General features: G+C 72.9%; 45 protein-coding genes and 1 riboswitch (2 of these 46 cut by a window edge). Of the genes, 22 read left to right on the top strand and 23 right to left on the bottom strand.

Going from position 1 to position 56473, the window contains the following annotated elements:
* Positions 1-928: the beginning of a GGDEF domain-containing phosphodiesterase gene (locus tag LUTJ29_RS16175; RefSeq protein WP_051322701.1), read on the bottom strand. It extends 1286 nt beyond the left edge of the window; the window shows 928 of its 2214 coding nt (coding positions 1-928); its start codon is at positions 926-928; its stop codon lies off the left edge, out of view.
* Between the two features lie 149 nt (positions 929-1077).
* Between LUTJ29_RS16175 and LUTJ29_RS0104855 the strand changes: the two genes are divergently transcribed.
* Together LUTJ29_RS0104855 and LUTJ29_RS0104850 are read left to right on the top strand one after the other, a co-directional pair.
* Positions 1078-1611 carry a UPF0149 family protein gene (locus LUTJ29_RS0104855; protein ID WP_043740387.1) on the top strand — a complete coding sequence of 178 codons (534 nt, stop codon included), beginning with the start codon at positions 1078-1080 and terminating at the stop codon, positions 1609-1611.
* The gene (locus LUTJ29_RS0104850) at positions 1611-2948 is read left to right on the top strand and encodes an aminopeptidase P N-terminal domain-containing protein (protein WP_043740384.1); all 1338 of its coding nucleotides are present in this window, start codon (positions 1611-1613) and stop codon (positions 2946-2948) included. Before LUTJ29_RS0104855 ends, LUTJ29_RS0104850 begins: the two co-directional genes overlap by 1 nt.
* Before the next feature lie 309 nt (positions 2949-3257).
* Here LUTJ29_RS0104850 and thrC read toward each other — a convergent pair whose 3' ends face one another.
* From thrC to thrA, 3 genes are read right to left on the bottom strand one after another with little or no spacing between them, the layout of a single operon-like run.
* Positions 3258-4544, bottom strand: coding sequence for a threonine synthase (gene thrC, locus LUTJ29_RS0104845; RefSeq protein ID WP_027071557.1), 1287 nt, complete (start codon positions 4542-4544; stop codon positions 3258-3260).
* 33 nt (positions 4545-4577) lie between these two features.
* Positions 4578-5564 carry a homoserine kinase gene (locus tag LUTJ29_RS16170; RefSeq protein ID WP_051322700.1) on the bottom strand — a complete coding sequence of 329 codons (987 nt, stop codon included), beginning with the start codon at positions 5562-5564 and terminating at the stop codon, positions 4578-4580.
* The gene (gene thrA, locus LUTJ29_RS16165; protein ID WP_084524650.1) at positions 5561-8116 is read right to left on the bottom strand and encodes a bifunctional aspartate kinase/homoserine dehydrogenase I; all 2556 of its coding nucleotides are present in this window, start codon (positions 8114-8116) and stop codon (positions 5561-5563) included. The genes LUTJ29_RS16170 and thrA overlap by 4 nt, the downstream gene beginning before the upstream one ends.
* A 133-nt stretch (positions 8117-8249) precedes the next feature.
* Here thrA and LUTJ29_RS0104830 point away from each other — a divergent pair, with 133 nt between their 5' ends.
* The 4 genes from LUTJ29_RS0104830 (at position 8250) to LUTJ29_RS0104815 (ending at position 12401) form a co-directional block, all read left to right on the top strand.
* On the top strand, positions 8250-8534 hold the full coding sequence (locus tag LUTJ29_RS0104830; RefSeq protein ID WP_144774377.1) for a hypothetical protein: 285 nt from the start codon (positions 8250-8252) through the stop codon (positions 8532-8534).
* A gap of 209 nt (positions 8535-8743) precedes the next feature.
* Positions 8744-9547: a hypothetical protein gene (locus LUTJ29_RS0104825; protein WP_051322699.1), complete on the top strand. Its 804-nt coding sequence runs from the start codon at positions 8744-8746 to the stop codon at positions 9545-9547.
* Positions 9548-9597: 50 nt separating this feature from the next.
* Positions 9598-9701: riboswitch (TPP riboswitch) on the top strand.
* A gap of 93 nt (positions 9702-9794) precedes the next feature.
* On the top strand, positions 9795-11672 hold the full coding sequence (gene thiC, locus LUTJ29_RS0104820; RefSeq protein WP_027071554.1) for a phosphomethylpyrimidine synthase ThiC: 1878 nt from the start codon (positions 9795-9797) through the stop codon (positions 11670-11672).
* A 135-nt stretch (positions 11673-11807) separates the two neighbouring features.
* Positions 11808-12401 carry a DUF4136 domain-containing protein gene (locus LUTJ29_RS0104815; RefSeq protein WP_232221148.1) on the top strand — a complete coding sequence of 198 codons (594 nt, stop codon included), beginning with the start codon at positions 11808-11810 and terminating at the stop codon, positions 12399-12401.
* Between the two features lie 45 nt (positions 12402-12446).
* Here the strand turns inward: LUTJ29_RS0104815 and LUTJ29_RS0104810 are convergent, their stop codons facing one another.
* Positions 12447-12818 (bottom strand): hypothetical protein, encoded by a 372-nt coding sequence (locus LUTJ29_RS0104810; RefSeq protein ID WP_027071552.1) that lies wholly within the window; start codon positions 12816-12818, stop codon positions 12447-12449.
* A 323-nt stretch (positions 12819-13141) separates the two neighbouring features.
* Here LUTJ29_RS0104810 and LUTJ29_RS16160 point away from each other — a divergent pair, with 323 nt between their 5' ends.
* The 4 genes from LUTJ29_RS16160 to rpoH all read left to right on the top strand — a co-directional run bounded on the left by LUTJ29_RS16160 (position 13142) and on the right by rpoH (position 20350).
* Complete coding sequence (locus LUTJ29_RS16160; protein ID WP_051322697.1) at positions 13142-15463, top strand: winged helix-turn-helix domain-containing protein; 2322 nt, start codon at positions 13142-13144, stop codon at positions 15461-15463.
* Positions 15464-15518: 55 nt separating this feature from the next.
* Positions 15519-16439: an AraC family transcriptional regulator gene (locus LUTJ29_RS16155; protein ID WP_051322696.1), complete on the top strand. Its 921-nt coding sequence runs from the start codon at positions 15519-15521 to the stop codon at positions 16437-16439.
* A 48-nt stretch (positions 16440-16487) separates the two neighbouring features.
* A complete protein-coding gene (locus tag LUTJ29_RS0104795; RefSeq protein ID WP_043740380.1) occupies positions 16488-19115 on the top strand; it encodes a TonB-dependent receptor in 2628 nt (875 codons plus the stop codon).
* 356 nt (positions 19116-19471) lie between these two features.
* Positions 19472-20350, top strand: a complete 879-nt coding sequence (gene rpoH / locus LUTJ29_RS0104790; protein ID WP_232221147.1) for an RNA polymerase sigma factor RpoH — start codon at positions 19472-19474, stop codon at positions 20348-20350.
* 98 nt (positions 20351-20448) lie between these two features.
* Here the strand turns inward: rpoH and zupT are convergent, their stop codons facing one another.
* The 3 genes from zupT to tal form a co-directional block, all read right to left on the bottom strand.
* Complete coding sequence (gene zupT, locus LUTJ29_RS0104785) at positions 20449-21258, bottom strand: zinc transporter ZupT (RefSeq protein ID WP_027071549.1); 810 nt, start codon at positions 21256-21258, stop codon at positions 20449-20451.
* A gap of 78 nt (positions 21259-21336) precedes the next feature.
* Positions 21337-22617: an NAD(P)/FAD-dependent oxidoreductase gene (locus LUTJ29_RS0104780; RefSeq protein WP_027071548.1), complete on the bottom strand. Its 1281-nt coding sequence runs from the start codon at positions 22615-22617 to the stop codon at positions 21337-21339.
* Between the two features lie 97 nt (positions 22618-22714).
* Positions 22715-23662 carry a transaldolase gene (gene tal, locus LUTJ29_RS0104775; protein ID WP_027071547.1) on the bottom strand — a complete coding sequence of 316 codons (948 nt, stop codon included), beginning with the start codon at positions 23660-23662 and terminating at the stop codon, positions 22715-22717.
* Between the two features lie 168 nt (positions 23663-23830).
* On the opposite strand from tal, the gene LUTJ29_RS0104770 reads away from it, so the two are divergent.
* Positions 23831-24610, top strand: coding sequence for an NYN domain-containing protein (locus tag LUTJ29_RS0104770; RefSeq protein WP_027071546.1), 780 nt, complete (start codon positions 23831-23833; stop codon positions 24608-24610).
* On the opposite strand, the gene LUTJ29_RS0104765 is transcribed toward LUTJ29_RS0104770, so the two are convergent.
* Positions 24604-26820 (bottom strand): primosomal protein N', encoded by a 2217-nt coding sequence (locus LUTJ29_RS0104765; RefSeq protein WP_043740378.1) that lies wholly within the window; start codon positions 26818-26820, stop codon positions 24604-24606. The two genes, LUTJ29_RS0104770 and LUTJ29_RS0104765, sit on opposite strands and share 7 nt — an antisense overlap.
* A gap of 447 nt (positions 26821-27267) precedes the next feature.
* Here LUTJ29_RS0104765 and LUTJ29_RS18000 point away from each other — a divergent pair, with 447 nt between their 5' ends.
* Both LUTJ29_RS18000 and LUTJ29_RS16145 read left to right on the top strand, forming a co-directional pair.
* Positions 27268-28191 carry a sigma-70 region 4 domain-containing protein gene (locus LUTJ29_RS18000; RefSeq protein ID WP_051322695.1) on the top strand — a complete coding sequence of 308 codons (924 nt, stop codon included), beginning with the start codon at positions 27268-27270 and terminating at the stop codon, positions 28189-28191.
* Positions 28181-28759 carry a DUF3106 domain-containing protein gene (locus tag LUTJ29_RS16145; RefSeq protein WP_051322694.1) on the top strand — a complete coding sequence of 193 codons (579 nt, stop codon included), beginning with the start codon at positions 28181-28183 and terminating at the stop codon, positions 28757-28759. Before LUTJ29_RS18000 ends, LUTJ29_RS16145 begins: the two co-directional genes overlap by 11 nt.
* A gap of 92 nt (positions 28760-28851) precedes the next feature.
* Here LUTJ29_RS16145 and LUTJ29_RS16140 read toward each other — a convergent pair whose 3' ends face one another.
* On the bottom strand, positions 28852-30030 hold the full coding sequence (locus LUTJ29_RS16140; RefSeq protein WP_051322693.1) for a DUF3667 domain-containing protein: 1179 nt from the start codon (positions 30028-30030) through the stop codon (positions 28852-28854).
* A gap of 116 nt (positions 30031-30146) precedes the next feature.
* On the opposite strand from LUTJ29_RS16140, the gene LUTJ29_RS0104745 reads away from it, so the two are divergent.
* Together LUTJ29_RS0104745 and sppA are read left to right on the top strand one after the other, a co-directional pair.
* A complete protein-coding gene (locus LUTJ29_RS0104745) occupies positions 30147-31538 on the top strand; it encodes an MATE family efflux transporter (protein WP_027071544.1) in 1392 nt (463 codons plus the stop codon).
* A gap of 54 nt (positions 31539-31592) precedes the next feature.
* Entirely contained in the window at positions 31593-33482 is a 1890-nt protein-coding gene (sppA, locus tag LUTJ29_RS0104740) for a signal peptide peptidase SppA (protein ID WP_027071543.1), read from the top strand.
* A 45-nt stretch (positions 33483-33527) separates the two neighbouring features.
* On the opposite strand, the gene LUTJ29_RS0104735 is transcribed toward sppA, so the two are convergent.
* Entirely contained in the window at positions 33528-34556 is a 1029-nt protein-coding gene (locus LUTJ29_RS0104735) for a sugar kinase (RefSeq protein WP_027071542.1), read from the bottom strand.
* A 223-nt stretch (positions 34557-34779) separates the two neighbouring features.
* Here LUTJ29_RS0104735 and LUTJ29_RS0104730 point away from each other — a divergent pair, with 223 nt between their 5' ends.
* Positions 34780-35826, top strand: a complete 1047-nt coding sequence (locus LUTJ29_RS0104730) for a LacI family DNA-binding transcriptional regulator (protein WP_027071541.1) — start codon at positions 34780-34782, stop codon at positions 35824-35826.
* 85 nt (positions 35827-35911) lie between these two features.
* Positions 35912-36688, top strand: coding sequence for an SDR family oxidoreductase (locus tag LUTJ29_RS0104725; protein WP_027071540.1), 777 nt, complete (start codon positions 35912-35914; stop codon positions 36686-36688).
* On the opposite strand, the gene LUTJ29_RS16135 is transcribed toward LUTJ29_RS0104725, so the two are convergent.
* Positions 36636-37196, bottom strand: coding sequence for a MarR family winged helix-turn-helix transcriptional regulator (locus LUTJ29_RS16135; protein WP_084524646.1), 561 nt, complete (start codon positions 37194-37196; stop codon positions 36636-36638). The two genes, LUTJ29_RS0104725 and LUTJ29_RS16135, sit on opposite strands and share 53 nt — an antisense overlap.
* 59 nt (positions 37197-37255) lie before the next feature.
* On the opposite strand from LUTJ29_RS16135, the gene LUTJ29_RS0104715 reads away from it, so the two are divergent.
* Together LUTJ29_RS0104715 and LUTJ29_RS0104710 are read left to right on the top strand one after the other, a co-directional pair.
* The gene (locus tag LUTJ29_RS0104715; RefSeq protein ID WP_343122687.1) at positions 37256-38146 is read left to right on the top strand and encodes a S41 family peptidase; all 891 of its coding nucleotides are present in this window, start codon (positions 37256-37258) and stop codon (positions 38144-38146) included.
* A gap of 143 nt (positions 38147-38289) precedes the next feature.
* On the top strand, positions 38290-38730 hold the full coding sequence (locus LUTJ29_RS0104710; RefSeq protein ID WP_027071538.1) for a VOC family protein: 441 nt from the start codon (positions 38290-38292) through the stop codon (positions 38728-38730).
* A gap of 32 nt (positions 38731-38762) precedes the next feature.
* Here the strand turns inward: LUTJ29_RS0104710 and LUTJ29_RS16130 are convergent, their stop codons facing one another.
* The 11 genes from LUTJ29_RS16130 to LUTJ29_RS0104655 form a co-directional block, all read right to left on the bottom strand.
* Positions 38763-39416: a DUF4124 domain-containing protein gene (locus LUTJ29_RS16130; protein ID WP_051322692.1), complete on the bottom strand. Its 654-nt coding sequence runs from the start codon at positions 39414-39416 to the stop codon at positions 38763-38765.
* Positions 39416-40159 carry a DUF4124 domain-containing protein gene (locus LUTJ29_RS0104700; protein ID WP_027071537.1) on the bottom strand — a complete coding sequence of 248 codons (744 nt, stop codon included), beginning with the start codon at positions 40157-40159 and terminating at the stop codon, positions 39416-39418. The genes LUTJ29_RS16130 and LUTJ29_RS0104700 overlap by 1 nt, the downstream gene beginning before the upstream one ends.
* A gap of 71 nt (positions 40160-40230) precedes the next feature.
* On the bottom strand, positions 40231-41715 hold the full coding sequence (locus LUTJ29_RS0104695; RefSeq protein WP_027071536.1) for an FAD-dependent oxidoreductase: 1485 nt from the start codon (positions 41713-41715) through the stop codon (positions 40231-40233).
* A 141-nt stretch (positions 41716-41856) separates the two neighbouring features.
* Positions 41857-46314 (bottom strand): glutamate synthase large subunit, encoded by a 4458-nt coding sequence (gene gltB, locus LUTJ29_RS0104690; protein ID WP_027071535.1) that lies wholly within the window; start codon positions 46312-46314, stop codon positions 41857-41859.
* Positions 46315-46493: 179 nt separating this feature from the next.
* Positions 46494-47054, bottom strand: coding sequence for a Sua5/YciO/YrdC/YwlC family protein (locus LUTJ29_RS0104685; RefSeq protein WP_027071534.1), 561 nt, complete (start codon positions 47052-47054; stop codon positions 46494-46496).
* Positions 47055-47116: 62 nt separating this feature from the next.
* Positions 47117-49663 (bottom strand): DNA topoisomerase I, encoded by a 2547-nt coding sequence (locus tag LUTJ29_RS0104680; protein ID WP_027071533.1) that lies wholly within the window; start codon positions 49661-49663, stop codon positions 47117-47119.
* Positions 49664-49841: 178 nt separating this feature from the next.
* Complete coding sequence (locus tag LUTJ29_RS0104675) at positions 49842-50744, bottom strand: RDD family protein (protein ID WP_027071532.1); 903 nt, start codon at positions 50742-50744, stop codon at positions 49842-49844.
* 45 nt (positions 50745-50789) lie between these two features.
* Positions 50790-51167, bottom strand: coding sequence for a pilin (locus LUTJ29_RS16125; RefSeq protein ID WP_186441986.1), 378 nt, complete (start codon positions 51165-51167; stop codon positions 50790-50792).
* Between the two features lie 187 nt (positions 51168-51354).
* A complete protein-coding gene (locus LUTJ29_RS0104665) occupies positions 51355-51828 on the bottom strand; it encodes a DUF494 family protein (protein WP_027071531.1) in 474 nt (157 codons plus the stop codon).
* A 32-nt stretch (positions 51829-51860) separates the two neighbouring features.
* Positions 51861-52988, bottom strand: coding sequence for a DNA-processing protein DprA (gene dprA, locus LUTJ29_RS0104660; protein WP_027071530.1), 1128 nt, complete (start codon positions 52986-52988; stop codon positions 51861-51863).
* A gap of 90 nt (positions 52989-53078) precedes the next feature.
* On the bottom strand, positions 53079-54239 hold the full coding sequence (locus tag LUTJ29_RS0104655) for a LysM peptidoglycan-binding domain-containing protein (protein WP_027071529.1): 1161 nt from the start codon (positions 54237-54239) through the stop codon (positions 53079-53081).
* 144 nt (positions 54240-54383) lie between these two features.
* Here LUTJ29_RS0104655 and def point away from each other — a divergent pair, with 144 nt between their 5' ends.
* The 3 genes in view from def to rsmB are tightly spaced (at most 50 nt apart) and all read left to right on the top strand, a layout consistent with a single transcriptional unit that may run on beyond the window.
* Entirely contained in the window at positions 54384-54905 is a 522-nt protein-coding gene (def, locus tag LUTJ29_RS0104650) for a peptide deformylase (protein WP_027071528.1), read from the top strand.
* 50 nt (positions 54906-54955) lie between these two features.
* Positions 54956-55885, top strand: a complete 930-nt coding sequence (fmt, locus tag LUTJ29_RS0104645) for a methionyl-tRNA formyltransferase (protein ID WP_027071527.1) — start codon at positions 54956-54958, stop codon at positions 55883-55885.
* Positions 55882-56473, top strand: partial view of a 16S rRNA (cytosine(967)-C(5))-methyltransferase RsmB gene (gene rsmB, locus LUTJ29_RS0104640; RefSeq protein ID WP_027071526.1) — the 5' end (the start) only. Its footprint extends 719 nt past the window's final position; only the first 592 of its 1311 coding nucleotides appear in the window; its start codon is at positions 55882-55884; its stop codon lies beyond the right edge, outside the window. The genes fmt and rsmB overlap by 4 nt, the downstream gene beginning before the upstream one ends.

The raw sequence follows: 56473 nt of genomic DNA, 5'->3' as shown, positions 1-56473 counted from the left end.
GCAGCGAGCGGTTGGGCAGGTTGGTCAGGGTGTCGAAGTTGGCCAGGTAGCGCAGCTCCTGTTCGGCGCGCTTCTGCTGGGTGATGTCGTTGAGCACCATCACGTACAGGATCAGCTGGCCGTTCTTGTCGTAGACCGTGCTCGACTCGATCTGGCACAGGAACTCCTCGCCGTCCTTGCGCCGCTGCCAGATCTCGCCGTTCCAGCGGCCCTTGCGCCGGATCTGCTCGCGGATGTGCTGGTAGAAGGCGGTGTCGTGCTGGAGGCTGTCGAGGATGCAGGCGTTGCGCCCGATCACGTCCTCCTCGTCGTAGCCGGTCATGCGCAGGAAGGCGGGGTTGACCGAGACGAAGTCGAAGTTGCAGTCGATCACCGCCACCGCCTCGTTCATGCTGCGCAGCACCTCGCTGGAGATGCGCAGCTCGCGGTCGGCCTCGCGGGTGCCGGTGATGTTGAGCGCGGTGCCGGCGATGCGCAGGATCCGGCCCTGCGCGTCGCGCGCCACGGCGCGGCCCCGGGCCCGCATCCAGACCCACTCGCCCCGCTCGCTGGCCACCCGCAGCTCGGCGAGGAAGGTGTCGGCGTGGCCGGAGATGTAGTCGTCCACGCGCCGGCGGACCATGTCCAGGTCGTCGGGGTGAACCAGCTCGCTGGCGTCCACCACTTCCTCGGCGAGCTCGCCGGAGGGCGTCGCGCGCGACTCCCCGGCCAGGCGGTGGACCCGGCCGCTGGCCACGTCGTAGGCCCAGTAGCGCTCATCGGTCGCCCACAGCGCCAGCTTCAGGCGCTCCTCGCGGTCGCGCAGCTGCTCGATGTAGCTGCGCTCGCGCTTGCGCCGGTGCAACATGATGAACAGCAGCGCGACCAGCAGCACCGATGCGGTCGCCGCCGCGACCAGCAGCTGCAGATCCCCCGGGTTGGTCGACACGCGGACCCCTGCGTTCGCGTCAATAACCGGCCGAGTGTAGGCGCGCGCGGCGCCCCGCGCCAAGCCGCCGCCGGCGCCGGCATGCAGCCGGCGGGAACACGTTCTAGACTGCGCGCTTCCGGGAACAGGAGCCGTACGTGTCCGAATCCATGCCCTCGCTGCAGGAGGTCGAGGCCGCTGGCCGCGAGCACGGGCTGGCCTGCGGCGCGTCCGAACTGCACGGTGGGCTGTGCGGCTGGCTGGCCGGGGGCGGCGAGGCCGGGCCGGACTGGCTGGCGCGGGTCATGGCCAACGACGCGCTGTCCCGGGTCGCGGGCAGCGGCGTGCTGCAGCGCCTGGGCGAGGCCACGGCGCGCCAGATGGAGTCCCAGGATTTCGGGTTCGACCTGCTCCTGCCCGGCCCCGACGCCCCGCTGGAGGCGCGCATCGGAGCCCTGTTCGAGTGGTGCCGCGGCTTCGTGGGCGCCTTCGGGCTGGCCGCCGGCTCGGCGCCGCCGCTCTCGGACGAGGGCGGCGAGGCGCTGGCCGACCTGGTCCGGCTGGCCGCGGCCACGCCCCAGGACGGGGGCGACCAGGAGGACGAGGAGGCGCTGGCCGAGATCGAGGAGTACGTGCGGGTAGCCGCGCTGCTGCTCCACGGCGACTGCGCGCTCGGGCCGCGGCACCGCGGCCGCCTGAACTGATGGCCGCGCCGCTCCGGCCGCCGACGGGGATCCCCGCCCAGGCCTACGCGCGCCGCCGGCGCCAGCTGATGCGCATGGCCGGCGAGGACGCGATCCTGGTGCTGCCGGCCGCGCCCGAGCGGATCCGCAGCCGCGACACCTTCTTCCCCTACCGCCAGGATTCCGATCTCTGGTACCTCACCGGCTTCCCCGAGCCGGAGGCGGTGCTGGTGCTGGTGCCGGGCCGCCGCCATGGCGAGGCGCTGCTGTTCTGCCGCGAGCGCGACCCCGAGCGCGAGGGCTGGGATGGACCGCGCGCCGGCCCGGAAGGCGCGGTCGAGGCCTACGGCATGGACGATGCCTACCCGATCGACGACCTCGACGAGATCCTGCCCGGGCTGCTGGAAGGGCGCACCCGCGTCTACTACCACTTCGGCCGCGACACCGAGTTCGACCTCAAGCTGATCGGCTGGCTCAACCGCGTGCGCGCGCAGGTGCGCCTGGGCGCGCAGCCGCCGCACGAATTCCTCGAGCTGGGCCACCTGCTCGACGAGATGCGGCTGTTCAAGTCGCGCGACGAACTGCGCCTGATGCGGCATGCGGCGCGGATCAGCGTCGAGGCGCACGCGGCGGCGATGCGCGCGGCGCGGCCGGGGATCCGCGAGTACGAACTGCAGGCCGAAGTGGAGCGGGTGTTCCGCGCCGCCGGCGCCGAACCGGCCTACAACAGCATCGTCGGCGCCGGCGCCAACGCCTGCGTGCTGCACTACCGCGCCAACCGCGGCCAGGCCCGCGACGGCGACCTGGTGCTGATCGACGCCGGCGCCGAGTACCAGGGCTACGCGGCCGACATCACCCGCACCTTCCCGGCCAACGGGCGTTTCAGCAAGGCGCAGCGCGAACTGCACGAGCTGGTCGACGCCGCACGCGCGGCGGCGCTTGAGCAGGCGCGGCCGGGCGTGCCCTACGAGGCCGGGCACCACGCCGCGGTGCGCGTGCTGACCGAAGGCCTGCTGCGGCTGGGACTGCTCAAGGGCAGCCTGGAGCGCAACCTCGCCAGCGGCGACTACAAGCGCTACTACCGCCACAAGACCGGGCACTGGCTCGGCCTGGACGTGCACGACGTGGGCGACTACCGGATCGACGGCCAATCGCGCCTGCTCGAGCCGGGCATGGTGTTCACCATCGAACCCGGGCTGTACATTCCCGCCGGCGACACCAGCGTGCCCGCGAAGTGGCGCGGCATCGGGATCCGGATCGAGGACGACGTGGCGATCACGAAGGACGGCCACGAAGTGCTCACCGACGGGCTGGCGCGCAGCGCGGACGAGATCGAGGCGTTCATGGCGGCGCGCTGAGGGCGTGTCTGCCGCACTCGCGAGGCATGCCCCGCTGCCCCCACCCCGGCCCTCCCCCGCAGGCGGGGGAGGGAGCAGGTCGGGCGCGCAGTGGAGGGGGTCCGGCGCGCAGGGGAAAGGTCCGGCGCGCAGGGGAGGAGGTCCGGTGCGCAGGGGTGAGTGGGAGGTCCGGCTCGCAGGGAGGCGGTGCGCAGGGGGCTCAGGCCGGCGCGCAGGGGGAAGGATCGGCTCCGACGCGAAGCGCCGTTCCGCCCCCTCCCCCGCTTGCGGGGGAGGGCCGGGGCGGGGGCAGGCCGGAGGTCCCGGTCCCTAGCCCTCCAGCACCGCCTTCAGCGCGTCGTACTCCGGCGCCATCGCGGCCGCGCGGGCGGGCCGCGCCAGGCATTCGGCCAGCGCCGGCGGCGGTTCCACCGGATGGCCGACCAGCGGCTCGACGATGCTCTCGAACTTGGCCGGGTGCGCGGTCGCGACCACCGCCCACGGGCGCGTGTCGCCCGCTGCGCGCAGGTCCTGCAGCAGCTTCAGGCCGGTCGCGGTATGCGGGCAGGCGACGATGCCGTGGCGCGTCGGCGCCTCCCGCACCACCTCGCGGATGGTAGCGTCGTCGACCGAAGCGGCCACGAAGCCGGCGCGCAGTTCGGCGTCGCTGCGGTGCCAGTGGCGCAGGCGCTCGAAGTTGCTCGGCGCGCCCACGTCCATGGCGTTGGCCAGTGTGGCGCGGGTCGGCTGCGCGGCGTAGTCGGCGCCGGCGAAGTAGCGCGGCAGGGTGTCGTTGGCGTTGCAGGCCAGGCGGATGCCGCCCACCGGCGCGCCCATGCTGCGCGCCACGAACGCGGCGCTGGCGTTGCCGAGGTTGCCGGTGGGCACGATGAAATTGAGCGCCTGGCCGTGCGCGGCGTGGAAGTGCGCGGCCGCGTGCGCGTAGTACGCGGCCTGCGGCAGCAGCCGGCCGAGGCTGATGCTGTTGGCCGAGCCCAGCGGCACGCGCGCGCGCAGCGCCTCGTCGGCCAGCGCCTGCTTGGCCAGGCGCTGGCAGTCGTCGAAGCTGCCTTCGACCCGGTAGGCGGCGACGTTGTCGCCCCAGCAGCCCAGCCCATGCGCCTGGCGCGGCGAGACCTTGCCGTCGGGATACAGGATCACCACGCGGAAGCCCGGGCGGCGATGGAAGGCCGCCGCGACCGCGGCGCCCGTGTCGCCGGAGGTCGCGACCACGATCGTGGTCGGCGGCGCGGACGGATCGCGCAGGCCTTCGAGTGCGCGCGCCAGGAAGCGCGCGGCGTAGTCCTTGAACGCGGCGGTGGGGCCGTGGAACAGCTCGAGCACGTGGTCGCCGGCGCCGGCGAGCGGGCGCAGCGGGGCGTCGAACGAGAACGCGTCGGCGCAGATGGCCTCGAGCCGGTCGCGCAGCGCCGAGCCCTCGAAGTAGGGTGCCAGGGTGCGCAGCGCGGTCGCGGACAAGGTCGATAGCGGGGACCAGTCGTCCAGGCGCGGCATGCGCCCGGGCACGTACAGCCCGCCGTCCGGCGCGAGGCCGGCGACCAGGGCGTCGTCGATGGGGGTCGGGGGCACCTGTCCCCGGGTGCTGATGAAATGCATGCGCGTGCGTGGCCGGATCGTGGGGCGACGGGGTCAGGAGCCGGTCGCGGCGGAACGGGCCGGCGCCGGTGCCGCCGGTGCGTCGGGTCGCGTCACCACGGCGGCCGCCCGGGCGTTGACCGGGGTGACGTAGGCGCGGGCCTCGAATCCGGCGTCGACGAAGGCCTGGCGCATCTGCGGCGCGGCCCGCCCGGCCGCCGCGCGCGATGCGAACCAGGCGAACACGCTCGGTCCGCCGCCGGAGATGCTGGCGCCGAGCGCGTCGTGGTCGAGCGCGGCCGCCTTCACCTGCGCGAAGCCCGGGATCAGCGGCGCGCGCCTCGGCTCGACCAGCACGTCGCGCAGGCCGTCGCGGATCAGCCCGGCGTCGCCGCGCTGCAGGCCGAGCAGGAACTGGGCCAGGTGCGCGCCCTGGCGCACCACGTCGGCGAGCGGATAGGGCGCGGCGAGCACCTCGCGCGAGCGCCGCGTCTCCAGCACCTGGTCGGGATGCACCACCACCGCGTGCAGCCAGTCGGGCGCGTCGATGCGCAGCGCGCGGTCGTGGGTGGCCAGGGCCACGCCGCCGAGCAGCATCGGCGCCACGTTGTCGCCGTGGCGGCTGCCGCTGGCGATGGCTTCGCCGTCGAGCGCGAAACGGTACAGCGCCGCGGGCGGCAGCGGCGCGTCGAGCAGCGCGTTCGCCGCGACCAGCGCGGCCACGCAGGACGCGGCCGAACCGCCGAGGCCGGAGCCGAGCGGGATCCCCTTGCGCAGTTCCAGCGCGAAACCGAAGGGCAGTCCGAGCGCCTCGCGCATCGCCAGCAGGGCGCCGCCGGCGGTATTGCGCAGCGGCTCGCGCGGCAGCGCGTTCGCGCCGTCGATGTCGCCGCCGATCGCATCGATCCGCACCGCCGGCTCGGCGATGCGGCGCACCGTGGCCAGGTCCCGGGGTCCGTCCACGGCGTGGCCGAGCAGGTCGAAACCGACCCCGATGTTGCCGACGCTGGCCGGGGCGAAGGCGGTGGCCGAGCGGTTCATGCGTGGGCGCCGATCCCGTTGCTGAGCGAATGCGCGATCGCAAGGATATCGCCGAACACGCCCGCCGCCGTGACCTGCGGCCCGGCGCCCGGGCCCTGCACGACCAGCGGGTTGCTGGCATAGCGCGCGGTCGTGAACTGGACCAGGTTGTCGGTCAGGCGGGTGTGGCAGCAGGCGTGGTCGGCCGGCAGCGCGACCACGCCCACGCGCGCGCCCTCGGCCTGCGAGAGGTGGGCGATGTGGCGCAGCTTCAGGCCCCTGGCGACCGCGTCCACGAGCCGTGCCTGCATCGGCGCGTCGAGCTCGTCGAGGCGGGCCAGGAACTCGTCGCGCGACACCTCGCGCAGGTGCTCGGGCACCAGGCTCTCGACCACCACGTCGTCCAGCGACAGTTCGCGCCCGGCCTCGCGGGCCAGGATCACCAGCTTGCGCGCCACGTCGAGGCCCGAGAGGTCGTCGCGCGGGTCGGGCTCGGTGTAGCCGAGTTCGCGGGCCTCGCGCACCAGGGCCGAAAACGGGCGGCTGCCGTCGAAGCTGTTGAACAGCCAGGCGAGCGTGCCCGAGAGCATGCCGTCGATGGCCTGGATCTCGTCGCCGGTGTCGCGCAGGTTGCGCAGGGTGTTGATCACCGGCAGTCCGGCGCCGACCGTGGCCTCGTACATGAAGCGGGCGCCGCTGCGCTGGGCCTCGCGGATCGCGACGTAGCGCTCCCAGTCGCCGCTGCCGGCGTGCTTGCTCGGGGTGACCACGTGGATGCCGGCCGCCAGCCACTTGGGGTAGTGGCGGGCGATCGCCTCGCTGCCGCTGCAGTCCACGATCAGCGCGTGCGGCAGGTGCTCGGCGCGCACGTGGGCGGCGAAGGCGTCGGGGTCGAATGCGGGCGTGCTCATCTCCACCAGTCGTTCGACCGCCTCGGCGGGATGGATGGCGAAATGGTCCAGGGCCATGTAGCCGCTGTTGGCGATGCCGCGCAGGCGCAGGTCGATCTGCGAGTTCGCGCGCAGCTTGGGGATCACCGCCGCCAGCTGCGAGAGCAGCGCGCGGCCGACCTGGCCGGGGCCGATCAGCCCGATCGAGACCGTCTGCGGCGACAGCCAGAACGCCGAGTGCGCCGCGCGCAGGGCGCGGGTGGCGTCGGCGTCGGCGATCGCCACCGAGATGTTGCGCTCGCTCGAGCCCTGGGCGATGGCGCGGATGTTCACCTGCGCCTGGGCCAGGGCCGCGAACAGCCGCGCGGCCACGCCGGGGATGCCGACCATGCCGTCGCCGACCGCGGCCAGGATCGCGACGTCGCTGGTCAGGTTCACGCCCTGGGCACTGGCGCTGGCGATCGCGTCGGCAAACGCGGCCTCGACCGCGGCCTTCGCGCGCTGCGCCTGGCTGGCGCGGACCACGCAGCAGATCGAATGCTCGGACGAGCCCTGCGAGATCATCACCACCGACACGCCCGCGCGGTGCAGCGCGGCGAACAGCTTCTCCGCGGTGCCGGGCACGCCGACCATGCCATTGCCGGCCAGCTCAAGCACCGCCATGTCGCGGACGATGGTCAGGCCCTTGACCGGGGAGATCTCGGCGTCGCCCTCCGGGTTCTCGGGGAGGATCCAGGTGCCGGGCGCGGACGGGTTGAGCGTGTTGCGGATGCACAGCGGGATCGCGCGCGACTGCACCGGCGCCATCGTCTGCGGATGCAGCACCTTGGCGCCGAAGTAGGCCAGCTCGCAGGCCTCGGCGTAGGACATCGTCGGCAGCACGGTGGCGTCGGGCACCAGGCGCGGGTCGGCCGAGAGCACGCCGTCGACGTCGGTCCAGATCAGGAGCTCGTCGGCATCGAACAGGTTGGCGAAGATCGCGGCCGAGTAGTCGCTGCCGTTGCGCCCGAGCGTGGTGCTGCGGCCGTCGCGCTCGCGCGCCACGAAGCCGGTCACCACCACCTTCTCCGGCCGCTGCCGCGTGCGCCACTCGGCGAAGCGCTCGCGCGAGGCCTCCCAGTCCACGGCCACGCCCATTTCGCCCGGCTGCACCACCAGCACGTCGCGCGCGTCCAGGCGCTGCCAGCCGGCGGCCTCGCCGCCGAGCGCGGCCTGCACCAGCCGCGAGGAGACCAGTTCGCCGGCGCCGTGCACCTGCGCCACCAGTGCGCCGGTTTCGCCGGAGGCCGACGCCAGCGCGAGCAGGTCGTCGCGCAGTGCGTCGAAATCGCGCGCGACGGCGTCGCGCAGCCCATGCCGGTCCGCGGGATCGATCACGGCGGCGGTGGCGAGGTGGCGCTCGCGCAGCGCCGCCCATTCGCCGCTCCAGTCCTGGCCGGAGGACGCCTGCTCGGCCATCGCCACCAGCGCGTTGGTGGTGCCGGCCATCGCCGAGACCACGACCGCGCGCACCGCGGCCCCGTCCTCGACCAGCGGCGCCAGCGCCAGGATGCGGCCGGCGTCGGCGACGCTGCTGCCGCCGAACTTGTGGACCCGGGTCGTGCCGCCGGGCTGCAGCGCGGCCAGCGCGGACGAGGCGGCGGAGGCGACGGCGTCACCGGGGAGTTGGAGTGCGGACGACATGCTCTGGAAGCTCCGGTTGGGCTCCGCGTCCGGTCGAGGTGGAAGCCGGCCGGCCCGCACCCCGGTTCGGGTGCGGAGCGGCGTTGTCGATCAGTCCTGCACGCGCGCCCGCACCCCGGCCCCAATGGTGCCGGTGGTGGTAATCGTCGCAATCGCAACCGCCGCGTTCGCGGGGAACGCGCCGGAACCGGCTGCAAGGATGGCGTGGGTGTTCGGCATGGGCCGCCATGAATACCGGACGATGATGCAGCGCGTCAAGGCGCATTTTGATTGCATCCGGAACGGTCTCCCGGCAGCTGCCACGGGCATCCGGCGATGCGCGCCGACGGCCCGCGTGCAACGCAACGCGACGGCGGCGCAGGCCGCTGCGTGCGAGGCGCAAACGACGTGGTCGTTGGCCGCCTGCCCGCACCCGTGACGCACACGTGGCGCGAATGCGGGTGCACGGCGATCCGATGCCCGTCCCGTCGCGGACCGGACGCGTGGCTGGGCGTGGAGATGCGGCGGCGAGCGCCGGCGGACGTCGCATCCTGAATGGGTGCGTTGATGTCCAGGCGGGGGTTCACGGCAGCTGCACTGCGCGTCGCCTGAAATCGCGCGCTCCGTTTTCCCCACAGGATGCACGTAGTGAACAAGACGCTCCTTTCCTGCGCCATTGGCGCGACGCTGCTGGCCTGTCCGCTCTTCGCGCAGGCCGACGACGACCGCTTCACCTTGCGCCTGGGCGCGATGCAGGCCGAGGCCGAAAGCCGCTTTTCCGCGGACGCCGAGTTCGGCGGCGAGGCGTACGCGTACGAGAGCGGGCGTTACACGCTCGGCGACAGGACCGTGCCGCGCGCGGAAGGCATGTTCCGGATCGGCGACCGCCACCGCCTGCTGTTCAACTACTTCCGCTACGCGCAGGATCGCGACTACGCCCTGGGCCAGGACCTCGTGCTCGGCGACACCACGATCCCCGCCGGCACCACGGCGCGCTTCGACACGGAGTTCGACCTGGGCGGCCTGGTCTACGACTTCGCCGTGGTCGAGTCGCCCACCGCCAGCATCGGCCTGCAGCTCGGCGCGCAGCGCGCGAAGCTGGCCGCCGAGGTCGCGGTCGACAGCGCCGACGGCAGGTTCACCGCGCTCCAGTCCGAGACCGGCACCGCGCCCGTGGTCGGCGTGCGCCTGGGCTTCAACACCGCGGACCAGCGCTGGCGCTTCGTCGCCCAGGGCCAGTACCTGGATGCCGACTGGGGCGACTTCGGCGACTACGACGGCGACCTCACCCGCGCCAATGCCCTGGTCGAGTACCGCTTCACGCAGAACTTCGGCATCCACGCCGGATACGACTGGTTCAAGCTCAACGTCCGCCGCCACGGCGGCGACGCCACGGTGGGCCTGGACCAGCGCTTCCACGGCCCGATGGCCGGCGTGACCCTCGCGTTCTGAGCGGGGCGGCCGCGCGGGCTGGCGCCTGTGCGGCCGGCGCGGTCTAATAGCCTTCGAAGCGGGGGTATCCGCGGGCATGGCCCGGCGGATTGAGACAGTCCCTTCGAACCTGATCCGGCTGACACCGGCGTAGGGAAGCTTCGCAGGTCCAGGTGCGTCCCGGCCTTCGCGCCACGCATCCGCGTCCGGCGCTCCCGCTTCGTCCAAGGTCCGCGAATCCCTCGCGGCCGCGCACAGGACGATGCCGATGAACGCAGTGCCCGACTCCCTGGTCCAGCAGGCCCAGCAGCTCTCCGATGCCGTGACCCGGCCGATCCCGGGATCGCGCAGGATCTACGTCGAAGGCTCGCGCCCCGACCTGCGCGTGCCGATGCGCGAGATCGTGCAGACCCGCACCCCGACCGTGTTTGGCGGCGAGGAGAACCCGCCGGTCACGGTCTACGACACCTCGGGTCCGTATACCGACCCGGACGCCCGTATCGACCTCGCCGCGGGCCTGCCGGCGCTGCGCGCGGCGTGGATCGACGAGCGCGGGGATACCGCACCGCTTCCGGCGCTCACGTCCGAGTTCGGGCGTGCGCGCGAGCGCGATCCGAAGCTCGACCCGGTGCGCTTCCCCGCCCGCCGCCTGCCGCGCCGCGCGACGGCCGGCGCCAACGTCACCCAGATGCACTACGCGCGGCGCGGCATCGTCACCCCGGAGATGGAGTTCGTCGCCATCCGCGAGAACCAGCGCCTGGAGGCGGTGCGCGACGCCGGCCTGCTGGCGCAGCACCCCGGCGAGAGCTTCGGCGCCAGCATCCCGGCCCGGATCACGCCCGAGTTCGTGCGCGACGAGATCGCCCGCGGCCGCGCCATCCTGCCGTGCAACATCAACCATCCCGAAAGCGAGCCGATGGTCATCGGCCGCAACTTCCTGACCAAGATCAACGCCAACATCGGCAACTCCGCGGTGTCCTCGGGCATCGCCGAGGAAGTCGAGAAGCTGGTGTGGTCGATCCGCTGGGGCGCGGACACGGTGATGGACCTGTCCACCGGCAGGCACATCCACGAGACCCGCGAGTGGATCCTCCGCAACTCGCCGGTGCCGATCGGCACGGTGCCGATCTACCAGGCGCTGGAGAAGGTCGACGGCCGCGCCGAGGAACTGACCTGGGAGATCTTCCGCGACACCCTGGTCGAACAGGCCGAGCAGGGCGTGGACTACTTCACCATCCACGCCGGCGTGCTGCTGCGCTACGTCCCGCTGACCGCGAAGCGGGTCACCGGCATCGTCAGCCGCGGCGGTTCGATCATGGCCAAGTGGTGCCTGGCCCACCACAAGGAGAATTTCCTCTACACCCACTTCGAGGAGATCTGCGAAATCATGAAGGCCTACGACGTGGCCTTCTCGCTGGGCGACGGCCTGCGCCCGGGCTGCATCGCCGATGCCAACGACGCGGCCCAGTTCGGCGAGCTGGAGACGCTCGGCGAGCTGACGAAGATCGCCTGGAAGCACGACGTGCAGACCATGATCGAAGGCCCCGGCCACGTGCCGATGCAGCTGATCAGGGAGAACATGGACAAGCAGCTGCGCGAGTGCGGCGAGGCGCCGTTCTACACCCTGGGGCCGCTGACCACCGACATCGCCCCCGGCTACGACCACATCACCAGCGCGATCGGCGCGGCGATGATCGGCTGGTACGGCACCGCCATGCTGTGCTATGTGACGCCCAAGGAGCACCTGGGCCTGCCCAACCGCGAGGACGTGCGCGACGGCATCATGGCCTACAAGGTCGCCGCGCACGCCGCCGACCTGGCCAAGGGGCATCCCGGCGCGCAGGTGCGCGACAACGCCCTGTCCAAGGCCCGTTTCGAGTTCCGCTGGCAGGACCAGTTCCACCTCGGCCTGGACCCCGAGAAGGCCCAGTCGATGCACGACGAGACCCTGCCGAAGGAGGCGCACAAGCTGGCCCACTTCTGCTCGATGTGCGGCCCCCACTTCTGTTCGATGAAGATCACCCAGGACGTGCGCGACTATGCGGCCGAGCACGGCCTGGACCCGGCCAGCGCGCTGGAGCAGGGCATGGCCGGCAAGGCGGCCGAGTTCCGCGAACAGGGGGCGGAGGTCTACCGTCCGGGGTGAGGGCGGCGCCGGCACGTGCCGCGCCCCGCGGGGGCGCGCCGCGGCGGGCGTCCGCGCCGGCCGGGCGCCCGCCGGGCATTCACCCGGCGTAGCCGGTCGCGTGCTAGCGTCAGGCCAATCGACAGGAGAATGGTCATGGGAACCTTCCGCATCGCAGCAAGGGTGCTGGTGCTGGCGGCCGTCGCCCTGCTGGCGGCGTGCGCCACCGGCCCGCAGATCACCACCGAGGCCGACCCCCAGGCCGACTTCGCCCGCTATCGCACCTTCGCCTTCTACTCGCCGCTGGCGATCGAGCCGCACGGCTATTCGTCGGCGGCCACCGAGACCATGAAGGCCGCCGCGCGCGCCCAGATGGAAGCGCGCGGCTACGTGTACACCGAGGACAAGCCCGACCTCTGGGTCAACATCAATGCCTACACCCGGCAGCGGACCGACGTGTCCTCGATGCCGACCGTCGACTACGCGTACTACTACAGCTACCGCGCCCGGGGCTACTACGTGGTGCCGTACTGGCGCGACCGCACCGACGTGTACCGCTACACCGAGGGCACGCTCAACGTCGACCTGGTCGACGTCGAGCGCAACCGCCTGGTGTGGGAAGGCATCGCGGTGGGCCGGGTGAACCGGGAGAAGGATCCGGCCAGGCGCGACGCGCGGATCCACGAGACCATGGCCGAGATCTTCGCCCGGTTTCCGTACCGGGCCGGCACGGTGCCCGCGCCGCAATGAGGATCGCGCCCGGGCGCGCGCCGCGCGCCCGGGCCGCCGTGGCGATCAGCGCCCGGCCGTGCGGGCCTCGCGGCTCCAGGTGCGATCGTCGATCACCTCCACCGACTCCGCCCGGCAGCGGTACTGCTTCGCGCTGACCGTGGTGCCGGTTGGGCACAGCCGGTTGTGCTCGCCGTCGGTCGCGATGTAGATGCGCGAACTGCGCGCGAGGGTTTCGCAGGTCCCGTTGAACTTCACCCGGTAATGGGCGTCGCCGTCGCGCAGCAGCAACTGTGTGTTCCCGGCGGCGCGGGTACCGCGGTGGCCGTCCGACAGCTGCACGCATTCCTCCAGGGGCGCGGCGTTGCCGGCGGCGATGGCGGGCAGGGCGGCGACGGCCAGCAGGGTGGCGCCGAGGGTGGTCGCGATGGTCTTCATGGTCAGGCCTCGTGTGTGTGGACGCCACGCAGGCTAGGGATCCACGGCGCGCGGCGAATCTGCCTGAAGTGCGCCTGACGTGCGCCAGAGCCTTGCGCCAAACCGTGCAAGGACCGCGGGCGCCGGCGGCGAAGCCGCGGCCCGGCCGGCGCGTTACGCTTTCGGCGGAAACGGTTCGCCCCACCAAAGACACATGCATGCGCGTGGCGCGGGTGCGACGCTGGCGGCCGATGTTGCCCCGGACATCGCACGCACGTGCGCACGCCCCGAACGCCCACGCCCACCGCAGGCTCCCGCATGCCGCCGCGCGCGGCCGTGCCGGCATGATCCGTCCGCGCGCCGGGCGCCTGCGCGTGCTCGACTGCGAGGTCGACGCGCTGCGCCGGGTCGTCACCCGCGACGGCGAAGGCGGCGAGTGGCGGCTTACCCCCAAGGCGCTGCAGGTGCTGCTGGTGCTGGCCGAGGCGCAGGGCGGGGTGGTGACGCGCGATGCCCTGTTCGAACGGGTCTGGCCGGACACGATGCCGACCGACGACGTGCTCACCCAGGCGATCACCCAGTTGCGCAAGGCGTTCGGCGACGACCGCGACGCGCCGCGCTACATCGAGACCATCGCCAGGACCGGCTACCGCCTGCTGGCGCCGGTAGCCTGGCTGGACGGCCGGACGGGCGACGAGGCCGCATCGGCCGCCGTGGAGGGCGGGGTGGAACCCGGACCTGCCCCCGCGGCCCCGCGATCGACGTCGCCCGCCCGGCCGTCGCGCACGCCCTGGCACGTGGCGGCGGTGGCGGTGCTGTTCTGCATCGCCGTGGTCGCGCTGTGGCGGATGCCGGCTGCCGTGCCCGCCGCGGCCTTGCCCGGTGCGGGCACGGCCACGGAGGTGCTCGCGGTCGAGTACCGCGCGATCGCGTCCGCCCCCGAGCAGGAACGGCTCCCGTCGCTGTCCCCCGACGGCGGCACGGTGGCCTTCGTGCGTGCGGAGGCCGGCGGCGGCAGCCGGCTGATGCTGCAGGCGGTCTCGCAGGCCGCCGCGCGCGTGCTGACCGACCCGGGCCCCGACGTGGAGGACACCATGCCGGTATGGTCGCGCGACGGCACCCGCATCGCCTTCGTGCGCGTGGCGGGCGAGGACTGCCGCTTCATGGTGGTGCCTGCCGCCGGCGGCACGCCGCGCGAGGCCGGCCCCTGCCTCGACGGCGCCTGGTCGCACTTCGACTGGACCCCCGACGGCCGCGGCCTGGTGATGGGCGGGCCGCGCATGCCCGGGGGTGCCGGCGCGCCGCTGCAGCGGCTGGACCTGGCGACCGCCACCTGGGAGGCGCTCGACTATCCGATCGGCGACGGCGACGTCGACCAGCTTCCGCGGTATTCGCCGGACGGACGCTGGCTCGCGTTCCGCCGCAACCTCTCGCTGGCGGACCTGTGGATCATGCCGGCCGAGGGCGGCACGCCGCGGCCGCTCACCCGGCTGCGGCGCGACATCCGCGGCTGGGACTGGTTGCCCGACAGCAGCGGCATCGTGCTCAGCCAGGTGGCGGGCAACGCCACGCTGTGGCTGCTGCGCGTGGACGATGGCAGCCTGCACCCCCTGTCGCGCCTGCCGACCGGCAACGCGGTGCATCCGGACGTCGCGGCCGACGACTGGTCGATGGTGCTCGAGATCGACCTCTCGCGCAGCGGACTGTTCCGCGTCCCGATCGACGGCGCATCCGACGCGGGGCTGGAACCGGTGTTCGCGTCCAGCGGCGTCGACATGCTGCCCGCGCTGTCGCCCGACGGCCACACGCTGGCGTTCCTGTCCGACCGCTCGATGGCGGTGCAGCTGTGGCTGGGCGAGGTGGGGCAGCCGGCCACGCTGCGACCGGTCGAAGGGCTGGAGCCGGTGCCGCGCCACGCGCCGGTGTGGTCGCCCGACGGCCGCCGCCTGGTCGTGCTCGGGCGCAGCGGCGACCTCGAGCGCCTGTTCGAGGTGGACGTGGCCACCGGACGCGCGCGCCAGCTCGCGGTGCCCGCGCAGCGTCCGGTGTTCGCGGCCTATACCGGCGACCCCGCGCACCTGCTGGTCGGCGTCGACGACGGCCGCGGGCGCGTGCGCGCGGTGCTGTACCGGCGCGAGGACTGGCGCGTGCTTGCTTCCGAGGAGGACGTCGCGCTCGCGCGCTACGACCCCGGCGCCAATGCGCTGATGTTCAGCCGTTCCACCGTGCCCGGGTTATGGCGCAGCGACGCCATGCTGGGCGGCATCGAGCAGGTGTCCGCGGACCGGCCGACGCCGCGCCATTATCGCCACTGGGCGCTGTTCGAAGGCCAGGCCTACTCGCTGGTGCCCGAGGACGGTTGCCCGGCCCCGTGGCGCGCCATCGCCCGGCCCGGCGACGGCCCCTGCCTCTCGCGCGAAGGCGGAGTCGTGGGCGGTTCGCCCGCCGTGGATGCACGCGGGCGATGGCTGTACCTGGGCCTGCCGGCGTCGCAGAACATCGACGTCGGCTTCGCGCGGCTGCCGCGCCCGCCGGCCCCGGAGTCCGCCCCGCGCCGGCGCACCCTGCGCGAGGCCCTGCCGGAAGTCATGGGCGAAGGTCCCCGAAGCATGACTTTCGGATGCCGCACGCCCCAATGTCGGTTCGATTTCGTCCCGGTTTCCTGAGTTTCGGAGCGGCGGGCGGCAAACAGGTGGCTGGATTCCGCACAAGGAAACAGCCATGCAGATGCAAACGATCTGGAGCGACCGCGCCGGCGCGTACGATGTGTCCGGCGCCGCCGCGCACGACGAACGTCCCGCCCTGATGCTCGCCAGCCGCGGCGGCGGCCTGGCCGTCGGCGGCAACGCCGCCACCGCCTGGCTGGTGTTGCGCGGCAGTGCGACGCTGGAATGCCGCGAAGGCCGGTTCGCGCTGGCGGCGGGCCAGTGGCTGGTGCTGGAGGCGGAGTCGCGCCCGCTGCTCGCCAGCGCCGAGGATGGCCTGGTCCTGGGCGTCACGCTGTGGCCGAGGATGCCGCTGCCCGCGGCGGCCGACGGGGCGCTGTTCCCGGGCCTGGGCCAGCTCGCGCCCGGCGTGCGCGCCGCGGCCCTGCGGCTGTGGCGCGGCTGCGCGCCGTTCGCGCGCAACGTGCCGCGCACGCACGAGGTGGACCGCCTGCCCCTCGAGGCGCTGCTGCGCCTGCTCGCCGCCCAGCAGGCCGGGCTGCGGGAGCTGGTCGACCGTTGCCCGGGGCGTTCACTGCGTCGCCGGCGCCAGGTGTTCGCGCGCATGCAGCGCGCGTGGCTGTACCTCGCCGGCAACCTCGACCGTCCGGTGCGGCTGGCCGAACTCGCCGAACGCGGCAACGTCTCGGTCTGGTACTTCACCAAGACCTTCCACGCGATCTACGGGGAGGGGCCACAGGCCGCGTCATCGCGGATGCGCCTGGCGCAGGCCGCGCGCCTGCTGCGCGTCTCGCGGCTGTCGGTCGGCGAGGCCGGCGCGGCCTGCGGCTTCGAGAACAACTGCAGTTTCTCGCGCGCCTTCCGGGCGCGCTTCGGGGTGCCGCCTTCGCGCTACCGCGCCGGGACCGGAGCGACGCCACACGCGGCAAACGGGACCGGCACGCGCGGCCAAGCGGCGGTGTCGTTGCGTCCGTAACTTGGGGGCGTGGTTAACACGCTCGTAACCAGATCCGGAGACTTCCCCATGACATTCCTTCCCCGATCGCGCGGCAGCCGGCTGGCGGCGCTGCCGATCGCCATCGCCTGCGCCCTCGCCACGCTCCCCGCCGTCGCCCAAGACGCCGCCGCGGCGGACGACACCGTCCAGACCCTCGACCGCCTCCAGGTGACCGGTTCGCGCATCAAGCGCGCCGACATCGAGGGCGCGGTGCCGGTGACCGTCATCGACCGCGCCGCGATCGACGCCAGCGGCGACGTCAGCGTAGCCGACGTGCTGCGCGATTCCACCTTCGCCTCGTTCGGCAACTTCCGCCCGCGCTCGGGCAGCACCGCCCAGGCCACCGCCGACATCGACCTGCGCGGCATCGGCTCCGACCGCACCCTGGTGCTGGTCGACGGACGCCGCGCGCCATACGCGCCCTCCACCGGCACCAGCGCCGACCTCAACACCATCCCGCTGGCGGCGGTCGAACGCATCGAGGTGCTCTCCGACGGCGCGTCCGCGGTGTACGGCTCCGACGCGATCGGCGGCGTGGTGAACATCATCCTGCGCAAGGATTTCGATGGCGCCGAGTTCCGCTATGGTCGCGGCAACCCGGCGGTGGCCGGCGGCGACACCGAGGAGGCCTCGCTGGTGTTCGGCACTTCGTCCGACCGCGGCAGCCTGCTGCTCGGCGTGTCGACCAGCGCGCGCGACATCGTGTTCGCCCGCAACCAGATCGGCGGCGAGACCCGCGGCGGCTCCTTCTACGGCAACAACTTCTACTTCGAAAGCGCGACCGCGCCGGGCGAGGAGGGGGAGTTCGGCGGCGCGCTGCCCGGCTACGCCTGCGACGATCCGAACTTCTGGATCAACGGCGACAACTGCGTCTTCGACTACAACGCGATGGCGGCCAACGAGGCCTCGGTCGACAACAAGTCGCTGTTCGCCCGAGGCACCTGGCAGATCGACGACGCCTGGTCGATCTATGCCTCGGCCAGCTACAGCAAGACCGAGAGCTTCGGGCGGTTCGCGCCGACGCCGGGCGTGCTGTACATCCCCGAGGGAACGCCGAACGACCCGGTGCCCGGCGACGGTCTGGGCGCGTTCGTCTACCACCGCTACGCCGCGGCGGGCAACCGCGACAACTTCGTGGACAACGCGGTTGCCGACTTGAACGCCGGATTCCAGTGGCAGGCGACCGACCGGCTGTTCATCGACTTCGGCCTGCGCCGCAGCCGCGCCAGCTTCAAGGAGCTGGGCCGCGGCTACATCGTGACCCCGCTGGCCGAGGCCGCCGCGGCGGACGGCCGCTACAACCTGTTCGATCCGTTCGGCAACCCCGAGGAAGTGATCAAGGGCTTCACCGCGACCACCAGTCGCGACGGCCGCTTCGACATCGACGAGATCTACGCCAACGCCACGCTCGACCTGTTCGAGATGTCCGGTGGCGCCTCGATGCTGGCCTTCGGCGCCGAGTACCGCACCGAGGACTACGCCGACATCTACGATTCGCTCTCCGAGGCGGGCGTGATCGCTGGTTCCTCGGGCAACTCGGCCGCCGGCGACCGCGAGATCTACGCCGCCTATGCCGAATGGCTGCTGCCGATCGCCGCCGATTTCGACGTCACCCTGGCCGCGCGCTACGACCGCTACAGCGACTATGGATCCGACCTGTCGCCGAAGCTGTCGCTGCGCTGGCAGCCGCTGGAGAACCTGACCTTCCGCGGCTCGATCGGCGAGGGCTTCCGCGCGCCGGCCTTGCCCTACGTGCACGGCAAGCGTTCGTTCTCCGCCGAGCAGGTGGCGGACTACCGCACCTGCGTGGTGATGGGCTACACGCCCGAGCAGTGCGGCAACGACGCCAACGGCGACAACATCAGCGACGGCCCGGTTTCGCAGGACGTCAGCTACCAGGTCGACACCTACCGCAGCGGCAATCTCGACCTGGAGTCGGAGACTTCCCGCCAGTACAGCATCGGCGTGGCCTGGGACGCCACTTCGTGGCTGAACCTCACCGTCGACTACTACCGCATCGAGATCGACAACCGCATCCGCCTGATCGAGTTCCAGGAACTGGTCGACTTCGACAACGCCGGCGCGGCGCTGCCGGACGGCACCTCGGTGATCCGCCGCGCCAACGGCTCGATCGCCGAGGTCAACAGCGCCTTCGCCAACGAGGGCGACCTCAAGACCACCGGCGTGGACGTGAACCTGCGGACCCGTTTCGAGCTCGGCGGGCGTGGACGCCTCGACAGCTGGCTGCAGGTGGCCAAGGTGATCGACTTCATCGTGACCGACGGCGCCACGGTGAAGGATCGCCTGGGCTGGATCGCGGTGCCCGACCTGCGCTCGACCCTGCGCAACAGCTGGACGCTGGGCGACTTCGTGGCCAACTGGAACGTCAACTACATCGACTCGCAGCAGAACCCCGGGGTCAAGCCGAGCTTCGGCTTCATCGGCGGCGAGGTCAACGAGCGCGTGGGCAGCTACACCACCCACGACCTCTCGGTGACCTACAAGGCGCCGTGGGAGGGCAGCATCACCCTCGGCGTGAACAACGTGGGCGATCGCTATCCGACCCTGATGCAGGTGCGCAACCAGCCTTGGAACTTCGAGCTGTACGACGCCTACGGTCGCACGGTCTACTTCCGCTACGCGCAGAAGTTCTGACGGCCCGCCGCGCCGGCGTCCCCGCAACGCCCCCGCCCGCCGGGGGCGTTGCCTTTTCCGCAAGGCCGGACCGGCGGTGGCCGCCTGCCGCCCCGGTGGCCGTGTTCCCCTGCGGCGGCGGCCGCGGACGGCCGCGGACGGCCGGGGGAATCCGGCGGGTCCGGCGCGGTCACACCCGCTTGATCCCGCGCGTCCCAGGATCATCGGGTGTTCCCGAGGCCCCTTTTTGCTATCATTTTCAGACGAAACCTTGTCGTTCCCGGCCGTTTGTTCCATGAATGAAACGAACCGGGAACTTTTCCCTGCCTTAGCAGTCAAAGGGGCCGACTGCTAGACTCCAATCCATGAAGACGCCCATGACCCAAGCGCTTGTTGCCAACAACCTGCCGGTTCCCGCCTTCACCGGGCTGGCCCCGCTGGGCTCGCTCGAGGCGTACATCAGCGCGGTGAACCAGATCCCGGTCCTGTCGGCCGAGGACGAGCAGGCGCTCGCCCGCCGCTACCGCGACCACGAGGACCTCGACGCGGCCCGCGAACTGGTGCATTCGCACCTGCGGTTCGTGGTCCACGTCGCCCGCGGCTACAGCGGGTACGGCCTCCAGCTCGGCGACCTGATCCAGGAAGGCAACATCGGCCTGATGAAGGCGGTCAAGCGTTTCGACCCCGACATGGGCGTGCGCCTGGTCAGCTTCGCGGTGCACTGGATTCGCGCCGAGATGCACGAATTCATCCTCAGGAACTGGCGCATCGTCAAGGTCGCCACGACCAAGGCCCAGCGCAAGCTGTTCTTCAACCTGCGCAAGAGCAAGACCCGCCTGGGCTGGCTGAACGCCGACGAGGTCAGCGCGGTGGCCAAGGACCTCAACGTCTCCGAGCGCGAGGTGCTGGAGATGGAATCGCGCCTGTCCGGCCGCGACATCGCGTTCGACGCCCCGGCCGACGAGGATGACGACCGCGCGCCGCCGGCGCCCGCCGCGTACCTGATCGCGCACGAGGAGGATCCGGCCCAGGCCTACGAGCGCATGGACAGCGCCGACAACCGCCTCGAACTGCTGCGCGAGGGGCTGGCCAGCCTGGACGCGCGCTCGCGCGACATCATCCAGCGGCGCTGGCTCGACCCCGATTCCAAGGTCACGCTGCAGGAACTGGCCGACGAGTACGGCGTGTCGGCCGAGCGCATCCGCCAGGTCGAGGCCAACGCGCTGAAGAAGATGAAGGCGCTGTTCGCGGCCTGACACGCCAGGCATCGGACCGGGAACGAGCGAAGGCCCGCGCAAGCGGGCCTTCCTGCGTCAGGGGCCCTCGATCGCGGCCGCGCCCCGGCCGCCGCCTGCTACCACTTGAACAGCACCAGGCTGATGGCCAGCGCGGCCATGCCGGTCACCAGGCCGTACACCGTCTCGTGGCCCTTGGCGTAGCGCTTGGCCGCCGGCAGCAGTTCGTCCAGGGCCAGGAACACCATGACCCCGGCGATGATGCCGAACACCGCGCCGAACACCGCGTCCGACAGGAACGGCCGCAGCAGCAGGTAGCCCAGGATCGCACCCACCGGCTCGGCCAGTCCCGACACCAGGCAGGCGGCGAAGGCATACGCGCGGTTGCTGGTGGCGAAGTAGACCGGCACCGCGATGGCGATGCCCTCGGGGATGTTGTGGATCGCGATCGCGAACGCCAGCGGCATGCCCACGCCGGGGTTCTCGAGGGTGGCGAAGAACGTCGCCAGTCCCTCGGGGAAGTTGTGCGCGGTGATCGCCACCGCGGTGAGCAGCCCCACGCGCTTGACGTACTCGCGGTTGTGCTCGCGGAAGTAGGGGTCGTCGACCTCCAGCCGTTCGTGCGGGTTGGGCACCAGCCGGTCGATGGTGACGATCAGCAGCACGCCGGCGAGGAACGAGAGCGTGCCCCAGGTGAAGCCGAGCCGGTCGCCGTAGTCGGCCGAGAACGCGAGCACCGACTTGCCGAGGATCTCGCCCAGCGACACGTACACCATCGCGCCGCCGGCGAAGGCCAGGCCGAAGGCGAGCACGCGCGCGTTGGGCGACTTCGAGGCGAACACCAGCAGCCCGCCGAAGCCGGTCGCGAGGCCGGCCGCGGTGGTCACCGCCAGCGCGATCAGCAGGTTCTGCGTGGGGACGTCGATCATGCCGGAGTCGCGGCCGGGGGAGCGGCCATCCTAGCCGAAGCGTGGCGGCGCGTAGCGCCCCGCCGGAGCGGCGGCGCGTCAGTTCCGGCCGGAACGATCGTCGCCGCCGAGGATGATCCGCGCCGCGCGCTGGTGGGTCCAGTAGGCGACCGACCAGTTGAGCAGCACCACCAGCCGGTTGCGGAAGCCGACCAGGAAGAACAGGTGCGCCAGCAGCCAGAACCACCAGGCCGGCACGCCCGAGAAGCGCCAGGCGCCGAGGTCGACCACCGCCGCCATCCGGCCGATGGTGGCGAGGTTGCCGTAATCGCGGTAGGCGAACGGCCGGCACGGGCCGGTGCCTCCGCCCAGCCGCGCGCGGATGCAGCGCGCCACGTGCCGCCCCATCTGCTTGGCGGCGGGCGCGACCCCGGGTACCGGCCGCCCGTCCTCGCGTTCGACCGCCGCGAGGTCGCCGGCGACGAAGATCTCCGGATGGCCGGGCACCGACAGGTCGGGGCGAACGCGCACCCGCCCGGCGCGATCGAGCGGCGCGCCCAGGCAGGCGCCCAGCGGCGAGGCCGACACGCCCGCCGCCCAGACCACGGTGCGCGCCGGCACGAACCGGCCATTGCAGCGATAGCCCTGGGCGTCGATGTCCTCGACCGGGGCGCCGGTGTGCACCTCCACGCCCAGCCTTTCCAGCTGCCGACGGGCCTTGCGCGAGAGGTCCTCGGGGAACGCGGACAGGACCCGTGGCCCGGCCTCGACCAGGCGCACCCGGGCGCGCGCCGGATCGATGTGGCGGAACTCGCGCTCGAGCGTGTGGCGCGCGATCTCGGCCAGGGTGCCGGCCAGTTCGACGCCGGTGGGGCCGCCGCCGATGATGGCGAAGCTCAGCCAGGCCTCGCGCTCGGCCGGGTCGGTCGCCGCCTCCGCGCGTTCGAACGCGAGCAGCAGCCGGCGGCGCAGTTCCAGCGCGTCGTCGAGCGTCTTCAGCCCCGGCGCGTGCGGCGCCCAGTGTTCATTGCCGAAGTAGGCGTGGGTGGCGCCGGTCGCCAGCACCAGGAAGTCATAGCCGAGCCGCCGGCGGCCGCCGGCGTGTTCGAGTTCGACCTCGCGCGCGTCCGCGTCCACCCGCGACACGGTGGCCATCTGCACCTCGACGTTGCGCTGTCGGCGCAGGATGTGGCGCAGCGGCGCGGCGATGTCGGGCGCGGAGAGCCCGGCGGTCGCGACCTGGTAGAGCAGCGGCTGGAACAGGTGGTGGTTGCCGCGGTCGAGCAGGGTGATGCGCGCCGGCGCGCGTGCGAGCGCGCGCGCGGCCCAGAGCCCGGCGAAGCCCCCGCCGACGATGACCACGTGCGGGCGTGTCGTCATGCGCCCATTCTAGGGAGGCGGGCGCAGCGCGATGTGCAGGCCGCGTGCCGGCGCGCGCTGGTGCGCGGCGTGTGGCGCGGCCGCCGCCCGGGTGGCCTCAGCCGAGCTTCGCGGCCAGCATCGCCTCGAGCTTGCGCTGGTCGGCGGCGAAGTTGCGGATGCCCTGGGCCAGCTTCTCGGTGGCCATCGCGTCTTCGTTGTGCTGCCAGCGGAACGCGGCCTCGCCCAGCGGCGCGGGGCGCGCGGAGCGCTCGCCCGGATCAACCAGCCCGCGCTCGACCGGCGCGTCCGACGCCTCCAGCGCTGCCAGCAGGTCGGGCGAGATGGTCAGCCGGTCGCAGCCGGCCAGCGCCAGCACTTCGCCGGTGTTGCGGAAGCTCGCGCCCATCACCACGGTTTCGAAGCCGTGCTGCTTGTACCAGCGCCAGATCCGGGTGACCGACTGCACGCCCGGGTCGTCCTGCGGCGTGGCCGGCTTGTCCATGCCGTTGGCCAGGTGCCAGTCGAGGATGCGGCCGACGAAGGGCGAGATCAGGAACACGCCGGCCTCGGCGCAGGCCACGGCCTGGGCGAAGGAGAACAGCAGGGTCAGATTGCAGTGGATGCCGTCGCGCTCCAGGCGCTCGGCGGCGCGGATGCCTTCCCAGGTCGAGGCGATCTTGATCAGCAGGCGGTCGCGGCCGATGCCCGCCTGGTCGTACAGCTCGACCAGGCGGTGGGCCTTGGCCACGGTGGCCTCGGTGTCGAAGCTCAGGCGCGCGTCGACCTCGGTGGACACGCGGCCGGGGATCAGCTTCAGGATCTCGCCGCCGATCGCCACCGCCAGCCGGTCGCAGGCGTCGGCCACCCGGGCCTCGCCGCTGCCGGTCGCCGCCGCCACGGCCTGGTCCAGGTATGCGGCGTAGGCGGGCAGGGAGGCGGCCTTGAGCAGCAGCGACGGGTTGGTGGTCGCGTCCATCGGCTTGAAGCGGGCGATCGCCTCGATGTCGCCGGTGTCGGCCACCACGGTGGACAGGGAGCGGAGCTGTTCGAGCTGGCTGGGCATGTCGGGTCGCGGGTATCGGGGTGGGGAAACCGCCATTGTCGCGCATCCGCCGCTGCGCTGCCGCAACGGTTGCAGGCCGTACCGTCCCGCCCCGGGGCCTGCCCGCCACTGCGACGGGGGTGCGCCGACGCGCTACCCTGCGCGCAACCGGGAGACAGAGACACGGACATGGCGGAAGGCGAACGGCGCATCGCGCTGCTGATCGACGCGGACAACGCGCCGGCCTCGAAGATCGACGCGATCCTCAACGAGGTCGCGCGCCACGGCGTGGTCAACGTGCGCCGTGCCTACGGCAACTGGAAGAGCCAGAACCTGGCCGGCTGGGAGAAGGTGCTGCACGAGTACGCGATCCGCCCGATCCAGCAGTTCGCCTACAGCCCCGGCAAGAACGCCTCGGACATGGCGATGGTGATCGACGCCATGGACCTGATGTACGCGCGCACGCTCGACGGCTTCGCGATCGTGTCCAGCGACGCCGACTTCACCCCGCTGGTGATGCGCCTGCGCAACGACGGCTACGCGGTGTACGGCTTCGGCCAGAAGCAGACGCCGCTGCCGTTCGTGAAGGCCTGCTCGACCTTCCTCTACCTGGAGAAGCTCGGCGAGGCCGACGACGGGGCCGCCGGGCAGGCGCGGCCGCAGACCACCAGCGAGCTGGCGCACGACCAGGAGCTCGTGCACCGCCTGCGCGGCGCGGTGGCGGCGGTGGCCGACGACGAGGGCTGGGCGCACCTGTCGGGCGTCGGCAGCCACCTCGGCAACCAGGGCTCGTTCGACGCGCGCAACTACGGCTATCGCAGCCTGAGCGCGCTGATCGACGCGGTCGGCCTGTTCGAGGTGCGCCGCGAGGGGCAGAAGGTGCTGATCCGCGAGCGGCCCAAGGCCCGCGCCACGCGCGGCCGCCGCACGAAGACCGCGGCCAAGGCCGCCGCCAAGGCGGCTCAGTAGAGGTCGACCGGGTCCACGTCCAGCGACCACCGCACCCGGCGCGCCTCGGGCAGCGCATACACCCGGGGCAGCGTCGCATGCAGGGTCGCGTGCAGCTCCCGGCGCGCGGGCGACGACAGCAGCAGCTGCGCGCGGTGCATGCCGGCGCGGCGCGCCATCGGCGCCGGCATCGGCCCGCTGATCTCCAGGTCCGGAGCGCGCGCCGCCTGCGCTCCCGCTTCCAGCGCCTGCCGCGCCGCCTGCAGGAACGCGAGCGGCGGGCCGGCGTGCTTCGACTCGGCGCGCAGCAGCGCCAGGTGCGCGAACGGCGGGAAGCCCGCGGCCTCGCGCAGCGCCAGCGCCTCGGCGGCGAAGGCGTGGTAGCCGCCTTCGATCAGCGTCGCCAGCAGCGGATGGTCGGGATGATGGGTCTGCAGCAGCACCCGGCCCGGGCGCTGCGCACGGCCGGCGCGACCGGCGACCTGGACCAGCAGCTGGGCCAGCTTCTCGTGCGAGCGGAAGTCGGCCGAATACAGCCCCTCGTCGATGCCGACCACGCACACCAGGCCGAGCTGGGCGAGGTCGTGGCCCTTGGCCAGCATCTGGGTGCCGACCAGGATCCCGGGGCGTTCGCCCAGGTCGCCGAGCAGCGTCTCCATCGCATCGCGGCGCCGGGTGCTGCCGCGGTCAATGCGCAGCACCGGCACGTCGGGGAAGCGCGCGGCCAGCACTTCCTCGATCCGTTCGGTGCCCACGCCCTGGGGCTGCAGCGCGAGGCTCGCGCAGTCGGGGCAGGCCGGCGGCGCCGGCCGGCGGTGCCCGCAGTGGTGGCACTGCAGGCGCCGTCCCTGCGCGTGCACGGTCATCGGCCGGCCCTGGCCGGCGCCGCCGCATCGCGGGCACTGCGCGCTCCAGCCGCAGTCGTGGCACAGCAGCACCGGCGCGTAGCCGCGGCGGTTGCGGAACACCAGCACCTGGCCGCCGGCGTCGAGTTCGGTGCGGATCGCGTCCAGCATCGGCTGCGACAGGCCGGCCTCGAGCGGCCGCTTGCGCACGTCGGTCACGCGCACCTCGGGCGGACGCGCGGCGCCGGCGCGGCGCGACATGCGCAGGTAGCCGTAGCGCCCGGCGGTGGCGTTTTGCAGCGTCTCCAGCGAGGGCGTGGCGCTGCCCAGCAGCACCGGGATCCCGAGCGCGCGCCCGCGCACCAGGGCGAAGTCGCGGGCGTGGTAGCGGATGCCGTCCTGCTGCTTGTAGCTGGCGTCGTGCTCTTCGTCGACCACGATCAGGCCGGCATCGGGCAGCGGCGTGAACACCGCCGAGCGCGTGCCCACGACCACCCGCGCCTCGCCGCGCCAGGCCGCGGCCCAGACCCGTGCGCGCTCGGCGTCGCCGAGCCCGGAATGGGTGGCGTGGACCGGCACGCCGAGGCGGGCGCGAAAGCGCCCCAGCAGCTGCGGGGTGAGGCCGATCTCGGGCACCAGCACCAGGGCCTGGCGGCCGCGCGCCAGGCAGTCGGCGATCGCGTGCAGGTAGACCTCGGTCTTGCCGCTGCCGGTGACGCCATCGAGCAGCATGGGCGCGAAGCCGTCCGCCGCGCGGACGGCGTCGATGGCGGCCTGCTGCTCCGGCTCCGGGGTCGGGCCCGGCCGGGGCGCGGGCGAGATCGCCGAGGCGGGTACCGCGAACCGCTCGGCCAGCCCGCGCTGCTGGAGCGAGCGGGCGGCCGCCCGCCAGCCGTCGAGCAGGGCGTCGAGTGCGTGCTCGTCGCGGGGGGCGGTCTCGAGCAGTCCGGCCAGGCGCCGCGGCCGCGAGCCGGCGCGCAGGCCGGGCAGCGCGGCACGCCCGTCCGCGGTCAGCCGCCACGCCCAGGCGTGGGTGTCGGGCAGCGGTTCGCCGCGGCGCAGTGCGGCCGGCAGCGCCGTGGCCAGCACCTCGCCCAGCGGCGCGTGGGTGTAACGCGCCAGCCAGCGCAACGATTCGAGCAACTCGCCGTGCAGCAGCGGTGAGGCGTCGAGGCGTTCGACGACGGGACGCAAATCGGGCGCGTCGGGCGCGGGCGGGCCGACCGCGGCCACGACGCCCACCAGCTCGCGCGGTCCGAACGGCACCCGCACCCGGCGTCCGACGTCGTCGGGCGCCGCCACGCCGTCGGGCGCGCGGTAGTCGAACAGCCGCGGCAGCGGCACCGGCAGGGCGACCTGGAGGACGGAGGCGGCGGAATCGGACACCTTCGAAGTCTAGTGCGGGCGCTTCCCAAACGCGGCCCGGACTTGAGGGCGGGACTTGCGCCGGTCCGGACCTTCCGCACGCAAGTCGATGGCAGGCAAGGGTTTTCCCCTTATCCACAATTCGTGTGGATAACCCTGTGCATGAGCACCTGCGCAGGGGGGTTTCGCCTACGTAACACGCGTGAAAGCCTGACTTGGCGAAAAAATCGCCAACCGCACGTTTTCCATGAAAATCAAGAATTTGTGCGTGAAACCAAGCGTTCACATTGGTCAATCCCGCTCCACGCGGCGCGCATGTGACGGTTCCGCGACGCATGTGCACAACGTTGGCCCGGGAAACAGGGGCTGGAACAGGGACTGCGACGGCCGTCAAGCCCCCGGTGGCCTGTCGGGGACCCGTATCATGGCCACCGCGGGCCGTCCCCCGGGCCCGGCCAAGAAGCAGTCTTGAACGATTCCGCCGCGGCCCATGCCGCCCTGACCGCCTTCCTGCGCGGCGTCGAGCGACGCGGCGTGGTCTTCGCGCACTGGCAGGCCGGCAGCGCCGCGGCGGGGGATGCCGCGCTGGCCGCCACCCTGCGCGGGTTCGGGTCCGTCGCCGGCGAAACCCCGTTCGCGCAGTGGCCGCGCCGCTTCTGGGCCCTGCTGCTCGCCGCGCCGCAGCTGCGCGAGCCCCCCGCGTCGCCCGACCCGGCGATCCCGGCCGCCGTGGCCGCGCTGGCGCCGGGTCCGCGCGCCGCGCTGCTGCTGCGGCTGGTGGCGGGACTGCCCGAGGCGGAAGCAGCCGCGGTCCTGGGCATCGCCCGTCCGTCCTACCGGCTCGCGCTGCGCCGGGCGCTGCCGCACAACGACGATGGCAGCCCGGACCCGGACGCCTGGCGGGCGCTTTCGGCTGCCGCGCAGCAGGCGGTGCGGGACCTGGACGGAGAGCGCCTGGCCCGAATCCGGAGCCTCCGCGACGGCGGGCGCGCCCCGGGGCCGTGGCCCGCGCGCAGCCCGGTCATGCACGCCCGGCGCGACTGGCTGTGGCCGGCGACCGTGGTCGCGCTGCTTGCCGTCGCGGCCGCGCTGGCCGCGACCTGGTGGGGGCCATGGCTGCCTGCCAACGCTCCCGGTGCGGCCGCCGACATCCAGGGCGAACCCCTGCCGCCGGCGCCGGCGGCGGCGCGCTTCGATCCGGAGCTGGCGCTGGCGACCCATCCCGACCTGGACCTGCTGCTGGCGGAGGTCACCGGGGCGTTCGGGCCCGATGCCGATCCCGCGTTCGAGGCCTGGCTGGTGCACGCACTCGCCGAAGAGGGCGAGGACGTCGTGCCCCCGCCGGTCGCGGAAGCCGACGAGAGCGCCGCGGAGGACGCCGATGCGCCCTGAACCGCTGCGCGTCGCGGTGGCGCTGTGCGTGCTGCTGGGAGCCGGCTGCGCGCTGGCGGCGGGCACCGACGGCGCGGCCCGGATCGCCGCGCTCGATCCGGCCCGGCGCGCGGCCCTGGAGCGCCGGGCCGCGGAGTGGGATGCGCTGCCGCTGCCGATGCAGCGCGAGCGTCGCGAGGCGTGGCTGGCGTGGCGCGACCTGCCCGCGCCCGAACGCGCCCGGATGCAGGCCGCGCGCGCCGCCTGGCGCAGCCTGCCGGTCGACCGCCAGCAGGCGCTGCGGGCGCGATTCGACGCGCTCGACGCGGGGATCCGCCGCGGCTGGCTGCTGGGGCCGGTGCTGGGCCCGCACTGGCCGCGCCTGCACGCGCTGTTCGCCCACGTCGGGCCGGAGGAGCGCGACGCGCTGCTGGGCGCGCTGCGTGCCCTGCCGCCGCAGGCGCTCGAGGACCTGGGCGTGCTGGCCCAGCGCACGCCGCCGCAGGACCGCGCGGCGCTGCGCGCACAGCTGCTGGCGCTGCCGGCGGAACGGCGTGCGGTCTGGTTGCGCGAACGCGTCTCGCCCTGAGCGGCGCCGGCCGGACCGGACGGTCGCGGCTGCGTCCGCCCGAGACCGCCAGCCGCGTCGGCGCACGGCGCGCAACCGCGAGGGCGCGCGCCCTACATCCACACCAGGCTGGCGACCGTGGTGAACGCGGCGCCGAGGCTGAGCAGGATCGAATAGCAGGTGCCGATCACGAAGTACTTGAGCAGGGTCATGAACCAGCCCTGGCCGTACACCCGCTTCTGCATCAGCAGCAGGTAGACCGGGATCCACAGCCACAGCAGGCCCTCGGCCACGCCGAACACGCGGGCGAGCGGCCCGCCGCCCGGCGCGAGCCAGTGCTCGAGCGCCATCATCGTGAACACCAGCAGCAGCACCAGGAAGACGAAGGCGTGGCTGTGCATCGCCACGATCAGGTGCTCCATGTACAGGCGGCGCCGGAACAGGTAGGCGACCTTGAGCATCAGCGCGAAGATCGGCAGCAGCACGAACAGGGTCGAGGGCACCGCGCCGAGCAGCGAGTCCTTGAGCAGGTCGGGCTCCTCCTGCAGGCGCTGCACGTTGCGTTCGGCGCGGCCGACCTGGCGGTTGAGCCAGTCGTTGGCGAAGTCCGGCAGCCCGTCGATCTTCAACGGGTTGGTCACCGGGTCCCACTCTTCGGAGTTGAACGAGATCCGCGGTCGCTCCTTGCGCCGCGGCGGCGCGGTGCCGGCGGCCTCGGCCTCGATCCGGGCGATGCGTTCGCTGGCGCGGGTGCGGATCGCCGTCTCGCTCGCGGCGAGCGCGGCCCTCGTGCCGGCGGTGGCGGTGCCGCCATCGGCAGGGAGCCTGGCGCGCGCGGCCTCGACCTGGGCCAGCGCCTCGTCCCGCACCCGCTCGACCTCCTCGACCGTGCGCGCGGCCTCGATCCGGTCGTCGCTCCTGCTGACGTGGATCGCGCTGCCGTCGTCGAAGCTGATCACCAGCCGGCCGACGAAGAACGCGACCACGGCCAGGAAGAAGAACAGCCGGAACGGACTGACGTAGCGGACCCGGCGCCCGGCGAAGTACTCCAGGCTCAGGTAGCCCGGCCTGGCCAGCAGCGGCCACAGCGTGCGCGGCGTGCGCGAATCCCATTCGAACACGCTGTCGAGCACGTCGCCGACGATGCTGGAGAAGTGCCGGACCAGCCCCTTGACCGGTTGGCCGCAGGCGTGGCAGAAGTCGCCCTGCAGCGGCGTGCCGCAGTTGGCGCAAGCGCCGCGGGACGGCTCCGCGGGCTCCGCAGGCGCGGGGAGATCGGTGCTGGCGTTCATCGACTGGACCGGGAAAGGGGTGCGGCGACCGGGGTCGCGCGCCTAAAATACGGCCGCCCCTGGCGAGGCGCCAGCGTCATCGCGGACGCGGGCCCGCCACTTTCCGGATTCCCACCATGTCCCCGCCCGCATCGCCGGCGCGCCTGCGCGACGAAGTGCGCACGAGCGCCGTGCTCGCCGCGCCGCTCGTCGCCGGCCACCTCGCGACCGGCCTGATCGGTTTCGTCGACAACGTCATCGCCGGCCGCCACGGCACCTCCACGCTCGCCGGCGTGGCGGTGGGCACGGCCATGTTCTGGCTGGTGATGCTGGTACCGATGGGCACGTTGATGGCGCTGCCGCCGTCGGTGTCGCAGCTCGACGGCGCCGGGCGCCGGGCCGAGGTCGGTCCGCTGTTCCGGCAGGCGCTGTGGCTGGCGCTGGGGCTGGGCCTGCTGCTGTTCGTGCTGCTGACCCTCGGGCGCCACGTGCTCGAGCCGATGGGCATCGCGCCGGAAGTGCGCCCGGACGCGGCCGCGTTCCTCGGCGGCATCCGCTGGGGCGTGCCGGCGCTGACCCTGTACTTCTGCCTGCGCTACCTGTGCGACGGCCTGCACTGGACGCTGCCGACCATGGCTTTCGGCTTCGGTGGCCTGCTGGTGCTGCTGCCGCTGGGTTACGCGCTCACGTTCGGCGCCTTCGGCCTGCCCGAAGGCGGCGCAGGCGGACTCGGGCTGGCCTCGGCGATCATGATGTGGTCGCAGGTGGCCGGGTTCGTGCTGTACCTGGCGTGGTCGCCGCGGTTCCGCGACATGCGCCTGTTCGAGCGACTCGATCCGCCGCGCCGGCGCGAGATCGGCACGCTGCTGCGCACCGGCCTGCCGATCGGCGTGACCGTGGCGATGGAGGGCGGCCTGTTCGTCGTGACCGCGCTGCTGATCGGTCGGATCGGCGAACTCGAGGTGGCCGCGCACCAGATCGCGATCAACGTCTCCAGCCTGTGCTTCATGGTCCCGTTCGGCCTGGCCGAGGCGACCACGGTGCGGGTCGGCCATGCCGTCGGTGCAGGCCGCGGGTCGTCGGGCGTGCGCCGCGCGGCGCTGGCCGGGCTGGTGCTGGTGCTGGGGACGCAGGCGCTGTCGGCCACGGCGCTGCTGGGCGGGCACGAGGCCATCGCGACGATCTACACCCACGACATGGCGGTGGCCGCGCTGGCCGGCTCGCTGCTGCTGCTGGCGGCGGCGTTCCAGTTCCCGGACGGCATCCAGGTGCTGTCGGCTGGCGCCCTGCGCGGGCTCAAGGACACCCGGGTGCCGATGTTCATCGCGGCCCTGGCCTACTGGGGCATCGGCATGCCCCTGGGCGCGGGGCTGGGCCTGGGGCTGGGCTGGGGGCCGCGCGGGATGTGGCTGGGCCTGATCGCCGGCCTGACGGTGGCCGCGGTGCTGATGGCCGCGCGCTTCGTCCGCAGCAGCCGCCCGGCCGCGCTGGCCGCCGCTCCCGGGACGCCGGTGACCAACGGCGCATGAAAACGGACCGGCCGCCGGGTACTCTGGCGGCCTGGATACGGAGCGATACCCCCCATGAGTCAGGCTTCTTCGCGCGGCCCCGTGCTGCGCGCCATCGTCGGCGTCTGGAACGGCATGAACTTCCTGCGCCGGCTGGTGCTCAACCTGCTGTTCTTCTTCCTGCTGCTGCTGTTCCTGATGGTCCTCGCCGGCGGGCGCGGGGGCGTGGTCCAGGTGCAGGACCGCAGCACCCTGGTGATCGCGCCGGAAGCGCAGCTGGTCGAGCAGTACACGACCGACCCGGTGAGTCGCTCCTTCATGGGCACCTTCGGCCAGGGGCCGGCCGAGGTGCAGCTGCGCGACCTGCTGGCGGTGCTCGACGCCGCGCGCGAGGACGCGAAGATCGAACGCGTGCTGCTGCGCGTGGACCGGATGTCGTTCTCCGGGTTCGCCTCCCTGCGCGAGCTGGGCGAGGCGATCGACGAGCTGCGCGCCGCGGGCAAGCAGGTGGTCGCGTTCGGCGAGCGCTTCACCCAGGCCCAGTACCTGCTGGCCGCGCACGCCGACGAGGTCTACCTCGATCCCGAGGGCGAGGTGCTGCTGCTGGGCCTGAGCGGCTACCGCCAGTTCTACCGCGAAGGCCTGCAGGACAAGCTCGGCATCGACATGCACCTGTTCAAGGTCGGCGAGTACAAGTCCGCCGCCGAACCCTTCGTCCGGGACGACGCCTCGCCCGAGGCCAAGGAAGCCGACCTGTTCTGGCGCGGCGATGTGTGGCGGCGCTACCTCGAGGACGTGGCGCGCCTGCGCAAGACCACGGCCGGGCAGCTGGCCGCGTCGATCGACGCCCTGCCCGAAGGCATCGCCGCGGTCCAGGGCGATACCGCGCGCTACGCGTTCGAGCAGAAGCTGGTGGACGGACTGAAGACGCGCGAGGAGGTCGAACAGCTGCTGGCCGAGCGCGGCGTGGCCGACGACGACGCCGAAGGCGGCTTCCGTCAGGTGGGCTTCTTCGACTACCTGCGCAGCGTCGACGGCCTGAGCGCCGCCGCCAAGGGCCGCCGCCCGCAGGTGGCGGTGGTGGTGGCCGAGGGCGAGATCGTCGAGGGCCGGCAGCCGCCGGGCCGGATCGGCAGCGAGTCGACCGCGGCCCTGCTGCGCGAGGCGCGCGAGGACGATGACGTCAAGGCCGTGGTGCTGCGGGTGAACTCGCCCGGCGGCTCGGCCTTCGCCTCCGAGATCATCCGGCGCGAGATCGTCGCGCTCAAGGAGGCGGACAAGCCGGTGGTGGTGTCGTTCGGCGACGTCGCCGCCTCGGGCGGCTACTGGATCAGCATGGACGGCGACCGCATCTTCGCCGATCCGTCGACGATCACCGGCTCGATCGGCATCTTCGGCCTGGTGCCGACCTTCCCGCGCGCGCTGGAGAAGATCGGGGTGCATACCGACGGCGTGGCGACCACGCGCATGGCCGGCGCGTTCGACCTCACCCGGCCGCTGTCGCCGGAGCTGGCGCAACTGATCCAGTCCTACATCGACAAGGGCTACCGGGATTTCATCGGCCGCGTCGCCCAGGGCCGCGGCCGCACCCCCGAGCAGATCGACGAGGTCGCGCGCGGGCGGGTCTGGACCGGCGCGCAGGCGCACGAGCGCGGCCTGGTGGACGAGTTCGGCGGCCTGCGCGCGGCGATCGCCGACGCGGCCTCGCGCGCGCGCCTGGGCGAGCCGGAGCAGTGGCGCGTGCGCTACATCGAGCGCGGCGCCTCGCCGTTCGAGCGCTGGTTCAGCGGCTTCCTGCAGGGGCGGCTGGCGCGGCACTGGCTGCGCGAGTCCGACTTCGCCCGCGGCCTGCTGGCGCGCGCGGTGCCGCAGGCCGAGCGCGACCTGCGCCTGCTCGAGGACATGCTCAAGACCCGCGACGGCGCACCGGTGAAGGTGCTGGCGCACTGCTTCTGCGGAATCTGACCCGGCACCGGCACCGTCGGGCGCGGATGGCCGCGCCCGCGCCGCTCAGCGCTTCACGTCGAGTCGCCCGCCGCGCACGAGCGCGAGCACGTCGTCCTCGCCGCACCGGTTGAAGTCGCCCGGCACCGCGTGCTTGAGGCAGCCGGCGGCGTGGCCGAAGCGCAGGCTGTCGGCATCGCTCCAGCCCGCCAGCAGGCCATGCAGCACGCCGGCGGCGAACGCGTCGCCGGCGCCGATGCGGTCCACGATGCCCGACAGAGCCCGGTCCTCGACCCGGTGCAGGTCGCCGTCGCGCGTGGCCATCAGCGCGCCGAGCGCGTGGTGCTCGACGCTGGCCTGGCTGCGTACCGTGCAGGCGATGCGTTGCAGGCGCGGGAAGGCATCGAAGGCGCGTCGCGCGGCGCGCGCGAAGCGGTGCCCGTGGGTGTCGTCGCCGGGCGCGCCCGGGTCGGCGCCGAGCACCACGTCGATGTCGCGGTGGTCGGCGAACGCGACGTCCGCCGCCTCCAGCAGCGGACGCAGGATCGTCGCCGGGTCTCCGTCCCAGGCCGCCCACAGCATCGGCCGGAAGTTGCCGTCGAACGAGACGCGCACGCCCATCCCGGCGGCGGTGCGGACCGCGTCGGCGGCCGCCTGCGCGGTGGCCGGGCCCAGCGCCGGGGTGATGCCCGACAGGTGCAGCCAGTCCACGCCCTGCAGCAGCCGGGGCCAGTCGTAGGTGTCGGGGGACGCGAGGGCGAACGCGGATCCGGCGCGGTCGTAAAGCACTTCGCTCGGCCGGTGGCCCGCGCCGGTGGCGAGGAAGTACAGGCCCATGCGGCCCGGAGCGACCCGCACGCGACAGGTGTCGACGCCGTGCCGGCGCAGCTCGCCCAGCGCGGCCTGCCCGAGCGCATTGCCGGCCACGGTGCCGAGCATCGCCACCTCGTGGCCGAAGCGCGCCAGCGACACCGCCACGTTGGCCTCGGCGCCGCCGATCCACGCCTCCAGCCGTGGCGACTGCAGCAGCAGCTCGCGGCCGGGCGCGCCCAGGCGCAGCAGCAGCTCTCCGAAACAGGCGATGCGACCCGGCATGTGCTCCTCCCTCGCTGTTGGTCGCCGGCCGTGGGGATCCGGGCGGCGTGCGTTCGACGGCGCCCGGGATTATGCGGCCGCCGCGCCGATTGCGCCGACCCGCGCCCGCGACGATTCCGGCACCGGGCGTGCCAGGGGCGGGGCCGCCGTGGCCGGGAGGCGCCCCCGGTGCGCCGTCGCGATAGACTGGAAACGGACCGGACTCCCCGGGTCGGGACAGCACATGCCGCGCAACCGCAGGGAAGAGGCCACCGCCAGCATCAAGGGCCGGGCCGCCACCATCAACGACATCGCCCGCCTGGCGGGGGTTTCCAAGAAGACGGTCTCGCGCGTCATCAACCGTTCGCCGCTGGTGCGCGCGGACACCCGCGAGAAGGTCGAGGCGCTGATGCGCGAGGTCGGCTACGTGCCCGACCCGCTGGCGCGCGGGCTGGCGTTCCGGCGTTCGTTCCTGATCGGGATGATCTACGACAACCCGACCGCGCAGTACATCGTCGATTTCCAGTACGGCGCGCTCGACGCGCTGCGCAATTCCGGCTTCGAGCTGGTGGTGCATCCCTGCGACAGCCGCAGCCCGGACTACGTCTCGGGCGTGCGCCGCTTCGTGCTGCAGCAGAAGCTGCACGGGGTGATGCTGGTGCCGCGCGTGTCCGAGGACCAGGCGCTGGCCGACATGCTGCAGGAGGTGGGCTGCCGCTACGCGCGCGTCGCCGCGGTGTGCCTGGACGCGCCGGAGCGTTCGGTGATCACCCACGACCGCGACGGCGCGGCCGAGGTCGCCGACTACCTGCTGACGCTGGGCCACCGCGACATCGCGATGATCACCGGCCCGGCCGCCTACCGGTCGGCGATCGAGCGCACCGAGGGTTTCGTCGGCGCGCTGCAGCGCCGCGGCATCGAGATCCCGAAGTCGCGGGTGGTGGAGGCGGGCTACACCTTCGAGTCCGGCGTGGCCGCGGCCGAGAAGCTGCTCGCCGCCAGGCAGCGCCCGAGCGCCATCTTCTGTTTCAACGACGAGATGGCCGCGGGCGTTTACCGGGTGGCGATGCGGGCCGGGATCCAGATCCCGCAGCAGCTGTCGGTGGTCGGCTACGACGACAGCCCGCTGGCGTCGCGCCTGGGGCCGCCGTTGACCTCGGTGCGCCGCGACACGCGCGACACCGGCCGCATCGCCGCCGCGATGCTGCTGCAGGGCGAGGGCGAGGCGCGCGCGGTCGCCAGCGTGCGCCCGCACCTGGTCGTCCGCGATTCCTGCCAGCCGCCGCAGTAGCGGCGCGGCCGCGCCCGCGCGGCGAAGTGGCGTCCGGGGCCGGGCGCGACGGTATGCTACGACCCACACGCAGACGGAGGCGGGCATGGATCCCCATCGGTGGCGGCTGGACGGTCAGATCGCCCTGGTCACCGGCGGCAGCGCCGGCATCGGCCGCGCGATCGCGCGCGAACTGCTGGGCTTCGGCGCCACGGTGCTGATCGTGGCCCGCAACGGCGACGCGCTCGAGGCCACCCGCGACGAACTGGCCGAGGAGTTCCCGGACGGCGACGTGCGCGCCTTCATCGGCGACGTGGTCGACGAGGAACAGCGGCGCGAGGTGCTCGACTGGGTCGAGGACCAGGGCAACGGCCTCAACATCCTGGTCAACAACGCCGGCGGCAACCTCACCCGCGCCGCCACCGACTACACCGAGGACGAGTGGCGCGAGATCTTCGAGGTCAACCTGTTCAGCGCCTTCGAACTGTGCCGCTACGCCCATCCGCTGCTCACCCGCCACGCCAGCTCGGCGATCGTCAACGTCGGCAGCGTGTCCGGGCTGGTCCACGTGCGCACCGGCGCGCCCTACGGCATGAGCAAGGCGGCGCTGCACCAGATGACCCGCAACCTCGCGGTCGAATGGGCCGAGGACGGCGTGCGGGTGAACGCGGTGGCGCCGTGGTACATCCGCACGCGCCGCACGTCCGACAGGCTGGCGGACCCCGACTACCTGGACGAGGTGCTGCTGAGCACGCCGATGGGACGCATTGGCGAGCCGGAGGAAGTGGCCGCCGCGGTGGCGTTCCTGTGCCTGCCCGCGTCGGGCTACATCACCGGCGAATGCATCGCCGTGGACGGCGGCTTCCTGCGCTACGGGTTCTGATCGCGGCCGTCCCGTCGCGGACGGCGGGCGGCCGGGCGCGTTCGGCAGGCGCGGCGCGCCGGGCGCGGATGCGCTGGTCGAACGGTTCCCGCTCGAGGGCGTCGAGCGCCCTGGCGAGTACGTCCGCGAGCGGAAGGCCCAGGTCCCTGTCGAGGCTCGCCGCCGCCTCGGCCGTCGCCTGCCATTGCGCCTGCAGCAGCGGCAGGGCGCGCCGGGCCTTGGGCGTGAGGTGCAGGATCCGCTCGCGCGCGTCCGCCCCCCGGGTGGTGCGGACCCAACCCCTGGCAACCATCGCCGACACGGTCTGGCTGAGCGCGGAGTGGCTCAGGCGGCACTGCTCGGCGACCTGCTTGATGTTCACCGGGCCCGAGGCGGCGAGCACCCGGATCACCGGGGTGAAGCGCGGGCGCAGGTCCAGGCCCGCCTCGGCGTAGGCGCGTTCGACGGCCGGGTCGAGCCTGTCGAGCAGGGCCCGCAGCAGCGTGCCGAGCGTTGGTTGCGTGGGCATGCCAGCATAATATATAAGTGCTTACATAAATCAAGCGGAGAGTGTGGATGTCGTTCGCGATGGTGCTGGGCGCGGCGTTGGCGGCAGCGTGTCCCATGCAGCAGGAGGTGTTGGCCGCCGCCGCCAGCGCGATCTCGCGCGATTACGTGGACCAGGCACGGGGCGCCGACATCGCGCGGGCCGTGGCGCAGTGGGCGGATTCGGGCCGGTACGCCGACGACTGCGATGACCCCGCGGCCTTCCTCGCGAGACTGAACATGGACCTGGATGCCTACGACGGGCACTTCCACGTCGAGGCGGCCGACGACGCCGACGGTGCGCAGGACTGGCTGATGGCCTGGCGCGCGGACGCGACGCGGGTGAACGCCGGCGTGCGGGACGTGCGGGTGCTCGAAGGCAACATCGGCTACCTGCGGCTGTCGAGCTTCTACCCATGGGACGTCGCCGGACCGAAACTGCGCAACGCCTTCGGCCTGCTCGCCGACAGCGAGGGACTGATCCTGGACCTGCGCCAGAACGGCGGCGGCGACGAAAGCACCGCCAACCAGCTCGTGCGCGCATTGCTGGGGCAGGACGTGGCCAGCGTCCAGCACGTGGAACGGCGCGGGGTCCGCACCCAAAGCCCCCTGCCGCGGGGCGACCTGCCTGCGTTCGCGCGCCCGGTAGTGGTGCTGGTCGACCGCAGGACGGGGTCGGCCGCCGAATTCGTCGCCTATTCGCTGCAGGCTCGCGGGCGGGCGACGCTGGTCGGCTCGCGCACGGGTGGCGCCGCGAACTTCATCGGCGAGCCCGTGCCGCTGCCGCACGGCCACCGCATCTTCGTCCCGGATGCGAAGCCGGTGGACGCGGCGACCGGCGCGAACTGGGACAGGCATGGCGTGCAGCCGGACGTCCGGGGCGGCGACGACCCCCTGTTCGTCGCGCGCATGCTGCTCGCCGGCGGCGGCTAGCGGCGCGCCGCCAGCCGGCGTCCGGCACCGGAGGCGTCGGCGCGGACGGTGTGTGTTCGCGGAACCATGCTGACCGCAGGCCACTGGCCTGCCGCGGGCCCGGGTGCTATCAGGAACGGCCGCCTTCGCGAAAGGACACGCAGATGGAAACCAGTGAGCTGTTCCGCGGCCGCCTGATCGACCACCTGCAGCTGGTGGTCCGCGACCTCGAGGCGAGCCGGCGCTTCTACGAACCGGTGCTGGCCACGCTGGGGATCCCGCTGGGCGGCAGCGGCGAGGGCTGGTTCTGGGCCGACGAGCTGTTCGTCTCCGGCATCGACAGCGAGGCCGCGCAGGGCCAGCCGACCGGGCGCCACCACTTCGCCTTCCAGGCCCGCGACCGGGCGATGGTCGACGCCTTCCACGCCGCCGCGCTGACCCACGGCGGCCGCGACAACGGCGCGCCCGGCGAACGTCCCTACCATCCCGGGTACTACGCGGCGTTCGTGCTCGATCCCGACGGCAACAACATCGAAGCGGTCTACCACGGTCCGGCCGGACGCAGCGCCGACGCGGTCCGGATCACCTTCGACGCCCCGGGCTGAGGGCCGCGGCCCGGCGCGATGCGGCGCGGCGCTCAGGGCTGCATCGCGCAGCTGGAATCGGCCAGGATCCTGCTCACCCGCGCGAACTCCTGCTGCAGCGCCGGCTTGTCCGCGCCCGGTGCGTGGCGCCACGCGGACTCGATCTCGCGCTGGCGCCGCTTCCAGCCGTCGCACGCGGCCTTGTCGCCGATGCGCGCGCAGGTGTCGTACTTCATCTCGCAGGCCTGGCCCACGCCGCCGGTGTCCAGCCGCACGCAGCGCGGCTTGGGCGCGGGATCCTCGCTGACGTAGCTGTCGTTGTCCCAGGTCTCGCACTGGTAGATCGGCGGTGGCGGCAGCCGGTCGGCGTCGGCGATGCGGGCAGGGCGCGGGAGTTCGGGGCGCTCGGGCGCCGGAGCCTGGTCCACCGGCCCCGAAACCTGCACGAAGTCGGCGGCCGGCGGTGGCGTGAACGCGGGTGGCTGCGCGACGGTGGCGGCGCCGGGCTGCGGCGTCGGCAGCGTCGGCAGCGCCTCCACGCGACGCACCTCCTGGCGGGTGCCGGCCGGGCAGGGCGTCCCGTTCTGGATCGTCACGTCGCCGTTGGCGGCGGTGCAGCGATAGATGGTGGTGGCATCGGCCGCCAGCGCCGGCCATGCCAGGGCAAGGCCGGCCGGCAGCCACCACCGCAGTGCGTGCAGGCGCATCACCGCCGTCCGCAGTCCGCCGCGAGGCGGGCGTTGAGGCCGCGCTCCTCCACCCGCAGCGCGTCGCGCTCGCTCTGCTGGGCGTTGAAGAAGCGGCGGCGGATCTCCTCGCGGCGGTCGGCCAGGCGGGCGCAGACCTCGGCCTGCGGCAATGCGTGGCAGGTGTCGCGGATCCAGGTCCCCGGCGCGCCCCCGGCGGGATGGACCGGGCGGTGCGGATGGCCGGGACGCGGATCCTGCGTTGCCATCGCCCCGGACGGCCGCGGCGTTGGCGCGCCGACCCGTCCCCACTGCGGGCGGTCGGCGTAGTACTCGCCGATCGGCCCACCGCCGGACGGCGCCGGGTTGCCGCGCCAGCCGCTGCGGTAGCCCAGCGTCCACAGCGGCACCCAGCGCGGATTGCCCTCGGCCGAGTCGCTGGTGTAGCGCTTGCCGTCCGGCGTGACGCACTCGTACATCGGCCGCGGAGTATGCACCACCACCACCTGCGGCGCCGGCGCGGACGCAGGCGCCGCCGACGGCGACGGCGACGGCGCGGGTCGCGCGGCCGGAGGCGGCGTGCCGTCGACCGGGCGCTGCATCGTGCGCACTTCCTGCGAGGCGCCCTGCGCACAGGGCACGTCGCCCAGGCTGACGCGGCCACTGGCATCGGTGCAGCGGTAGACCGTCACCGGGTCGGCGCCGCGCGCGCCGGCAGGAGCCAGCAGCGCGGCCAACAGGCAGGCGGTCTCGACCGGGCGCATGGTCCTATCTTGGGGGCCGCCGCGACGGGCGGCAAACCGCCCGCGCCAGCGGTCAGGCGCGGTTCAACGGGTCAGGCCGCGTCCAGCGCCGAGTGCGGGTGGTCGGCCTCGCTGCGCAGCAGGCGCGCGATCGAGCGTGCCGCGTCGCGCCCTTCCTGGACCGCGGTCACCACCAGGTCGGCGCCGCGCACGCAGTCGCCGCCGGCGAACAGGCGCGGATGCGTGGTCTGGTAGGGCAGGCGCTCGCCGCCGCCGACGATGATGCGGCCGTTCTCGCGCGCCTGGACGCCCGCGCTCGCCAGCCACTCGGGTACGCGCGGCGAGAAGCCGAACGCGATGATCACCACGTCGGCCTCGATCACCGATTCGCTGCCGGGGATCGGCACCGGCGAGCGGCGGCCCTTGTCGTCCGGCTCGCCGAGCCGGGTCTCGACCACGCGCACGCCGCTGGCATGGCTGTCGTCCTGCGACTCGATCGCCAGCGGCTGGCGGTTGAACAGGAAGCGCACGCCTTCCTCGCGCGCGTTGGCCACCTCGCGCGCCGAGCCGGGCATGTTGGCCTCGTCGCGGCGGTAGGCGCAGGTGACGCTGGCCGCGCCCAGGCGCACGGCCGAGCGCACGCAGTCCATGCCGGTGTCGCCACCGCCGAGCACCACCACGCGCTTGCCGGCCAGGTCCGGAAGCTCGATGTGGGACTCCCAGCCCGCGATCGGGCGGCCGTGCGGTTCGCGGCCGGTGACGATGCGGCCGTTCTGGACCAGGAACGGCAGCGCCGGCAGCACCCCGCGCAGGTCCTGGCCAGGCAGGCCGCCGTCGGTGTAGCGGTAGGCGCCCAGGCCAAGGAACACCGCGTCGTAGTCCTTGAGCAGCGTGCCGAGCGCCACGTCGCGGCCGACCTCCACGCCGAGGCGGAAGCGCACGCCCATCTCCTCGAGCACCTCGCGGCGGGTGTCGATCACCGCCTTGTCGAGCTTGAAGCTGGGGATGCCGAACTGGAGCAGGCCACCGATCTGCTCGTAGCGGTCGAACACGGTCGCGCCGATGCCGGCGCGCGCCAGGCGGTCGGCGCACGCCAGGCCCGCCGGGCCGGCGCCGACGATCGCCACCTGGCGGCCGGTGGGCACCACCTTGGACAGGTCCGGGCGCCAGCCCTGCTCGAACGCGGTGTCGACGATGTACTTCTCCACCGCGCCGATGGTCACCGCGCCGAAGCCGGCGTTGAGCGTGCAGGCGCCTTCGCACAGGCGGTCCTGCGGGCACACGCGGCCGCACATCTCGGGCAGCGGGTTGGTCTCGTGGCACAGCGCCGCGGCCTCGAGGATGCGGCCTTCCTCCACCAGCTGCAGCCAGTTGGGGATGTAGTTGTGGACCGGGCACCTGGCCTCGCAGTACGGGTTGCCGCAGTCGAGGCAGCGTCCGGCCTGGTGCGCCGCCTCGGCCTGGCCGAAGCGGCCGTAGAGTTCGTTCCAGTCGCCTTCGGTGCGCAGCTCCAGCGGCACCTTGCGCGGCATGTCACGCGGGACGTCGAGGAACTGGAAGACCTGCTTCTTGCTCATGGGAAAACCGTGGTCGGTGGTGTCGCGGTGGCGGGAAGTCGGGAACGGCGATGCCGGCGCGCGCGGGCGGGGTGCCGGCGACGTGCCGGTCCGCCACGCGCATGCCCACTTCCTTCACCAGCGAAGCGCCACCGGCCGCCATCACGCGGCCCTCCGCAGTTCGTGTGCCAGCGCCTCGAGGCTGGCCGCCTTCGGCTTGACCAGCCAGAACTTGCCGACGAAGTCGCGGAACTCGTCGAGGATCCGCGCGCTCCACGCGCTGCCGGTCAGGCGCGCGTGGCTCTCCAGCAGGTCGGTCAGGTGCTGGCGGTAGTTGTCGAAGCCCTCGGCCGAGATCCGGACGATGTCGATCAGCTCGTGGTTGTAGCGGTCGACGAAGTCGCGGTCGAGGTCGAGCACGTAGGCCAGGCCGCCGGTGAAGCCGGCGCCGAAGTTCAGCCCGGTGCGGCCGAGTACCACCACGGTGCCGCCGGTCATGTACTCGCAGCAGTGGTCGCCGGCGCCCTCGACCACGGCGACCGCGCCCGAGTTGCGCACCGCGAAGCGCTCGCCCGCGCGCCCGGCCGCGTACAGCTCGCCGCCGGTGGCGCCGTACAGGCAGGTGTTGCCTAGGATCGGCGCGAGCCGCGACTCGAACGCGCTGCCGCGCGGCGGGCGGATCACGATGCTGCCGCCGGCCATGCCCTTGCCGACGTAGTCGTTGGCGTCGCCTTCCAGGTGCAGGTGCAGGCCGCCGGCGTTGAACGCGCCGAAGCTCTGGCCCGCGGTGCCGGTCAGGCGCAGGGTCAGCGGCCGCGCCGCCATGCCGGTGTTGCCGTGGTGGCTGGCGATCAGGCCCGACAGGCGGGTGCCGATGCTGCGGTCGGTGTTGGCGATCGGATAGCTGTACTCGCCGCCGGCCGCGCGCGCGACCACGTCGGACAGGTCGGCCTCCAGGCGCGCGGCCAGGCCGTCGGGCGGCGCCTGCAGCGCCGGCGCGCCGCACCACGACGCGGGCTGGTGCGGATCGCGCGCCAGCAGCCGCGACAGGTCGATGTCGACGTCGTCGCGGGTGTGGTGCAGGTGCTGCTCGAGCAGGTCGGTGCGGCCGATGATCTCGTCGAGGCTGCGGGCCCCGAGCGAGGCCAGCAGCTCGCGCACGTCCTCGGCCAGGTTGCGGAAGAAGTTCTCCACCCGCTCCGGCAGGCCGGTGAAGTGCTGCGACCGCAGGCGCGCGTCCTGGGTGGCGACGCCGGTGGCACAGTTGTTGAGGTGGCAGATGCGCAGGTACTTGCAGCCGAGCGCGATCATCGGCGCGGTGCCGAAGCCGAAACTGTCGGCGCCGAGCATCGCCGCCTTGACCACGTCCAGGCCGGACTTGAGGCCGCCATCGGTCTGCAGCAGCACGCGCTCACGCAGCTCGTTGGCCTGCAGCGCCTGGCGCGCCTCCGACAGGCCCAGCTCCCAGGGCACGCCGGCGTAGCGGATCGAACCCAGCGGGCTGGCGCCGGTGCCGCCGTCGTGGCCGGAGATGGTGATCAGGTCGGCGCCGGCCTTGACCACGCCGGCGGCGATCGTGCCCACGCCCGCGTGCGAAACCAGTTTGACCGAGATCAGCGCCTTCGGATTGACCTGGCGCAGGTCGAAGATCAACTGGGCGAGGTCCTCGATCGAATAGATGTCGTGGTGTGGCGGCGGCGAGATCAGGCCGATGCCCGGGCGCGCGTAGCGCAGCCGCGCGATCAGCGGATCGACCTTGCTGCCGGGCAGCTGGCCGCCCTCGCCGGGCTTGGCGCCCTGCGCGATCTTGATCTGCAGCACCTCGGCGTTGATCAGGTACTCGGGCGTGACGCCGAAGCGGCCCGACGCGATCTGCTTGATCTTGCTGCGCTTCTCGGTGCCGTACCGGGCCGGGTCCTCGCCGCCCTCGCCGGAGTTGCTGCGGCCGCCGAGGCGGTTCATCGCGATCGCCAGCGCCTCGTGCGCCTCGGGCGAGAGCGCGCCCAGGCTCATCGCCGCGCTGTCGAAGCGCCTGACGATCGACGGCACCGGTTCGACCTCGTCCAGCGGCACCGGCGGGCCGAGCGGCTTGACCCGCAGCAGGTCGCGCAGCGCCGCCGGCGGGCGGTGGTTGACGTGGTCGGTGTAGGCCTTCCAGTCCTCGCGGGTGCCGGTGAGGACCGCACGCTGCAGGCTCTGGACCACGTCCGGGTTGTACTGGTGGTACTCGCCGCCGTGGACGTAGCGCAGGAGGCCGCCGGGCTCGGGCAGGGCGGTGTCGTCCCAGCCGTGCTCGGCCAGGGTCCAGGCGTCGCGCTCCAGGCGCTCGAAGCCGGCGCCGCCGATGCGCGAGGGCGTGCCCTCGAAGCACAGCGACACCACCTCGTCGGCCAGGCCCACGATCTCGAACAGCTGCGCGCCGCGGTAGCTGGCGATGCTGCCGATGCCCATCTTCGAAAGGATCTTGAGCAGGCCCTTCTTGACCCCGCGCCGGTAGCTGCGGCCGAACTGGGTCGGCTCGTTGCCGGTCTTGCCGCCGAGCAGGCCGCGGCGCGCGAGCGCGGCCAGCGTCTGGTAGGCGAGGTATGGATAGACCGCGGTGGCGCCGAAGCCGATCAGGCAGGCGAAGTGGTGCGGGTCGCGGGCGGTGCCGGTCTCGATGATCAGGTTGCAGTCGCAGCGCAGGCCCTTGCGCACCAGGTGCAGGTGGACCGCGCCGGTGGCCAGCAGGGCGTGCACCGCGGCATGGCCCTGGCGCGGGCGCCGGTCGCTGAGGATCAGCAGCTCGATGCCTTCGCGCACGGCCGCCTCGGCCTCCGCGCAGATCCGCTCGAGCGCGCCGCGCAGCCCAGTGCGGCGGTCGAAGTACAGGTCGATGTAGCGGTGCGAGGACGCGAACCGCGGCAGCGCCAGCAGCTGGTACAGCTTGCGCTGCGACAGCACCGGCGAGTTGAGCATCACGTGGTTGACGTTCTCGGCCTGGTCCAGGAACAGGTTGCCCTCGCGCCCGATCTGGGTGGAGAGCGACATCACGCACTCCTCGCGCAGCGGGTCGATCGGCGGGTTGGTCACCTGGGCGAAGGCCTGGCGGAAGCAGTCGTAAAGCGGACGCACGCGCTGGCTGATCGCGGCCATCGGCACGTCGTCGCCCATCGAGCCGATGCCTTCCTGCTCGGTCTCCGCGAGCGGACGCAGCACCGACTCCTGCTCCTCGCGCGAGAGCTGGAACAGCTTCTGGAACGCGAGCAGGGTCTCGGGGGTGAACGGCGCGTCGGTCAGCGACGGGTCGATCAGCTCCGTGTGCAGCCAGCTCATGCCGCGCTTGAGCCACTGCTTGTACGGCGCGCGGGAACGGTTGACCTCGTCGATCGCGTCGTTGTCGAGCAGGCGCCCGGCCTCGAGGTCGACCGCGATCATCTCGCCGGGACCGAGCTTGCCCTTCGCCTTCACCTGGCCGGCGGGCACGTCCCACACGCCGGACTCGGAGGCGATCACGAACACGCCGTCGTTGGACAGCGTCCAGCGCGCCGGGCGCAGGCCGTTGCGGTCGAGGGTGCACGCGGCGAAGCGACCGTCGCACATCACCACGCCCGCCGGGCCGTCCCACGGTTCGGAGTTGATCGCGTAGTACTCGTAGAACGCGGCGAGGTCGGTGTCCTTGTACTCCAGCGACTGGGTCGCCGGCGGGATCAGGATCCGCATCGCCTGCAGCATGTCCATGCCGCCCAGCAGCAGCCACTCGAGCATGTTGTCGAGCGACTGCGAGTCCGAGCCGTGCATCGTCACCGTCGAGGAGAATTCGGACACGTCCAGCAGCGGCGACTTCCACACGCCCTTGCGCGCCTGCGCCCAGCGGCGGTTGCCCTCGATGCTGTTGATCTCGCCATTGTGGGCCAGGCGCCGGAACGGATGCGCCAGCGGCCAGCGCGGCAGGGTGTTGGTGGAGAAGCGCTGGTGGAACACCACCGCGCGCGCGGCCAGCGCCGGGTGCGACAGGTCCGGGAACAGCTGGCGCAGGTGGCTGGGCAGGACCATGCCCTTGTAGCCGAGCAGCCGCGGCGACAGGCCGACGACATAGAAGTCGGCGACCGCGGACAGGGCCTCCTCGGCGCGGCGGCGGGCGAGGAACAGCGCGCGCTCGAGCGCGGCGACGTCGGCCTCGTCGCTCTCGACGAACACCTGTTCGATGCGCGGCGCAGACGAGCGGGCGAGCTTGCCGCAGGCCTCGAGGTCGATGGGTACCACGCGCCAACCGGCCACGCGCGCGCCGACGCCCGCGAGCTGGCGTTCGAGCTCGCCGCGGCAGCGCGCGGCCTCGTCGCCGGCATGCGGCAGGAACACGATGCCGGCGGCGACCGGCCCGGCGTGCAGGGCGATGCCGGACTCGGACGCGATCGTGCGCACGAAGCCCTCGGCGCCGTGGATGAGCACGCCGCAGCCGTCGCCGGTGAGTCCGTCGGCATTGACGCCGCCGCGGTGGGCCATGCGCGACAGGGCCTCCAGCGCGATGTCCACGATCCTGCGCTCGGGATCGCCCTCGATCTTCGCGATCAGGCCGAAACCACAGCTGTCGTGTTCGCTTGCGGGGTCGTGTAAGCCCCGATCCGGGTGTGCCCGCATCGTTGTATTCGTCGTTGGGTGGGAGTGACGGTGGCGTGGGAAACGGTGGCCGGTGCGCAGGGAAAACATGCCCGGCTGAGCATCCACTTCACCGAATAAATCACAATTTGTGCGACGCGGCAACGGCGATGCGGAGTTGGTTGCCGATGCAATCAAACCGCTACGAAATCATGCCGATCTCAGCGCAGTTGGACACCCGTGCGGGCGTCGCGCAGGCTGCTCGGCTGGCCCAGTCCGGAAGTTTCCCCGGCAACGACCAGGTCCACGCCGGCGACGATGGCCGGGGCCAGCGCGGCGCGCGTGGCCGGCGCCGGATCGCCAGCGCGGTTGGCGCTGGTCGACACCAGCGGGGCGTCCCAGGCGCGACACAATGCCCGCACGACCGGATGCGCGCTCACCCGGACGGCGACCGCATCGTGCACCCCGCGGATCCACGCCGGGACGCGCGCGGTCGCCGGCACCAGCCAGGTGTGTGGCCCCGGCCAGCTCGCCAGCACGGCCTCGCGCGACGACGCCTCCAGCGCATTCCAGTCGAGCAGCCCTTCGAACTGCGCGGGCGTCGCGGCGATCAGGATCAGGCCCTTGTCGGGCGTGCGCTGCTTGAGCGCGAGCAGGCGCATGACCGCGGCCTCGTCGAACGGATCGCAGCCCAGGCCCCAGACGCCCTCGGTGGGGTAGGCGACCAGGCCGCCCGCGCGCAGGACGGCCACGGCCCGGTCGATGTCGCCGTGCGCGTGCATCGGCGCAGCTTAGCGAAAAGCCGGGGCGGCGCGCGGTGCGCACCGCCGCCGCGATAGCCGGCTCAGAACGGGACGCTGTCGTCCGCCTTCTTCACCACGCGCTTGCGGCCGGGCTCGAACGGCGCCGCGGTGACCAGCGGACGTGCCGGCTCGACGTCGCCCGAGAGGGGGCGCGCGGCCTTCTTCGCCGCCGCCTTCTTCGCGGCCTTCTTCACCGTGGGCTTCTTCGCCGGCGCCTTCTTGGTCGCCGCCTTCGTCGAGGGGACCTTCCTGGCGGCCGCCTTCTTCGCTGCGGCCTTCTTCGCGCCGAAGCCGCGCCGCGCCGGCTTGCCGGTTTCCTCGAGCAGGCGGGTCGCCTCCTCCAGGGTCAGGCTGGCCGGGTCGCGGTCCTTGGGGATCTTGCCGTTGAGGCGGCCGTCGCTCAGGTACGGGCCGAAACGGCCATTGAGCACCTGGATGTCGCTGCCAGGGAACTCCTTGATCACCCGGTTGCGCGCGATCTCCTCCTTCTCCTCGATCAGCGCCACCGCGCGTTCGAGGTCGATCTTGTACGGGTCGTCGTCGGGCTTGAGCGATGCGTAGGTGTCGCCGCGCCGCGCGAACGGGCCGAAGCGGCCGATGCCCACGCTCACCTCCATGCCGTTGCTCTCGCCCAGCACGCGCGGTAGGCGGAACAGCTCGAGCGCCTCCTCGAGCGTGATCGAGTAGATGCTCTGGCCGGGGCGCAGCGAGGCGAAGCGCGGCTTCTCCTCGTCCTCGACCGTGCCGATCTGCACCAGCGGGCCGAACTTGCCGATGCGCGCGCTCACCTGGCGTCCGCTCGCCGGATCCTCGCCGAGCACGCGCACGCTGCCGGCGTCGGTCTTGTCGAGCGTCGCCTTCTTTTCGTCCACCTGCTCCTTGAACGGGCCCCAGAACTTTTCCATCAGCGGCACCCACTCCTCCTCGCCGCGGCTGACCGCATCGAGCTCGTCCTCGAGCTTCGCGGTGAAGTCGTAGTCGACGTAGCGGGTGAAGTGGTTGCTGAGGAACTTGGAGACCGCGCGGCCCACGTCGGTGGGCTTGAACGCGCGCCCGTCCAGCACGGCGTACTGCTTGCCGAGCAGGGTCTGGATGATCGACGCGTAGGTGGAGGGGCGGCCGATGCCGTACTCCTCCAGCGCCTTGACCAGCGAGGCCTCGGTGTAGCGCGGCGGCGGCTGGGTGAAGTGCTGGTCTGCCTGGATCCCGTCGAGCGCGATGCGGTCGCCGAGCTTCATCGCCGGCAGCTTGCGGCCCTCGTCCTCGTCCTCCTTGCCCTTGCTGTCCTTGCCTTCCTCGTACACGGCCAGGAAGCCGGGCACGACCACCGTGGTGCCGGAGGCGCGGAACGCGTGCTCGGCGCCCGCGGCCAGGTCCACGGTGACGGTGTTGAGGGTGGCCGGGATCATCTGCGAGGCGATCGCGCGCTTCCACACCAGCTCGTAGAGCTTGCGCTCGTCCTCGCCGAGGTACTGCGCGACCTGCGCCGGGGTGCGCAGCGCCGAGGTCGGGCGCACCGCCTCGTGCGCTTCCTGCGCGTTCTTCGACTTGGTCTGGTAGACGTTGGGCTTGTCCGGCACCGAGGCGGTGCCGAAGTCGCGCGCGATCACGTCGCGGATCTCGGCCAGCGCCTCCTGCGAGAGGTTGACCGAGTCGGTGCGCATGTAGGTGATCAGGCCGACGATGCCTTCCGCGCCGACCGCCACGCCCTCGTACAGCTTCTGCGCCACCTGCATGGTCTTGCGGGTGGTGAAGCCGAGCTTGCGCGCGGCCTCCTGCTGCAGGGTCGAAGTGGTGAACGGCGGCGAGGGGCGGCGCTTGCGCTCCTTGCTGGCGACGTCGGTGACGTGCAGCGAGCCCTTCGCGGCGGCGGCGATGCGTTCGCGCGCGGCCTCGGCGGTGGCGGCGTCGGTGATCGTGAACTGTTCGACCTTCTGCCCGTCGAGCTTGACCAGGCGGGCGTTGAACGGCTGCGAGGGATGCGCGCACGCGGCCTCGATCGTCCAGTACTCGCGCGGCTTGAAGGCTTCGATCTCCTCCTCGCGCTCGACGATCATGCGCAGCGCGGGCGACTGCACCCGGCCGGCCGACAGCCCGGCCTTGATCTTGCGCCACAGCACCGGCGAGAGGTTGAAGCCGACCAGGTAGTCGAGCGCGCGCCGCGCCTGCTGGGCGTCGACCAGCTCGCCGGCGATGTCGCGGGGCTGGTTCATGGCCTCGCGGATCGCGCGCGGGGTGATCTCGGTGAACACCACCCGCTGCAGCTGCTTGCCATCGAGCAGGCCGCGCTCGCGCAGGATCTCGGCGATGTGCCAGCTGATCGCCTCGCCCTCGCGGTCCGGGTCGGTGGCCAGCCAGATGCTGTCGGCCGCCTTCGCCGCCCTGGCGATCGCCTCGACGTGCTTCTCGTTCTTGTCGATCAGCTCGTAGCGCATGCGGAAGCCGTCGTCCGGGTCGACCGCGCCCTCCTTGGGCACCAGGTCGCGGACGTGGCCGTACGAAGCCAGGACCTGGAAGTCCTTGCCGAGGTACTTGTTGATCGTCCTGGCCTTGGCGGGCGACTCGACGATGAGGAGGTGCTTGGGCATCGGGGATGGCATCCGGGCGCGGCCTCGGGCCGCGCCGCTGGGGGAATACGGAAGAACACGACGCCCGGGGGTGGCCCGGGCGTGCTCGAGGGGGGGCCGGACGGGCCGGCACTCTTTATAGTGGAATCACGCCCCGTGCGGCCCTGTCAAGCGCGGGCCGCCCCGGGCGGCGGGCGGTTCAGTCGGCGAGGGCCGGGATCGCGACGGCGGCCAGGACCGCCAGGACGGCCAGGCCCAGCAGGGCGAGGCCGACCGCAAGAATCACCCAGGTCACCGCCCCGAGCTCGTGCCGCTGCAGGTCCGGCCGGTCCGTGAAGGCCCATTTGTCGACCACCAGGGTGTCGCAGATCATGTCGTGCAGCGCCTGCTTGCGCGCCCCCAGGCCCGTGGTCAGCGCCGAGACCAGGCCGCCGACGCCGAAGCTCAGCGCCAGGCTCAGGAAGTAGGCCATGTAGCGCGCGAACGCGCGCCAGAAGCTGATCCGTTCGCCCGAGCCGCGGGTGACCTTGATCCCCACCGCCATCTTGCCGAGCGAGGCCTGGCTGCCGGAGGAGTGCATCCAGGCGAAGTAGAACAGCGGCACGGCCAGGCTGATGCCGTAGGAGACGAGGATCAGGCCGATCGCCCCGCCGGCCGCGGCCGCGCCGTCGCCCAGGCTCATCCCGAACGCCGCCAGCATGGTCAGCGGCACCTGCAGGACGAAGGACGCCGCGCCCGTCACCAGGCCGTCGATGACCATCGCCGCGAAGCGCTTCCAGAACCCGGCCAGGACCACCTCCCCGCCGGTCACCACCACCGGGTCGGCCGACACCGTGGCCCGGGGCGGGGCGTACGGGGAGGCCGGGTCGGCGGCCGGCGGCGGGGACGCGTCCGTGGCCGGCGCCGCGGCCTCGCTCGCCGGGCCGTCGACCCGGGCGAGTTCGGCCGCGAAGTCGCGCATCGGCCGCCAGTCGGCCATGCCCTCGCGCCAGACCAGGGTGTCCCAGTCCAGCTGGCGCCGCAGGCGCAGGCGCACCAGTTCGGCCGCGTCCACCGGGCCCTGCCGGGCGTTGTCCCGGTCGGCGTAGTACCACATCGACATGTGCGTGTTTCCCCTTGGTGAAGCGCCGCCGCGTCCCCGGCGCGTTCAGGCGCGGCAGTGGGCCGGCAGGTGGCGGTCGTGGACCTCGCCCCGGCAGCGCCATTGAGCAGGCCCGGGATCGTACTCCAGGCGCAGCCGGCGGCCGTCGAGCGGGCCGCCCGGCGTCCCCCGCAGGACGACGTCGATCCGGCACGTGCCGTGCGCCCCGTCGCCGATCCGGACCTGTCGGGAGGCGGGGCCGCCGGGCATGTCGGCAGCCGCGAATCCGGGGTCGCCGGCGCCGGGGCAGCGTCCGTTCGCCCTGACGAACGCCTCCAGGCGCGGCTTGAGCGACGCGGCGTCGGCCAGCGCCCGCGCGACTTCGGAGCGCAGCCGGTAGTCGTTGTAGGCGGGGATGGCGATCGCCGCCAGGAGCGCGGCCATCACGACCCCGCCAACCGCCACGACGGCCGCCGCGACCAGGCAGCCGCGCAGGCGGGTATCGTCTTCGGGTGGGGCCGGGCGAAGGGGAGGCGAGGGCCGCGGCGGCAGGGGCGGCGGGCCTGCGCCGCGGGCGGTCTGGGGCATCGGATCGCTGGGCGGGCGCGCGCCGGGACGGTGGCGGGGCGGCTCAGTGCACCGGTTCGGGCTCGTCCGCGAACATCTGGGTTTCCATCCAGGCGTACGCGGCCTCGCTGCCGGGCTGGTTGAACAGCACCATCAGCACCACCCACTTCAGGTCGTCCAGGTCCAGTTCGTCCTGGTCCAGGGCCATGGCCCGGTCGAGCACCAGCTCGCGCTGCTGGGCGTCGAGGATGCCGTGCTGCTCCAGGAACAGGAGGAAGCCGCGGCAGTCGACGTCGAGCTTGTCGAGTTCCGGCCCGAAATAGACCCGGGTCGGGCCGTCGCTGCGGGCCGGACCCGGCACCGGGCGCTGGTCGGCCAGGGCGTCGAGCCAGTCGAAGGCCTTGCTGATCTCGGCGGGGCTGAATCCGGCCTGGAGCAGGCCGTTCTGGAGGGAGTCGCGGTCGCGGACGAGGTCCGCGTCCTCGCTGATGTAGTGTTCGAACAGGTAGAGCAGGACGTCCAGGATGCTCTCTTTCATTTCCCCCCGGCCTGCGCCACTGGGCGCGGTGTTCAGGACTTTCGGGCATACCGGCCGTGCGCCTGCACGACCCGGCCATCCAGCTCCATGAGCAGCAGCATGGACGACACTTCCGCGGCCGTCAATCCGGTGCGTTCGAGCAGCTGATCCATAGGGCTTGGGTCGTGCCCCAGGGCCGACCACAAGCGGTGGTAGTCGGGATCGGCTGTCGTCGACGGGTCGGCGGTGGCCGCGCAGGTGCCCTCGACCGCTTGGATGGGGGTCTGCAGGCGGCTTCGCAAGGCGTCGGCCAGGGACTGCGCCACCGGACCGAGGGCGGCCACGACCTCGGCAGGATCCTCGACCAGGGTGGCGCCGTCGCGGAGAAGGCGGTGGCAGCCGCGCGCCATCGGGTTGCGGATCGAGCCCGGCACGGCGAACACCTCGCGCCCGGCGTCGGCCGCCAGCCGGGCGGTGATCAGGGCGCCGGAGCGGTGCGCGGCCTCGATCACCAGGGTCCCCAGCGACAGCCCGGCGATGATCCGGTTGCGGGCCGGGAAATGCTCGCGGCGGGCGCCGGTGCCCGGCAGATGCTCGCTGACCGCGACGCCGTGGGCGGCGATGTCCCGCAGCAGGCCGGCGTTGGCGCGCGGGTAGGGCCGGTCCAGGCCGCTGCCCAGCACCGCGACCGTGGCACCGCCGGCCTCGAGCGCGGCGTGGTGGGCCATGGTGTCGATCCCAGCGGCCAGGCCGCTGCACACGCCCAGGCCCGAGCGCGCCAGGGCGTGGGCGAACGCGCGGGCGTGGTCGCGGCCCCCGGCGGTCGGTGCCCGGGTGCCGACCACCGCGACGCAGGGGTGCCAGAGCAGGCCGGCGTCGCCGGCCACGAACAGGGCCAGCGGCGGGCCCGGGATGCGGCGCAGCAGGGCGGGATAGTCCGGATCGTGCCAGCCGAGCAGGCGCCGGCCCGGGGCCGCGAGCCAGTCGACCGCGACCGGCGATGGCCCCGCGGACGCCAGGGCGCGGGCCTGGGCCTCGTCCAGGCCGGCCTCGCGCCAGGCGGACGGACCCGCGTCCAGCGCGCGCGCGGGCGCGCCGTGGCGGTCCAGCAGCCGCCTGCGCGGCGCGGAGGCGCCGCCGGCCCCGATCAGCCGCAGCAGCGCGAGGTCGTCGTCGGTCATGCGCCGAGCATGGGCCGGAAACGCCAGCGGCGCCCGAGGGCGCCGCTGGAGGCCGCTGTAGGAAAACCCCGCGCCGGGCGGGACGCGCCTTCAGTACGGCGCGTCGGGGTGCTTGAGGTGGAAGCCCACGCGGGTCGGCTTGATGCTGTCCATCACCAGCGCGTAGCTGACCTTGTCGTAGGTGCGGAACACCATGGCGTGGCCGGCGAACTCGTCGGGCAGGCGCACCTTGTTCTCGTGGAACACGGTATCGGGGTCGCGGTCGGCGCCCTTCTCGACGCGGTCGATGGTGTTGGTGCCCTCGCGCCAGAGCGAGAACACGGTGCCGTTGTCCACGCCCTCGCGCGCGCCGACCGACAGCACGATCACGTCGCGCGGGCCGCCGTGGGCAAGGGCGTCGGCCACCGCCAGCACGCGCGCGCGGCCGTAGTCGAGCTGGTGTGACGGAGCGTGCGGGAAGAACTGCAGGTCGTAGGGCTGGGCGTCGACCGGGATCAGGCGGTCGCCCACGCGCACCTCGCGGCCGGTCTCGTCGAGCAGCAGGGTGCTGGCCTGGATGCCGCCGACCTCGCCGCGGGTGATGGTGCCCACGTTGACCCGCTGCAGTTCGTAGCCCAGCAGCTCCTGGCCCTTGTCGGGCGTGAGCACGTTGGTCCAGTACTGCTGGAAGTCGATGGTGCGGCGACCGCGGAAATCGAGGTCGTCGGTGTGGAACAGGTCGCAGCACAGGCTGTCGCGCGAGACGTGCGTGTAGCGCACGGTCGGGCGCACCACGGCGTAGCGCTGGCCCGGCGCCGCCGAGGGGAGCCCGCGGATGTACGCGACCTGGCCCTGGGTGGCGCGCAGGCGGTCTTCCTCGAGGCCGACCACGTAGGGCAGGTGCTCGAACGCGTCGACCACGCGCAGGTCCTTGAGGAAGGGCTCGACGTCGGCGAGCGGGATCGCGTTGATCGGCGCCTCTTCGCGCGGGCCCGGCTCCGCGGTCACGCGGTTGAGGTAGGCGAGGCTGATGACGTCGCCGGGGTAGATCAGGTGCGGGTTGCTGATCTGCGGGTTGGCCTGCCAGATCTCGGGCCACAGCCACGGGCGCTGGAGGAAGCGGCCGGCGATGTCCCACAGGGTGTCGCCGCGCTTGACGACGTAGGTGTCGGGATGGTCCCCGCGCATGGTCTGGGCGGCGGCATAGCTCGCCACGGTCATCAGGGCGACGACGCACGTGGTGCGGAGCCCCTGAGAAAGGCGCTGAAGCATGCGGGCCATCTATTTGCTCCCCTTGAAGATTTCCCCGTGCAGCGCCGGCACTATAACGTACAAACAGCGGCCGGATGCAAGCCGCGGGGGGGTACAATGGGAGCCTGTTCCGCGCGGTTGTGACCGCTGCCACCCTTTGCACCCATGGCCCTGCTCCCCATCCTCGAATATCCCCATCCCCGGCTGCGCACGGTGGCCCGGCCCGTGGAACCCGACCAGGTCCATGACCCGGCGTTCCAGCGCCTGCTCGACGACATGTTCCAGACCATGTACGAGGCGCCCGGGATCGGCCTGGCGGCGACCCAGGTCGACACCCACCAGCGCTTCATGGTCATCGACGTCACCGACGGCCGGGACCAGCCGCTCGCGTTCATCAACCCGGTGATCCGCGAACGCTCGGCCGACCTGCGCCTGCACCAGGAAGGCTGCCTGTCGATCCCGGGCGTGTACGCCGACGTCACCCGTCCCGACGGCATCGTGGTCGAGGCCCTCGACCGCCACGGCAAGCCGTTCGAGCTGCGCGTGGACGGCCTGCTGGCGACCTGCATCCAGCACGAGGTCGACCACCTCGACGGCAAGCTGTTCATCGACCACCTCTCCCCGCTCAAGCGCGATCGCGCCCTCAAGCGGCTGGAGAAGCTGCGCAAGGAAGCGCGCGGCCGCTGATCCGCGCCCACCGACCCGCGGCCGGACCGCACCAGCCCAGGCCCGCTCCGATGCGCCTCGTCTTCGCCGGAACCCCCGAGTTCGCCGTTCCCTGCCTGCGCGTGGCCGCCGCGCGCGGCGAGGTGGTGGCGGTCTACACCCAGCCCGACCGCCCTGCCGGCCGCGGCCGCGGGCTGGCCGCGCCGCCGGTGAAGCTCGAGGCGCAGCGGCTGGGCCTGGAGGTCCGGCAACCGGAGACGCTGCGCACCGTGGAGGCGCGACGCGCGCTGCGCGAACTGCGCCCCGACCTGATGGTCGTGGTCGCCTACGGCCTGCTGCTGCCGCCGCGGGTGCTGGAGATTCCGACCCACGGCTGCTGGAACGTGCACGCCTCGCTGCTGCCGCGCTGGCGCGGCGCGGCACCGATCCAGCGCGCGATCGAAGCCGGCGACGCGGAAACCGGCGTGTGCCTGATGCTGATGGAGCAGGGCCTGGACACCGGGCCGGTGCTGCTGTCGCGTTCGCTGCCGATCGGTCCGGACGAGACCGCCGGCCAGCTCCACGACCGCCTGGCCGCGCTCGGCGCCCAGGTGCTCGACGACGGCCTGGCCCTGCTGACGGCCGGGATCCGCCCGGTGCCCACGCCACAGCCCGAGGCCGGCGTCACCTACGCGCACAAGCTGGAGAAGGCCGAGGCGCGCCTGGACTGGACGCAGCCGGCCGAGGCGCTGGCGCGCAAGGTGCGCGCCTTCCATCCCTGGCCGGTCGCCGAGGCCGAGGTCGCGGGCGACCTGGTACGCGTCCATGCCGCGGTCGCGCTGCCGCTGGCCCACGACGCGGCACCGGGCACGCTCCTGCATGCCGGCCGCGACGGCCTCGACATCGCCTGCGGCGAGGGCGCGCTGCGCATCCGCACGCTGCAGCGCGCCGGCGGCAGGGCCATCACCGCCGCCGACTACGTCAACGCGCGGCGCGAGCTGCGCCCCGGCCCGCAACAGTGAGCGGGCGTGCGCTTCCGCCGGGCGTCGCGGTGCGGGTGTGCGCGGCGCGTGTGCTCGACGCGGTGATGCACCGGGGGCGATCGCTCAAGACCGAACTCGCGCAGGCGCTGCCGGACTTGCCCGACCCGCGCGACCGCGCGCTGGTCGAAGCCATCTGCTTCGCCGCCCTGCGCCAGCGCGCGCGGGCCGACGCCGCGCTCGCGGCGTGGATGCCGCGTCCGCTGCCACGGCGCGACGCCCCGCTGCGCGCGCTGCTGCACGCGGGCCTGGCCCAGCTCGATCCGCTCGCGCTGCCGGCGCATGCGGCGCTCGCGGCCACCGTGGACGCGGCGCGCGCGCTGGATCGGCCGCACCAGGCCGGACTGGTGAACGCGCTGCTGCGCCGCGCCCAGCGCGAGGGCCTGCCGGCGGCCGCGCCCGGGGACGCCTGGCCGCAATGGCTCCGCGCGCGGGTCCGCGAGGACTGGCCCGGCCAGGCCGAAGCGATCTTCGCAGCAAGTACGCAGCAGGCGCCCACCTGGCTGCGGGTCAACCGCCGCCGCACCACGCGCGACGACTACGCCGCTCGCTTGCGCGAGGCGGGCATCG

The organism is Luteimonas sp. J29 (assembly GCF_000472505.1).
GTDB lineage: Bacteria > Pseudomonadota > Gammaproteobacteria > Xanthomonadales > Xanthomonadaceae > Luteimonas.
This window is presented reverse-complemented; position numbering and strand designations above follow the sequence as displayed.

What these genes read in the sequence shown, in the direction of transcription:
- LUTJ29_RS0104855 (WP_043740387.1), top strand. Translation starts at nt 1,078, where the DNA reads ATGCCCTCGCTGCAGGAGGTCGAGGCCGCTGGCCGCGAGCACGGGCTG.
- LUTJ29_RS0104850 (WP_043740384.1), top strand. Translation starts at nt 1,611, where the DNA reads ATGGCCGCGCCGCTCCGGCCGCCGACGGGGATCCCCGCCCAGGCCTAC.
- thrC (WP_027071557.1), bottom strand. Translation starts at nt 4,544, where the DNA reads ATGCATTTCATCAGCACCCGGGGACAGGTGCCCCCGACCCCCATCGAC.
- LUTJ29_RS16170 (WP_051322700.1), bottom strand. Translation starts at nt 5,564, where the DNA reads ATGAACCGCTCGGCCACCGCCTTCGCCCCGGCCAGCGTCGGCAACATC.
- thrA (WP_084524650.1), bottom strand. Translation starts at nt 8,116, where the DNA reads ATGTCGTCCGCACTCCAACTCCCCGGTGACGCCGTCGCCTCCGCCGCC.
- thiC (WP_027071554.1), top strand. Translation starts at nt 9,795, where the DNA reads ATGAACGCAGTGCCCGACTCCCTGGTCCAGCAGGCCCAGCAGCTCTCC.
- LUTJ29_RS0104815 (WP_232221148.1), top strand. Translation starts at nt 11,808, where the DNA reads ATGGGAACCTTCCGCATCGCAGCAAGGGTGCTGGTGCTGGCGGCCGTC.
- LUTJ29_RS0104810 (WP_027071552.1), bottom strand. Translation starts at nt 12,818, where the DNA reads ATGAAGACCATCGCGACCACCCTCGGCGCCACCCTGCTGGCCGTCGCC.
- LUTJ29_RS16160 (WP_051322697.1), top strand. Translation starts at nt 13,142, where the DNA reads ATGATCCGTCCGCGCGCCGGGCGCCTGCGCGTGCTCGACTGCGAGGTC.
- LUTJ29_RS16155 (WP_051322696.1), top strand. Translation starts at nt 15,519, where the DNA reads ATGCAGATGCAAACGATCTGGAGCGACCGCGCCGGCGCGTACGATGTG.
- LUTJ29_RS0104795 (WP_043740380.1), top strand. Translation starts at nt 16,488, where the DNA reads ATGACATTCCTTCCCCGATCGCGCGGCAGCCGGCTGGCGGCGCTGCCG.
- rpoH (WP_232221147.1), top strand. Translation starts at nt 19,472, where the DNA reads ATGACCCAAGCGCTTGTTGCCAACAACCTGCCGGTTCCCGCCTTCACC.
- zupT (WP_027071549.1), bottom strand. Translation starts at nt 21,258, where the DNA reads ATGATCGACGTCCCCACGCAGAACCTGCTGATCGCGCTGGCGGTGACC.
- LUTJ29_RS0104780 (WP_027071548.1), bottom strand. Translation starts at nt 22,617, where the DNA reads ATGACGACACGCCCGCACGTGGTCATCGTCGGCGGGGGCTTCGCCGGG.
- tal (WP_027071547.1), bottom strand. Translation starts at nt 23,662, where the DNA reads ATGCCCAGCCAGCTCGAACAGCTCCGCTCCCTGTCCACCGTGGTGGCC.
- LUTJ29_RS0104770 (WP_027071546.1), top strand. Translation starts at nt 23,831, where the DNA reads ATGGCGGAAGGCGAACGGCGCATCGCGCTGCTGATCGACGCGGACAAC.
- LUTJ29_RS16145 (WP_051322694.1), top strand. Translation starts at nt 28,181, where the DNA reads ATGCGCCCTGAACCGCTGCGCGTCGCGGTGGCGCTGTGCGTGCTGCTG.
- LUTJ29_RS16140 (WP_051322693.1), bottom strand. Translation starts at nt 30,030, where the DNA reads ATGAACGCCAGCACCGATCTCCCCGCGCCTGCGGAGCCCGCGGAGCCG.
- LUTJ29_RS0104745 (WP_027071544.1), top strand. Translation starts at nt 30,147, where the DNA reads ATGTCCCCGCCCGCATCGCCGGCGCGCCTGCGCGACGAAGTGCGCACG.
- sppA (WP_027071543.1), top strand. Translation starts at nt 31,593, where the DNA reads ATGAGTCAGGCTTCTTCGCGCGGCCCCGTGCTGCGCGCCATCGTCGGC.
- LUTJ29_RS0104735 (WP_027071542.1), bottom strand. Translation starts at nt 34,556, where the DNA reads ATGCCGGGTCGCATCGCCTGTTTCGGAGAGCTGCTGCTGCGCCTGGGC.
- LUTJ29_RS0104730 (WP_027071541.1), top strand. Translation starts at nt 34,780, where the DNA reads ATGCCGCGCAACCGCAGGGAAGAGGCCACCGCCAGCATCAAGGGCCGG.
- LUTJ29_RS0104725 (WP_027071540.1), top strand. Translation starts at nt 35,912, where the DNA reads ATGGATCCCCATCGGTGGCGGCTGGACGGTCAGATCGCCCTGGTCACC.
- LUTJ29_RS16135 (WP_084524646.1), bottom strand. Translation starts at nt 37,196, where the DNA reads ATGCCCACGCAACCAACGCTCGGCACGCTGCTGCGGGCCCTGCTCGAC.
- LUTJ29_RS0104715 (WP_343122687.1), top strand. Translation starts at nt 37,256, where the DNA reads ATGGTGCTGGGCGCGGCGTTGGCGGCAGCGTGTCCCATGCAGCAGGAG.
- LUTJ29_RS0104710 (WP_027071538.1), top strand. Translation starts at nt 38,290, where the DNA reads ATGGAAACCAGTGAGCTGTTCCGCGGCCGCCTGATCGACCACCTGCAG.
- LUTJ29_RS16130 (WP_051322692.1), bottom strand. Translation starts at nt 39,416, where the DNA reads ATGCGCCTGCACGCACTGCGGTGGTGGCTGCCGGCCGGCCTTGCCCTG.
- LUTJ29_RS0104700 (WP_027071537.1), bottom strand. Translation starts at nt 40,159, where the DNA reads ATGCGCCCGGTCGAGACCGCCTGCCTGTTGGCCGCGCTGCTGGCTCCT.
- LUTJ29_RS0104695 (WP_027071536.1), bottom strand. Translation starts at nt 41,715, where the DNA reads ATGAGCAAGAAGCAGGTCTTCCAGTTCCTCGACGTCCCGCGTGACATG.
- gltB (WP_027071535.1), bottom strand. Translation starts at nt 46,314, where the DNA reads ATGCGGGCACACCCGGATCGGGGCTTACACGACCCCGCAAGCGAACAC.
- LUTJ29_RS0104685 (WP_027071534.1), bottom strand. Translation starts at nt 47,054, where the DNA reads ATGCACGCGCACGGCGACATCGACCGGGCCGTGGCCGTCCTGCGCGCG.
- LUTJ29_RS0104680 (WP_027071533.1), bottom strand. Translation starts at nt 49,663, where the DNA reads ATGCCCAAGCACCTCCTCATCGTCGAGTCGCCCGCCAAGGCCAGGACG.
- LUTJ29_RS0104675 (WP_027071532.1), bottom strand. Translation starts at nt 50,744, where the DNA reads ATGTCGATGTGGTACTACGCCGACCGGGACAACGCCCGGCAGGGCCCG.
- LUTJ29_RS16125 (WP_186441986.1), bottom strand. Translation starts at nt 51,167, where the DNA reads ATGGCCGCGCTCCTGGCGGCGATCGCCATCCCCGCCTACAACGACTAC.
- LUTJ29_RS0104665 (WP_027071531.1), bottom strand. Translation starts at nt 51,828, where the DNA reads ATGAAAGAGAGCATCCTGGACGTCCTGCTCTACCTGTTCGAACACTAC.
- dprA (WP_027071530.1), bottom strand. Translation starts at nt 52,988, where the DNA reads ATGACCGACGACGACCTCGCGCTGCTGCGGCTGATCGGGGCCGGCGGC.
- LUTJ29_RS0104655 (WP_027071529.1), bottom strand. Translation starts at nt 54,239, where the DNA reads ATGCTTCAGCGCCTTTCTCAGGGGCTCCGCACCACGTGCGTCGTCGCC.
- def (WP_027071528.1), top strand. Translation starts at nt 54,384, where the DNA reads ATGGCCCTGCTCCCCATCCTCGAATATCCCCATCCCCGGCTGCGCACG.
- fmt (WP_027071527.1), top strand. Translation starts at nt 54,956, where the DNA reads ATGCGCCTCGTCTTCGCCGGAACCCCCGAGTTCGCCGTTCCCTGCCTG.